The 57,671-nt window shown below is 50.2% G+C and carries 46 protein-coding genes and 1 tRNA gene (1 of these 47 running past the window's edge); 9 read left to right on the forward strand and 38 right to left on the reverse strand.

What is annotated here, in order from left to right:
- A partial coding sequence (locus Q4E40_RS18660; RefSeq protein WP_303414346.1) for an HYR domain-containing protein occupies positions 1-308 on the reverse strand: 308 nt, incomplete at its 3' end.
- Positions 309-492: 184 nt separating this feature from the next.
- Between Q4E40_RS18660 and Q4E40_RS18665 the strand changes: the two genes are divergently transcribed.
- Both Q4E40_RS18665 and Q4E40_RS18670 read left to right on the forward strand, forming a co-directional pair.
- Positions 493-1,029 (forward strand): hypothetical protein, encoded by a 537-nt coding sequence (locus Q4E40_RS18665; RefSeq protein ID WP_303414347.1) that lies wholly within the window; start codon positions 493-495, stop codon positions 1,027-1,029.
- A gap of 1,092 nt (positions 1,030-2,121) precedes the next feature.
- Complete coding sequence (locus Q4E40_RS18670) at positions 2,122-2,988, forward strand: DUF2911 domain-containing protein (protein ID WP_303414349.1); 867 nt, start codon at positions 2,122-2,124, stop codon at positions 2,986-2,988.
- Positions 2,989-3,049: 61 nt separating this feature from the next.
- On the opposite strand, the gene Q4E40_RS18675 is transcribed toward Q4E40_RS18670, so the two are convergent.
- Genes Q4E40_RS18675 through mnmA form a run of 5 tightly spaced genes read right to left on the reverse strand, consistent with a single transcriptional unit; the run spans position 3,050 to position 9,722 of the window.
- On the reverse strand, positions 3,050-5,479 hold the full coding sequence (locus tag Q4E40_RS18675; protein ID WP_303414352.1) for a TonB-dependent receptor: 2,430 nt from the start codon (positions 5,477-5,479) through the stop codon (positions 3,050-3,052).
- Between the two features lie 21 nt (positions 5,480-5,500).
- Positions 5,501-6,154, reverse strand: coding sequence for a ribulose-phosphate 3-epimerase (gene rpe / locus Q4E40_RS18680; RefSeq protein WP_303414354.1), 654 nt, complete (start codon positions 6,152-6,154; stop codon positions 5,501-5,503).
- A gap of 57 nt (positions 6,155-6,211) precedes the next feature.
- Positions 6,212-7,852 (reverse strand): S8 family serine peptidase, encoded by a 1,641-nt coding sequence (locus Q4E40_RS18685; RefSeq protein WP_303414357.1) that lies wholly within the window; start codon positions 7,850-7,852, stop codon positions 6,212-6,214.
- Positions 7,853-7,860: 8 nt separating this feature from the next.
- Positions 7,861-8,595 carry a hypothetical protein gene (locus Q4E40_RS18690; protein ID WP_303414358.1) on the reverse strand — a complete coding sequence of 245 codons (735 nt, stop codon included), beginning with the start codon at positions 8,593-8,595 and terminating at the stop codon, positions 7,861-7,863.
- On the reverse strand, positions 8,595-9,722 hold the full coding sequence (mnmA, locus tag Q4E40_RS18695; protein WP_188499610.1) for a tRNA 2-thiouridine(34) synthase MnmA: 1,128 nt from the start codon (positions 9,720-9,722) through the stop codon (positions 8,595-8,597). Before mnmA ends, Q4E40_RS18690 begins: the two co-directional genes overlap by 1 nt.
- A gap of 227 nt (positions 9,723-9,949) precedes the next feature.
- Here mnmA and trpF point away from each other — a divergent pair, with 227 nt between their 5' ends.
- Positions 9,950-10,573 (forward strand): phosphoribosylanthranilate isomerase, encoded by a 624-nt coding sequence (gene trpF, locus Q4E40_RS18700; protein ID WP_303414361.1) that lies wholly within the window; start codon positions 9,950-9,952, stop codon positions 10,571-10,573.
- A gap of 464 nt (positions 10,574-11,037) precedes the next feature.
- Here the strand turns inward: trpF and trmB are convergent, their stop codons facing one another.
- The 9 genes from trmB to holA form a co-directional block, all read right to left on the reverse strand.
- Positions 11,038-11,691 carry a tRNA (guanosine(46)-N7)-methyltransferase TrmB gene (gene trmB, locus Q4E40_RS18705; RefSeq protein ID WP_303414362.1) on the reverse strand — a complete coding sequence of 218 codons (654 nt, stop codon included), beginning with the start codon at positions 11,689-11,691 and terminating at the stop codon, positions 11,038-11,040.
- Positions 11,692-11,694: 3 nt separating this feature from the next.
- On the reverse strand, positions 11,695-12,942 hold the full coding sequence (locus Q4E40_RS18710; RefSeq protein ID WP_303414364.1) for a bifunctional folylpolyglutamate synthase/dihydrofolate synthase: 1,248 nt from the start codon (positions 12,940-12,942) through the stop codon (positions 11,695-11,697).
- 59 nt (positions 12,943-13,001) lie between these two features.
- Entirely contained in the window at positions 13,002-13,919 is a 918-nt protein-coding gene (locus tag Q4E40_RS18715) for a hypothetical protein (protein WP_303414365.1), read from the reverse strand.
- 11 nt (positions 13,920-13,930) lie between these two features.
- Positions 13,931-14,326, reverse strand: a complete 396-nt coding sequence (locus Q4E40_RS18720) for an ExbD/TolR family protein (protein WP_303414367.1) — start codon at positions 14,324-14,326, stop codon at positions 13,931-13,933.
- Between the two features lie 2 nt (positions 14,327-14,328).
- Positions 14,329-15,033 carry a MotA/TolQ/ExbB proton channel family protein gene (locus Q4E40_RS18725; RefSeq protein WP_425475185.1) on the reverse strand — a complete coding sequence of 235 codons (705 nt, stop codon included), beginning with the start codon at positions 15,031-15,033 and terminating at the stop codon, positions 14,329-14,331.
- 1 nt (position 15,034) lies between these two features.
- Positions 15,035-16,156, reverse strand: coding sequence for an HU domain-containing protein (locus tag Q4E40_RS18730; RefSeq protein WP_303414369.1), 1,122 nt, complete (start codon positions 16,154-16,156; stop codon positions 15,035-15,037).
- Between the two features lie 6 nt (positions 16,157-16,162).
- Positions 16,163-17,854, reverse strand: coding sequence for a TonB-dependent receptor (locus tag Q4E40_RS18735; RefSeq protein WP_303414370.1), 1,692 nt, complete (start codon positions 17,852-17,854; stop codon positions 16,163-16,165).
- Positions 17,855-17,878: 24 nt separating this feature from the next.
- Positions 17,879-20,929 (reverse strand): tetratricopeptide repeat protein, encoded by a 3,051-nt coding sequence (locus tag Q4E40_RS18740; protein WP_303414372.1) that lies wholly within the window; start codon positions 20,927-20,929, stop codon positions 17,879-17,881.
- A gap of 230 nt (positions 20,930-21,159) precedes the next feature.
- Positions 21,160-22,209 carry a DNA polymerase III subunit delta gene (gene holA / locus Q4E40_RS18745; RefSeq protein WP_303414373.1) on the reverse strand — a complete coding sequence of 350 codons (1,050 nt, stop codon included), beginning with the start codon at positions 22,207-22,209 and terminating at the stop codon, positions 21,160-21,162.
- 699 nt (positions 22,210-22,908) lie between these two features.
- Here holA and tyrS point away from each other — a divergent pair.
- On the forward strand, positions 22,909-24,213 hold the full coding sequence (gene tyrS, locus Q4E40_RS18750) for a tyrosine--tRNA ligase (protein WP_303414376.1): 1,305 nt from the start codon (positions 22,909-22,911) through the stop codon (positions 24,211-24,213).
- Between the two features lie 78 nt (positions 24,214-24,291).
- Here the strand turns inward: tyrS and Q4E40_RS18755 are convergent, their stop codons facing one another.
- Together Q4E40_RS18755 and Q4E40_RS18760 are read right to left on the reverse strand one after the other, a co-directional pair.
- The gene (locus Q4E40_RS18755) at positions 24,292-24,483 is read right to left on the reverse strand and encodes a histone H1 (protein ID WP_116543523.1); all 192 of its coding nucleotides are present in this window, start codon (positions 24,481-24,483) and stop codon (positions 24,292-24,294) included.
- A 106-nt stretch (positions 24,484-24,589) separates the two neighbouring features.
- Positions 24,590-25,828 (reverse strand): aminotransferase class I/II-fold pyridoxal phosphate-dependent enzyme, encoded by a 1,239-nt coding sequence (locus Q4E40_RS18760; protein ID WP_303414380.1) that lies wholly within the window; start codon positions 25,826-25,828, stop codon positions 24,590-24,592.
- A 209-nt stretch (positions 25,829-26,037) separates the two neighbouring features.
- Here Q4E40_RS18760 and accC point away from each other — a divergent pair, with 209 nt between their 5' ends.
- Entirely contained in the window at positions 26,038-27,537 is a 1,500-nt protein-coding gene (gene accC, locus Q4E40_RS18765) for an acetyl-CoA carboxylase biotin carboxylase subunit (RefSeq protein ID WP_303414383.1), read from the forward strand.
- A gap of 84 nt (positions 27,538-27,621) precedes the next feature.
- On the opposite strand, the gene bshB1 is transcribed toward accC, so the two are convergent.
- The 8 genes from bshB1 to Q4E40_RS18805 all read right to left on the reverse strand — a co-directional run bounded on the left by bshB1 (position 27,622) and on the right by Q4E40_RS18805 (position 36,310).
- Positions 27,622-28,341 (reverse strand): bacillithiol biosynthesis deacetylase BshB1, encoded by a 720-nt coding sequence (bshB1, locus tag Q4E40_RS18770; protein ID WP_303414384.1) that lies wholly within the window; start codon positions 28,339-28,341, stop codon positions 27,622-27,624.
- A gap of 14 nt (positions 28,342-28,355) precedes the next feature.
- Entirely contained in the window at positions 28,356-29,402 is a 1,047-nt protein-coding gene (locus Q4E40_RS18775; RefSeq protein WP_303414385.1) for a peptidoglycan DD-metalloendopeptidase family protein, read from the reverse strand.
- Between the two features lie 134 nt (positions 29,403-29,536).
- A complete protein-coding gene (trxB, locus tag Q4E40_RS18780; protein WP_303414388.1) occupies positions 29,537-30,475 on the reverse strand; it encodes a thioredoxin-disulfide reductase in 939 nt (312 codons plus the stop codon).
- A gap of 171 nt (positions 30,476-30,646) precedes the next feature.
- Complete coding sequence (locus Q4E40_RS18785; protein WP_007656436.1) at positions 30,647-31,510, reverse strand: sigma-70 family RNA polymerase sigma factor; 864 nt, start codon at positions 31,508-31,510, stop codon at positions 30,647-30,649.
- A 192-nt stretch (positions 31,511-31,702) separates the two neighbouring features.
- Positions 31,703-33,841: a polyribonucleotide nucleotidyltransferase gene (gene pnp, locus Q4E40_RS18790; RefSeq protein ID WP_303414393.1), complete on the reverse strand. Its 2,139-nt coding sequence runs from the start codon at positions 33,839-33,841 to the stop codon at positions 31,703-31,705.
- Positions 33,842-33,987: 146 nt separating this feature from the next.
- Entirely contained in the window at positions 33,988-34,263 is a 276-nt protein-coding gene (rpsO, locus tag Q4E40_RS18795; protein ID WP_303414394.1) for a 30S ribosomal protein S15, read from the reverse strand.
- A 117-nt stretch (positions 34,264-34,380) separates the two neighbouring features.
- Positions 34,381-35,808 (reverse strand): LptF/LptG family permease, encoded by a 1,428-nt coding sequence (locus tag Q4E40_RS18800; protein WP_303414397.1) that lies wholly within the window; start codon positions 35,806-35,808, stop codon positions 34,381-34,383.
- A 100-nt stretch (positions 35,809-35,908) separates the two neighbouring features.
- Complete coding sequence (locus Q4E40_RS18805; protein ID WP_303414398.1) at positions 35,909-36,310, reverse strand: START-like domain-containing protein; 402 nt, start codon at positions 36,308-36,310, stop codon at positions 35,909-35,911.
- A gap of 135 nt (positions 36,311-36,445) precedes the next feature.
- Between Q4E40_RS18805 and Q4E40_RS18810 the strand changes: the two genes are divergently transcribed.
- Positions 36,446-36,519: transfer RNA gene (locus Q4E40_RS18810), tRNA-Met, on the forward strand.
- 44 nt (positions 36,520-36,563) lie between these two features.
- Here the strand turns inward: Q4E40_RS18810 and Q4E40_RS18815 are convergent.
- The 9 genes from Q4E40_RS18815 to Q4E40_RS18855 form a co-directional block, all read right to left on the reverse strand.
- Positions 36,564-37,835, reverse strand: coding sequence for an alginate export family protein (locus Q4E40_RS18815; protein WP_303414400.1), 1,272 nt, complete (start codon positions 37,833-37,835; stop codon positions 36,564-36,566).
- Between the two features lie 227 nt (positions 37,836-38,062).
- Positions 38,063-38,407, reverse strand: coding sequence for a 50S ribosomal protein L20 (gene rplT / locus Q4E40_RS18820; protein WP_007656428.1), 345 nt, complete (start codon positions 38,405-38,407; stop codon positions 38,063-38,065).
- Positions 38,408-38,505: 98 nt separating this feature from the next.
- A complete protein-coding gene (gene rpmI, locus Q4E40_RS18825) occupies positions 38,506-38,700 on the reverse strand; it encodes a 50S ribosomal protein L35 (RefSeq protein WP_007656420.1) in 195 nt (64 codons plus the stop codon).
- 23 nt (positions 38,701-38,723) lie between these two features.
- Entirely contained in the window at positions 38,724-39,248 is a 525-nt protein-coding gene (gene infC / locus Q4E40_RS18830; protein ID WP_303414405.1) for a translation initiation factor IF-3, read from the reverse strand.
- Positions 39,249-39,365: 117 nt separating this feature from the next.
- Entirely contained in the window at positions 39,366-41,306 is a 1,941-nt protein-coding gene (gene thrS, locus Q4E40_RS18835) for a threonine--tRNA ligase (protein ID WP_303414407.1), read from the reverse strand.
- 20 nt (positions 41,307-41,326) lie between these two features.
- Positions 41,327-42,403: a tetratricopeptide repeat protein gene (locus Q4E40_RS18840; RefSeq protein ID WP_303414410.1), complete on the reverse strand. Its 1,077-nt coding sequence runs from the start codon at positions 42,401-42,403 to the stop codon at positions 41,327-41,329.
- Between the two features lie 148 nt (positions 42,404-42,551).
- Positions 42,552-43,343, reverse strand: coding sequence for a tetratricopeptide repeat protein (locus Q4E40_RS18845; protein WP_303414412.1), 792 nt, complete (start codon positions 43,341-43,343; stop codon positions 42,552-42,554).
- A gap of 61 nt (positions 43,344-43,404) precedes the next feature.
- Entirely contained in the window at positions 43,405-46,152 is a 2,748-nt protein-coding gene (locus Q4E40_RS18850; RefSeq protein WP_303414414.1) for a DNA gyrase/topoisomerase IV subunit A, read from the reverse strand.
- Positions 46,145-48,007, reverse strand: a complete 1,863-nt coding sequence (locus tag Q4E40_RS18855) for a DNA topoisomerase IV subunit B (protein WP_303414417.1) — start codon at positions 48,005-48,007, stop codon at positions 46,145-46,147. The genes Q4E40_RS18850 and Q4E40_RS18855 overlap by 8 nt, the downstream gene beginning before the upstream one ends.
- A gap of 348 nt (positions 48,008-48,355) precedes the next feature.
- On the opposite strand from Q4E40_RS18855, the gene Q4E40_RS18860 reads away from it, so the two are divergent.
- The 3 genes from Q4E40_RS18860 to fbaA all read left to right on the forward strand — a co-directional run bounded on the left by Q4E40_RS18860 (position 48,356) and on the right by fbaA (position 52,226).
- Positions 48,356-49,504: an AI-2E family transporter gene (locus Q4E40_RS18860; RefSeq protein ID WP_303414420.1), complete on the forward strand. Its 1,149-nt coding sequence runs from the start codon at positions 48,356-48,358 to the stop codon at positions 49,502-49,504.
- 135 nt (positions 49,505-49,639) lie between these two features.
- Positions 49,640-51,049, forward strand: coding sequence for an exonuclease domain-containing protein (locus Q4E40_RS18865; RefSeq protein ID WP_303414422.1), 1,410 nt, complete (start codon positions 49,640-49,642; stop codon positions 51,047-51,049).
- A gap of 106 nt (positions 51,050-51,155) precedes the next feature.
- Positions 51,156-52,226, forward strand: coding sequence for a class II fructose-bisphosphate aldolase (gene fbaA, locus Q4E40_RS18870; RefSeq protein WP_303414423.1), 1,071 nt, complete (start codon positions 51,156-51,158; stop codon positions 52,224-52,226).
- Between the two features lie 972 nt (positions 52,227-53,198).
- Here the strand turns inward: fbaA and Q4E40_RS18875 are convergent.
- The 4 genes from Q4E40_RS18875 to Q4E40_RS18890 form a co-directional block, all read right to left on the reverse strand.
- Complete coding sequence (locus Q4E40_RS18875; RefSeq protein ID WP_303414424.1) at positions 53,199-54,137, reverse strand: 1-phosphofructokinase family hexose kinase; 939 nt, start codon at positions 54,135-54,137, stop codon at positions 53,199-53,201.
- A gap of 195 nt (positions 54,138-54,332) precedes the next feature.
- Positions 54,333-56,735, reverse strand: coding sequence for a glycoside hydrolase family 65 protein (locus Q4E40_RS18880; RefSeq protein WP_303414426.1), 2,403 nt, complete (start codon positions 56,733-56,735; stop codon positions 54,333-54,335).
- A complete protein-coding gene (otsB, locus tag Q4E40_RS18885) occupies positions 56,728-57,549 on the reverse strand; it encodes a trehalose-phosphatase (protein ID WP_303414428.1) in 822 nt (273 codons plus the stop codon). Before otsB ends, Q4E40_RS18880 begins: the two co-directional genes overlap by 8 nt.
- Positions 57,550-57,580: 31 nt before the next feature.
- Positions 57,581-57,671: the final stretch of an HAD family hydrolase gene (locus tag Q4E40_RS18890; RefSeq protein ID WP_303414429.1), read on the reverse strand. Its footprint extends 656 nt past the window's final position; 91 of the gene's 747 nt are visible here — the last part of the coding sequence; its start codon lies beyond the right edge, outside the window; it ends in the stop codon at positions 57,581-57,583.

Below are 57,671 nucleotides of genomic sequence, written 5' to 3' on the forward strand. Positions count from 1 at the left end.
CAAGAGGCATTCGCCGCTACTGTCACTGCCGCTGGCGCCGTGATCGTTGGATTAGTCTCGTCAACGACCGTCACGGTCTGAGTCGCGGTCGCGGTCAGACCAGCACCGTCAGTCACAGTCCAGATCACGTCTGTATCGCCCAGTGGGAAAGTGGCTGGGGCATTGTTGGTCACCGAAGCTACCGAGCAGTTGTCGCCTGCCTCTGGTGTGCCGAGTTCCACGCCCGTGGCCTGGCAAGAGGCATTCGCCGCTACTGTCACTGCCGCTGGCGCCGTGATCGTTGGATTAGTCTCGTCAACGACCGTCACGGTTATTGCATTTGATATAGAAGAAGAACATCCATTAGCAGTCACAATAACTGTATAAGAACCACTCTCACTTACTGTAAAGGATTGGGTTGTTGCTCCATCAATTGCCACTCCACCTCTATACCATTGATTTCCACTTGAAGCAGAGGAGGCTAATACCACAGAACTACCCGGGCAGACGGTAGTGCTTGAAGCAGCACTGATTGTTGGTCTATCTGGAGTTATTCTAGGGTTCGCTGTACCAGAACCAGCAGCGCTAGTACAGCCATTCACGGTTTTTGTCACTGAGTATGTGCCTACTCTTGACACTGTGATAGTTGAAGTGCTTTCCCCGGTACTCCACAGAAGGTTGCCTGCCGCGTCAGTAGAAAGCGTCGAGGTACCGTTGCAGTTGTCTACTACCGTCACCACTGGAGCAGTTGGAGTTGTTCTAGGGGCCGCAGTTCCTGAACCTGCTGCACTTCGACAGCCACCAGTCACCGTAGTCGTTACAGTATATGTTCCAGCAGATGCAACCGTAATAGAAGCGGTAGTTTCGCCGGTACTCCACAAAAGTGAACCTGAAGCTGTTGTCGATAATGTTGAAGTACCATTGCAATTATTAACAACAGTTACTACTGGTGTAGCAGGTGTTGTACAAACTGGGGCATACGCTGCAGTTAAGGTTGTAACACTATTACCGTTATTGTTACTAGCAAAAGTTCGATTTGGAGCAGAATAAGTAACTCCATCAATAATTATATCATTAAATGTAACTGTGATAGTCTCTCCTTGATTCACAGCAATATTAGGAGTGCCAGAAGGTCCTGGGTAAACAAAAGGTTTTGTTCCAGTTCTGGTAGATGCCCCTCCAGTAATTGTATAGGATGCAACGATATTGTATGTTCCAGTCCCACTTAATCCTGAAGCAGTAAAATTAACATTGGCATCATAGAAGACTGTAGTGGCTTTAGCTCCGCTTTGTTTACCTTCCACAACTACTGTAAACATTACTCCCAGATGTCTATCCTCAATTGGATACCTAATTGTCCATGTACCATCCGGATTAACCTTTGTATCATGATAACCATGATGATGATCATGCGAGGGAGTTTCTTCCAAGTGAATGTCTACTAGGCTGTCTTGGGTCCAACCGTAGCCTGTTATAATAGCGACTTCGCCAGGAACGTAATCATCCTTGTCGGACATCACCGTTGGCGCATAATTATCGAAGGCGTTCACGCCAAAGAAGGAAAGCGAAGCTAATAACGTGACTACATACAGCAGTCGCCACTTCGCAATGTGTGTTAGTAAAAGTTTACCATTCATAAAGCAGTAGTAAAGGGTTATAAATAAAGGGTTTACATTTTTAACTCGCTCCTGACGTCATTCTGGAGCGCAACAGTAGAATAAAAAGGTCTTGCGTATTCCTGGCTCAAATCAAAAAAGAGCAAGTCATGTCCGGCTACCTGCAGGCAGGTAGGAAATGAGATGCTCTTGGTAGGAGATATCAATCAAATGAATAATATTTAAATTTATAGTATCATTATACAAATTTAAGCACAAATGGTTATACTATTCAAACATTTATTTAAGTTATTTTTATTAAATACAAAATCAAAACTACTGTTCACCCCATGTTAGCAACCTTTTCATCCAATAATATGCCCAAACTCCCTGTTTATGCCATGTTATTATGATGGCGACCTTTAAAACCAGTGCAATTTTTAGCTAAGTTTGTATCAAAAATTTGATATATATTTTTTTGTAGCTTTGGCATAGTTTTTTCGGTAACAGCCTATACTATCAAAGACACGTCACACGTATATAGATCATGAAGAAGTATCTGCTCAGTTTTTTGGCCCTTGTTTTATGCTTCGCACTAAGTGAGCAAGCCGCCGCCCAGATCAAATTGCCGCAGGCCAGCCCTGCCGCTATGGTAAAACAAACCATCGGACTGACTGAGATAACGGTGCGCTACCATGCACCGGGTGTTAAAGGGCGACAGATCTTCGGATCGCTTGTGCCTTATGGTAAAATCTGGCGAGCTGGTGCCAACGAGGCTACGCTGATCACCTTCGAAGACGATCTATTCCTGAACCACGAACGTGTTCCGGCAGGTACTTACTCTTTCTTTATTCTGCCAGAAAACGAGACGGAATGGAATATTGTGCTGAACAAAGACACGACGCTTTGGGGTCTGGAAGGTTACAGTGAACTAAATGACGTGGCATACCTGCGGGTAACACCAACTAAAATTCCTTTCCAGGAAACATTGCAATTTGCCTTCAGCGACATCAGCACCAACACGGGTACGTTGAATCTGACCTGGGAGAATTCAAAAGTGTCAATCAGTATTGAAACAGAAATCGAGAAGAAGGCGCTGGCAAACATCAACAAGGCTTTGAAAGCAGCAGCTCCAGATGACTGGTATACCTGGGCACAGGCTGCCGATTACCTGACCTCACGCAAAGACCAGCATGAGAAGGCCTTGGAATACATCAACAAGTCCATCTCCATAAAAGAGAATTTCTTTAACAATTGGGTGAAAGCCAGGCTGTATGCCTTGAACAGAGAATACCAGGTAGCGGCTAACTTAAGTGCGAAGGCCATGCAATTGGGACCGAAAGAGCCGGAAAGCTATCAGACGTATGCACGGGAAATCGAGTCGGCGTACAATGAATGGAAAAAGCGCAGGTAACACAGGTATAGCAAAAAAGAGCGGGGCTCCGGTAACAAACGGAGCCCCGCTTTATTTTTGCTTAAAAGCGGGCAATGAAACGAAGATTGAGACGACGGCCTGTCAGGAAATTAGGTATAGCGTAAGTCAGGTTATTCACGTCCGTGACGTAGCTGTAGGAAATGCGGTTCTGCGCGTCGATGATGTTGAGTACTTCCAGGCCAATCCAAAGGCTCTCCAACGATACTTTCTTTCGCTCCGTCAGGTCATCGCCCAAGGCAATGAGCTTCGAAAAACCAATGTCCACGCGCTTATAGGACTTTCCTGAAAAGGCATTGCGGAAATCCGGACGGTTAGGCGGGCCGAAGGGCAGCCCACTACCATACACTGCGTTCAGGTACATCCGCACAGTTGGGGTATCGGGCAGGTGGTCTTGAAAAAACACGCCAATGTTTACCAGTTGGTCTGTCGGACGGCGCAAATAACCCCGATCCTGACTTCCTATTATCTCACCCGAACTGTTATAGACCAGACTGGAGTCGCCCTGCACGTTCTCGCGCGTCTGCATCAGACCCAAGCTCAACCAGGACTCCGCTCCAGGTATAAACTCCCCGTTCACCCGCACATCTATACCTGCTGCGTAGGCCTTGGCGTTGTTCTGTCCATAATAGCGCAGTCGTACATTATCCAGATCATAAGGTACCACATTGGTCATGTGTTTGTAATAGGCCTCGGTCGTCAGCTTAAAGTCGCGGTCCCAGGCTTTGAACAGGTAGTCGCTGCCCACGACAGCATGCAGGGAGCGCTGGGCTTTCAGATCGGGGTTTAGCTCACCCTGGAAGTTGCGCAATTCCCGGTAAAAGGGCGGTTGGTAGTAAAGACCGACAGCTGCTTTAAAAGAAAGGTCGGGATTATGGCGGGTGATAAAGGAATACTGCACCCGTGGCGTGATCGTCAGCTCGTTGTTATAGCTCCAGTAGCTGGCCCGGAGACCATACGTGATCGTTTTGAGCGAATCCAACTCGTAGGTATGCTGCACATAGCCGTTGTAACGCTGTGTGTGTAGGCTTACTTCAGAATCAAGCTGGTAAGCCATGGTCACATAATCGGAGGAATCCACAAAACCATATTCAGCCAGTTGGTCGTTGATGCGCTCCAGACTGGCCTTGGCTCCGGCCAGCACGGTGCTGCGGGAACTCAGCCGCCAGGTAGTACGGCTCTCAGCTGCCAGTACCATCGCCATCAGAGCATTGCGGGCATGATCAAACTGACTGCCAATGCCCCGATCACGCAGGCATTCGCCCTTATCGTTGCGACCGAGCGTGTTTACGTCGCACAACCGGTACAAGGCCTCTATATCCCGAAACTCCCGCTCCAGTGAGTGGACACCCGACACAATGAATTCTGTCAGTAAATTGTCTGATACCTGATGGCTTAGGTTAGCTCCTGCCTGGTAGGTATCGTATTCCATGTTTTCTTGTCCATCGTATTCAACTAGCAGCCGGAGAGGCGCCTGTCGGGTACCGAAGGTCGTTGTTCGGGTCTGTGGCTTTACCCGGTAATTGTTACGGGCATAGCTCCCCAACAGTCCCAGTGTCGTGCGCTCCGGCTCTTTGCCCAGATCAAAGCTCAGGTATACCTGTCCGTCAGTAAAAGTAGGTCGGTACTCCCCGTCTACCTGCAGCCCCTGCAACATGTACCTGCTATTCTTGTGGCGCAGGCCCATCAGGTATGAGATGCGCTTGTTCTTGGACGCCTCCTCCAGGTGGATGGCACCACCGGTAAGACTGCCGGTCACAGAGCCGGCAAAGTCCGTCGGGCGTTTGTATTGGATGTTGAGCACCGAAGACAATTTATCGCCATACTTGGGCTGCCAGCCCCCGGAGGAGAACTCGACATTGGCGACCAGATCAGGGTTGACAAAGCTCAGACCCTCTTGTTGCGCAGCAGAGATCAGAAAGGGGCGGTAAATTTCGATGCCGTTGACGTAAACCAGGTTTTCGTCGTAGTTGCCACCTCGCACAGAGTAGGTCGAGGACAGTTCGTTGTTGCTGGTAACGCCAGGCAGCGTAGCCAGAATCATGTTAAAGTCGCCGAAAGCGGACGGCAGGTTTTTGGTGAGTGTCGGATCCAGGCGGGTGACGCTGACTTGCTCGCGGGTGTCGTCCTCGCGTTTGCCGCGCACATCCACCTGTCGCAATTGCTGCGGATCGGCTTCTAATATAAAGTCGAGCACCAGCTCCTGCCCTGTCTCGAGGCGCACAGCCCGCTCCTGCTGCTTGTAACCGAGGTAGCGCACGACTAGCACCAAGTCTTCAGCAACTGGTACCTTCAGGCTATACCTGCCTTGGGAATCGGTTTGAACGCCAAGGGTACGGCCCTGCACCCCTACCGTCGCCATTTCGAGTGGCTGGCGATTTTGGTCCAGAACCGTACCCTTTATCATTCCCTGCTGTGCAAAGACACCTGCTGGCAGCAGCATCAAGAGCCATACCGCAAGATATCGGTGCATAGAGGATGTTTAGGTTTGAAATTAAGCCTGGTTTTTCAGATTGGCGATGGTCTGCAACGGATCTGCTGAGTTAAACACGAAGCTACCTGCCACCAAGGCATCGGCACCCTTTTCAAGCATCAAAGGAGCGTTATGCTGGTTCACACCGCCGTCAATCTCAATCAGCGCTTTGGAATTGCGAGCGATGATCAGGTTTTTCAGAGCTTCGATCTTTCGGTAGGTATTTTCAATGAATTTCTGACCGCCAAAGCCCGGGTTTACCGACATCAAACATACCAGATCCACGTCCGCGATCACATCGTCGAGGAGTTGTACGGAAGTATGGGGGTTGAGGGCTATACCTGCCTTGGCTCCCGTTGCTTTTATCTGCTGAATGGTGCGGTGCAGGTGATTGCAGGCTTCCAAGTGCACCGATATGATCTCCGCGCCTGCCTCTCTGAACTGCTCAATGTAAAGCTCCGGCTCCACGATCATCAGGTGCACATCCAGCGGCTTTTTAGCATGGCGCTGGATGGCCTGCAGCACAGGAAAACCGAAAGAGATGTTCGGCACAAAACGGCCGTCCATGATGTCGATGTGCAGCCAGTCAGCCTGGCTTTGGTTCAGCATTTCTACTTCAGATTGCAAATTGGCAAAATCGGAAGCGAGTACAGAAGGAGCGATAATTGGTTTCATGAAACAAATATAGAAATTAAGATAGAATCCATCGTGTGAAAAAAAAACCCACGGGTATTAGAGTCTGACAAAGCGCAGGGTAGCGTTTCTGCTATTGGAACTCACCTGGCAGAGGTAGATGCCTTTTTTGAGAAGGGAAGGTCTGATATTGAGCGTTTGTACCGCTTGATTTGCTGGCAGTAGCTGGGAGTGGACCAACTTACCGGCCGTATCATAGAGTCGGGCTATTGCATGCTCCTGCTGCCAGTTCTCGTCCATATGCAATACAATTGGCTCTTCCGACACGGGATTAGTAATGCTGACACCAATCGCCTGTTCGTCGGCCAGACCGGTAACGAGCCGGGTATAAGTAGGTATGCCGTACCCAATGGTGTTGTTGGGGTTGTTGTAGTTGCTCCCCAGTTGACGCATCAGTTCCAGCAATTCCATGTTAGTGAGCTTTGGGCGGGCCTGCCAGATGCAGGCGACCATCCCCGCCATGATTGGTCCTGAGAAAGAGGTGCCACTGGAACGACCTAAGTTGCCTGAAGAAGACAGCACGTATACCTGCTGCCCCATCGCCACTACATCCGGTTTTAGTCTTTGATCGGCCGTGGGACCCACTGAACTGAAGATCGCCTGTACGCCAAGCGAGTCCACGGCGCCCACGGTGAGCACAGAGTCGGCATCGGCGGGTGCGGAAATATAGCGCCAGGCTTTATTGCCCTCGTTGCCGGCGCTCGTCACGACCAGCATACCGGTAGCGGCAGCCAGATCGGCTGCGCGGGTAATGATGGTGGTGTTGCCGTTGAGCTCGCTGTAGGTATAGCTGTAAGAAGGCGCATCGAACGAGGTATAGCCGAGTGAAGAATTGATCACATCTACCCCGGCACTATCGGCAAACTCAGCAGCCAGTAGCCAGTTCACCTCCTCAATATTATGCTCAGTGGTCGCATCTTCTGTTCGGAACAGGTAATAGTCGGCTTTGGGGGCTGTTCCCACGATGCGGCCTGGCTCATAAGCAGCCATCGTGGATAGCACCGATGTGCCATGCTGACTGTGCCCGTAAACGTCTTTCTTCTTGCCTACAAAGTCATAAGTACCCTTTAACTGACCATTCTGGAAAAGGTGTGAGAAAGCATTGATGCTGTTCACGCCCGGAAAACCGGCGTCGAACACGGCAATGGTAATACCTTCACCCTGGTAGCCAGCCGCATGCAACTCAGGTATACCCAGCATGTTGGACTGGTGGAATGAGGGACCAAAATAAGAAGCGTCGAAAGAAGCGCTGGCAAGCTTTAAACTGTCGTTGGATTGCGTGCCTTTCTTGCCGGAAGTTGCTGTAGGCAAGCGGTTGAGTTGTTGGGCTCCTTTTACGTAAGCAAGCGTCTGCAACTCGGCCAATTTTTCAGGAGAGCATTGCACGATAGCTGCATTGAACCAACGGGAGGTATAGAGCACCTTCGCGCCCGATGCCTTCAGCCCGCTCACATAACTTGGGTTAACAGGCAGGTCACGAACGGAAAGCGCTATACCCTGCTTGCTCCGGCGTTCGATCGCCTTGGCTGAAAGGTATAGCGCTGGTTGTGCTACCGTAAAAGGAGAATTATTCTTATCAGTGAAGTAGATCAGATGCTTCTGCTCTGTGCCGCCAGGCCCCTGCGCCTTTGCAGAAAGGGCTAGTAGCAGGAGGCAGACGAACATGGTCAGAGATCGCATAATTAGTCTTATAGTTTACCGTGCTCGATTAAGATTTCTTCCCGTTCGTGGCCGCTATCGATTTTAAATCCATCAACACAGCCTGCACCACCCTGGCAATCTTTGTAATTCAATCGGTCGGAAACGCGATGCACCAGGCCTATACCTTCTGCATAAACTTCAAAACGGTCATCGTGTACAGTACCAAGGGATCTGAAATTTTGTAATACGGTGGCTGTAACCGGATAATTTTGATCATTCAGTACGTAGTTTTCACCTACGGACTGGAAAGTATAAACCTCCTTGTTGTTTCGAATCTTGTTAACTGAGCCCTCCGCCACTTGCCACGTATTATACAAATCGCCGACAAACTCCATCCCGTTTTTTACAGGAAAAACAAGCTTCACGTATTTCGTGTTGTTTTTGGTTAACATGACCATGGTCGTGCTCTTGGCCACTGTCATCACCGAATCATCCAGCCATGAAGCAGTTGCTGTCGGTCGTTTAGATCGAATAATCTTGTAAACAAGCTGACCAGTCTGGTCGATAAAGCTTGTATCTACCCGCTCACGCAACTGGTAATTGAGCTTGGAAGGTTCATCACCGAAATATATCGTTTCTTCCACGTTATATACCCGGTACTGCCCTATCTCCAACGGATAATAATCGTAGCCCATCGCGACCGGGTCGGGGTCCTTGTATTTACTTTCGCAGCCAGCCACAAAAGCGGACAGCACAACCAGAAGCAAAAGGGCTCTTCTCATTATTGCAACACGTTCAGGTTATAGTCTGAGTTAAAGTTCGTCTCGATCCAGCCACCACCGATCACATCGTTGCCTTCGTAGAACACGGCAGCCTGCCCAGGCGCGATCGCGTGCACACCTCTTAGGAAGTGTACTTTCATTTTATCGCCTTCCTGCTCGATAATAGCCTCTGTACCCGGGTCGTTATACCTTACTTTCGTAATGGTAGGTATAGGCTGACCGATCAGGTTTTCGTACTTCACCATGTTGAGCTTGCCCACGGTCATGGCGTTTTTGGCCAGGTCTTCGTAGTTGCCCAGCACCACGCGGTTAGCGTCTTTTTCGATACGGGTTACATACGCCGGGAAACCAAGCGCTATACCCAGGCCTTTACGCTGCCCGATAGTATAAAACGGATACCCTTCGTGCTTGCCTACAACAGTACCGTCTTCAAGCACAAACTCTCCACCGGCCACCAGCTCTTCCAGACCCTCTACGCGACGCTTCAGGAAGCTACGGTAGTCGTTGTCAGGTATAAAGCAGATCTCGTAAGACTCTGGCTTATTCACTAGCTCGGTAAAGCCGCGGTCCATCGCCATCTGGCGAATCTCGGTCTTGCGCAGCCCTCCCAATGGGAAAATAGTACGGGCCAGACTCTTTTGTGAGATACCCCACAGGGCATAGGACTGATCCTTGCTCTCATCCAGTCCCTTGGAGATTACATAGCGACCGTTTTCCTCGCGGATGTTGGCATAGTGTCCGGTAGCGATAAAATCGCAACCCAGCTGGTCAGCACGACGCAGCAAGGCATCCCATTTAATGTGTGTGTTGCACAGTACGCATGGGTTTGGCGTGCGACCGGCTATGTATTCGTCCGTAAAGTGGTTGATCACAAAATCACCAAACTCTTCGCGTATGTCTATGATATAGTGCGGGAAGCCAAGCTGCACGGCTATGTTGCGGGCGTCATTGATCGAGTCAAGGCTGCAGCAGCCGGTTTCCTTCTTGCTGGCACCGCTCGATGCGTAGTCCCATGTCTTCATGGTCATCCCCACTACTTCATAGCCCTGCTCGTGCAACATCACTGCCGCCACGGAGCTGTCAATGCCGCCGCTCATGGCTACCAATACCCTTCCTAACTTACTCATTTATCTTCAGTATTGTAATTCGAATTGCTATAATTTTACTACAAAGATAGTAACATCAGGGCACTAATAAAGATTCAGCCGGGCAAATATTGTAGCGACAACAATTTGGAAAGAGGTAGTACGTTAAAAAAAACATTAAAAAATATGGCATTGTACCCGATTTGGGACTTACTTTGGAATAAAATAAGACGAACAGAACCGACACGGTTCTAAAAAGATAGACTGCTATGGGCTTACGTACCTCCGTAATAGTAAACGGAATAAACAATTTGAGCGATGCTCGTTATTGCGCCGGCATGGGCGTTGATATTATCAGCTTTAACCTGAAACTGGATGACAAGGAACGGATGACTTCCGATACGTTGAAGGAAATTGTGGGCTGGGTATCTGGCGTAAAACTGGCCGGCGAGTTTGAGCGTGCCAAGCCCGATATCATCAACCAGTACGCCGATGACTTCGGCCTCGACTACATTCAGCTCGATACGCCCTACCTGATCGACGAAATCGAAGAGATCAACCGTCCGGTTATCCAGAAGGTTTTCATCAATAAAGACACGGTAGAAAGTGAACTGCTGGAAATGATGGAGCTGTACAGCCCGTCTGTTGACAGCTTCCTGATCTATTCATCAGATTTTGATAACATCGACGACACCAATATCAAGTTCCTCAAGAACATCTCGAAACGATTCCAGGTATACCTGGGCTTCGGAGTTCACCGTCAAAATATCAATACCGTCCTGAAAGAAATCAAACCTGCCGGCATCGGCCTGCGCGGTGGTCACGAGATCAAGCCTGGTCTAAAAGACTTTGACGAGCTTCAGGAAATCTTTGAAGAGATAGAAGAAAATTAGGGGGTTTCGGAGTTGAGGAGTTTAAGAGTTGAGATCTAGCGACTTTAAGCTGTAACCCCGTTCACAGGCATAGACCATCCTGAACGTTCTCAAACTAAATGCCCTGAATGCTCTTTCGGACATCCATGTCCGGAAGCATTTCTGCCGGGGACATCCTTGTCCCCCTATACCTTCCAGCTTACACGCGGGGATTAGGAAATCCCCGGCCGTTTGCTTCGGGATTTATCAATCCCGAAGAGCCTTGTAGTAGAGTCTTTTAGAAAATATGATCACTTGTAGGGACAGGTCGCGACTTGTCCGAATCGTGCACCGGGCCTGAACTTGAGTTTCTTTATTAGACTTGCTATACCTTGTATACCTTGAAATTCTACGAGGTAACCATGCCGAAATAATAAAGACGGTCTGCTATACCTAGGTATGGCAGACCGTCTTGTTTTAAACTATTCGCGATAATACCAGCTGTCTTATACCTTGAACTGCAGGTATTTGATGGTGATCTCCTCGGCAAGATAGCGTTTTTCGTAAGTAGTGTAAATGCCCATGGTATGCTCCTGCAGATCGGACTGGTACAGGTTAGAGGTATAGAGCAGGTCTTTCGGATCACGCTCTCCCAACACTTCCAGAGTATAATCAAAGAGCATCTGGTTGTCGGTTTTCAAGTGAAGGATGCCGCCAGGCTTTAGAATTTTGGCATACAGGTCAAGGAAACGCGGTGAAGTAAGCCTACGCTTAATATCGCGGTCTTTTGGTCGCGGGTCTGGGAAGGTCACCCAAATCTCGTCCACCTCTCCTTCTGCAAAGTTATCTTCCAGGTTCTCGATGAAGGTGCGTAGGAAAGCCACATTGTGCAGATCTTCCTCTTCCGCCAGCGAACTGCCCTTCCAAATCCGTGCTCCCTTAATGTCCAGTCCCAGGAAGTTTTTGTCCGGATACAGGCGGGCCATTCCCACCGTATACTCCCCACGTCCGCAGCCTATCTCCAGAATCAGAGGATTGTCATTCTCGAAAAACTCGTCCCGCCACTTGCCTTTCAACTGACCGTAGAGTTCTCCTTCCGGTTCTATCACATTCTCACGCTCCGCTATGGCGGCAAACTTTGCTAATTTACTTCTTCCCATTTCTTATAATTCGTCAATCTCTGCGACCACAAAGGTACTACCTCCAATAAAAATTACCTCATCCGGTTTCGCATTTCCCCTGGCCGCCGCAATGGCTTCGCTCACGGATGCATAAGCATTGCCTTGCAAACCAACCCTGTCGGCTTTTTCCTGTAGTTCTGCCACTGGCAAAGCGCGCGGAATCTGGGCCTGGCAGAAATAATAGGTATAATCCTTAGGCAATAGCTGCAGAATAGTCGTCACATCCTTGTCATTTACGGCTCCGAACACCATGTGGACCTGCCTGGGTTTAAGAGTGCGCAACTGAGCAAGTATTTGTTTAATGCCATCTACATTATGACCTGTATCACAAATAGTTAAAGGGTTATTACCCAATACCTGCCAACGACCCTTTAGGCCTGTGATGGATTTAGCGTTAGCTATACCTTGACGTATGGCTTCATCCAAAATAGTAAAGCCCCGGTCACGAAGCAGCAGCAATGATTTGAGCACACCGGGCAGGTTAAACTGCTGGTATATCCCTGCCAGGTCGGACTGGAGCGCAGGCAGCCACAGCTTGTCGTCCAGGTATGCGTCATATACCTGCCCTTCCAGATGCTGCTCTAACACTTGTATGCGAATAGTATCGGTGGCAAAATACAGCGGCGCTTCTTCAGTAGCAGCCTTACGCTCGAACACCTCCACGATCTCAGCTTGCTTGGTGCTGATCACCGCAGGTATACGGGGCTTGATGATGCCGGCCTTCTCGCCAGCTATTTCGGCCAGTGTATCGCCTAACAATGCCTGGTGGTCAAGCCCGATATTCGTAATAAGCGAAAGCTCAGGCGAAATGATGTTTGTCGAGTCTAGTCTGCCGCCCAGGCCTACTTCGATCACGGCGACATCCACCTGCTCGTCAGCAAAAAACTGAAAGGCAAGCGCCACAGTCATCTCAAAAAAGGAAGGTTTTACCTGCTCAAACAGGCCCTTGTGCTGCTCCACAAAGCGGATCAGGTAATCCTGTGGCAATTCAACACCGTTCACGCGCACCCTTTCGGTAAAGGACTTGAGATGCGGCGAGGTATAGAGGCCCGTCTTGTAGCCGGCGCTCTGAAGCACGGCTGCCAGCATGTGCGAACTACTGCCCTTGCCGTTGGTACCTGCCACGTGCACCGTCTTAAACTTATGCTGCGGCTGACCAAGCGCATCGCAAAGGGCTATGATGTTGTCGAGGCTCTTCTTAAAAGCAACATTGCCGATGCGTTGAAACATCGGCAATTGTTGGTATAAGTAATCAAGACATTCTTGATAAGTCATGAAATCAATAGAAGTTAGCGTGATCTGATCACAAAGGTAACCGTGCCGGTGGCACCGGATGTGGCTCTACTCCCACCGATGCGGCTAAAGGTTGTCTTCTGTAGCTGCTCGCGGTACCACTTCTCTACGTGTGGCGACACCGTGCTCTCTAGTCGGTCGATGCCGATCAGGTTGCCGTCAGCGTCGATGCGGATGCGGAACTTCACAAAACCTGTTTCATTTTCGTAAGGGTCGCGCTTCGGAGAAATATCGTAGCGCCAGCCGGCCATATCCAGACCATCGCCTCCACCACCGCCACCGGGTGTGCCTTCGTAGTTCTTGGCACCCATGATGCCTCGCGGATCACCTTTATCACCTACTTTGTTGGCGTCGTCGCCATTGTTGTTACCAGTTGCTTCGTTCGAAGTACCGCTTTTACCAGTACCCGTGCTTTCCGTCGGCTTGCCAGGGTATAGCGCGCGAGGCTTTTCAGGCTCAGGCTTTTTTACTTCCTCCTTAGGCTTCTCTACCGGCTTTTTCACTTCCTCTTTCGGTTGTGGCTTCGGCTGAGGCTTTGCTTCCTCTTTCACAACCACGGGCGCATCGGCAGTCGTAGTGACAACCTTAGGCGTTTCAACCGGAGTTGGAGGTGTTGGCGTAGCAGCTGCGACAGGCTTTGGATCAGGCAGTGGTTCTGGCTGCGTTGGAGCAGGCTTGCTATCCTGTACGTTCTTCGACTCATTTGGAGTAGCCTTCGACTGCACACTGCCGCTGCCCACGGCATCCATCCCAAAATCAATCTCAATGCCCATTTCCTTGTCCGGCTTACCCGGTGCCCCATTCCAAGCCAGCAGGTAGAATAAAAGCAACACGATAATCACGTGCAGGGCAATGCTTATACCTGCCGCAATTTTCTTGTTTTTTTCTTCTTCCTTGGTTAATGCTATCTCCATCTCAGTACTTATTATTCTGTCGGCGTTGTGGCCAGCGTTACTTTCGCGTTCAGACCTGCCGCCACACTGGCAACATTTACCAGGTACTCCACCGGAACACTCTTGTCAACATGCAGGACAACCACACCTTCTTCTGCGTTCTGCAAAAGTGCTGCCAATTGTGGTTCAAGATCCGAAAGAGCGATCTCTTTTCCGTTTAAGAAATACTTTAAGTCCGGCGTAATAGTCACGCTGATCTTCTGGATGACAATGGTAGATGACTTGCTTGTAGGCAAACTAACAGGTAGGCCGGTAGGTGCCACGAAGTTTGAGGTAAGCATGAAAAATATGAGCAACAGGAATATGATGTCGGTCATCGACGACATATTAAACTCGGGGTTGATCCTATTTTTAGAGCGTAAATTCATGCTTAAAGTTGTGGTTCTTGTAGAAGATCAATAAACTCAATTGAAGAGTACTCCATCCCGTGCACAATATTGTCGATTTTGGACACCAGGTAGTTGTACCCTACATAGGCAGGCAGACCGATAATAAGACCTGCGGCTGTTGTCACCATCGCCTGGTAAATACCGCCTGAAAGCAGCTGCGGGCTGATGGTACCTTCCGCCTGGGCAATGGCGATGAAAGCCTGAATCATACCTGTTACAGTTCCAAGAAAGCCCAGCATCGGAGCAGCACCTGCAATGGTTGCCAGGGAAGCCAGGTTTCGCTCGAGCTTGCTAATTTCGATCTTACCAACGTTCTCGATAGAGGTTTCAATGTTTTTGAGCGGGTTGCCGATGCGGCTGATGCCTTTGCCAAGCATGCGGGCTACCGGTGTGTTTGTCTGAGCGCACAGCATGCGGGCACCGTTAATGTCGCCAGCCAATACCATGCTCTTAATGCGGTCGCTGAAACCATCCGGGTTTTTAGAGGCCTTCATCAGGGTCAGGTAACGCTCGAAGAAAATGTACACGGCAGCCAGCGATAAAAGCAGCAGCGGGATCATGGCCCAGCCACCCGCCATCGCCAGGTCCATCAACGAAACTGAGTTTTCCGCTGTTTCTGCTCCATCCATCAACATAGAAGTCGTGTCAGCAGGAGTCGTTGTAATTTGTAAGAAGAGAGATGTCATGTTAATTATTATAAACCCAAATATTTTCTCCGAATGATTTTCTGTACGTGTTCATGGCAGCCTGCGCCTCTTCCGCCGAGGCAAAGTCCGCTACAGATACTTTAAAGAGCCTGCTGCCTTTACCAGGCTCCAAAACTTTGGCCTCGTGGCCGAACTCCGCAATCTCCTGGCGGCTGAACTCCGCGTTCAGCATGCGGGCATAACCGCCCGTAATAATATAAAAGCGTCCGTCTTTATCACTCACCGTGGTAGTGACAGGAGCTGGTGCTGCCACTGCTTCAACTGACTCGTCCTTCTCTTTAACGGATTCATCTGCAGCATATTGAGCATCGCCCCCGAAAGTACTACTGGAAGATTCGCCCCAAGCATCTGTGCCATCTACCATACCTGCTTCAGTTACATCCAGTACATCAGCAGTAGCAGCCTGTCCTGGCATACCTTCCTGCTGTACAGGTATAGAAGCAGCAACTACGTTTTCATTCGCCTGCTTGTCGTCACTTATAAGCGACGTCGGGTACAGGCTGCTCAGGTTATAGTCTGTTTGAAGGGAAAGCATGTACAAGGCTGTTCCGACCAAACCTGTCAGGGCCAGACCGGCAGCCACGTGGTAGGCGCGCTTCAGTCGGGCTTTGAAAGGTTTTCTGGCTGGTGCAGGCTCTGCTGCCTGGCGCTCCTTGATGAGCGTGCGCAGCACGGCCGGCTCCTCATGGCGGATCGGCCTGGCGACAATCTCGGGCAGGCCGAAGCTTGCCTCCAGCAGGTTGTCTCCTTCTGTGTATTCGAATACCAACCGCTGCTCGTGGTTGTACTTGAATACACCGATGTCAGTCAGCTCAAAACGTTGCTCGCTCTCCAGGCGGGTTCGTACCTCATGCACAAAAGAGAGGACCAGTTGCCTGGCCTCTTCTTTCGAGCTGTTGTTGGCATAAGCGATGGTGCTGATGAGCAGGCCATCGTTCAGGACAAGCTTTTCGTTGAAAGCAATTTTTTTGGACGGCGGCACCAGCGTATGCTTCACCGGATTGATCCGGGCAGGCACATAGCGCGTAATCAACCCGCCAAAATCAGGTATGATCACGCAGTCGTGATTATAGAGCAGGTGCTTGATGTGCTTTTCTACCATAGGCACTTAGAATGAATAAGAGACTCCTCCTATCAGGTTGATACTTTTGTTGGGGTAATTTACAAACCTTTCGTACTTCTGCGCAAACAAATTATTCACCATCAGGAAAGTTGTGAATCTGTTGGAGAACCTGTAGTCGGCCTTCAGGTTCAGGTCCACGATCGAGTCCGTCTCCCGCAGCCCGAATGTGCCGTCAGGTCGGTGAATGCGCCCGAAAGAACTCCCAATATAGTAAAGTTCTGAATTAAAGAGAATCTTGTCATAGAAGTTGTAAGTGGCAAAAACGCTAGCCATCAACTCCGGACGGTGAAATGCCTGCTCTAAGGTAGCTGTGCTATACTTGTTATAATCAGCCTTTAATCCTATCCGCAGTTCGTCTGAATAATTAAAAGTTGCCTCTCCATAAATATTCAAAACATTTGTAACGCCGTCGTCATACACCAGGTCAAACTTGGTAGAATCGCTTGCCGAGTTGTTGTAGAAGTACATGTTGCGGAAGTTCTGGTAGGCCACACGACCTGTCAGATGCACAAAGTTGGCAATGTTGGCCTGCATACCACCGTATACCTCCAGCCCTTTGTTCTGGTCAGCCACTCGAACATTCGGCGCCAGGTATGGGTTCTCCTGTGTTAACTGATATAAAGTAACCCTTTGCAGATCGCCCCCTATACCTGCGTAAATCAACAGGTTACCTTTAATAGGCTCCACTCCTACACGCACCGTTGGGTATACATTGAATTTGCGGGCGTCGTTCACAGTATCACCTGTGTATGCAATGTTGGCACCAATCGAAAGCCGGATGGCATTAAGCTGGCGTTCGTACTGCGGATGCACTTTGAACAGGGTACGGCTAACCGAAGCAGAGTCTTTGTGCGACACTAGCGACAGGTCAGCATCCACCTTGAAAGCGGACACATCATCCAGGCCATACTCGGTGTTCAGTTTGGCTGCTATGTTCGTCTCCCGCATGTCGTAGCGGTCATTCAGGTAGTTTACGTTCAAACCTGCTTTGAACAAGAGCGGCATACCTGCGCCATGGTTGTGCAGATACCCTTCGGCATTCACACGGTTGAACACCTGGCTGATGGTGTCGCGGTCCACGGTAGTCTCCTGCTCCGGGCTATACCCGTAAAAGTGGTACTTATCGCGTCCGTAGCCCAGTTTGCCACCTAAGGTAAGGCCCTGCATATACGATTCGCCGTTCAGGTTAATGGCGGAGTTAGTCACAGCGGAATTTTTCCCGTCTACCGGTCCTCTGGCAGACGTGATGTGGCTAACATCGGCTCCGTAAGAAGCTACGTTGCTGCGCTTGTTATGGAAATAACCTTTCAGGTATAGCGTACCGTAGTTGCCTATACCTGCCTTTATATAATTGCCATACAGTTTGGTCAGCTCGTCCTGTTTGATGGTGAGCACACGCATCTGCAGGTCCACATCCTGGCCTTCGAGGCGGTAGTCATTGAAGCGATAACGTACATTGCGCTCACCCGGCTCAGGAGCCACCACCGCAAATTTCTGGTAGTTACGCGAAGCCCGCGGCAGTTCGATCTTGCGATCCTTCTCCACCACTACTTCAGAATCCTGTAGCTTAGCCCCTTCGCCCCAACCTGTTGTCTGCGCCTGGGCACTGTTCAGAAAGCTATACCCGGCACACAGCACAATCGCTGCTATGGAAGCTTTTTTCAATCTATTCTTCATGTTGCTATTTCTCTTCATGATGCATTATCGCTTTCTTCCCTTCACTGAGTCAGCCGGGGCTGTGCTTGGAGCACCACCCAATTTGGCCAGCTTCTGTTTTGCCTCTGCTACTATCTCCGGCACCGGTGAGTGCTCAATAACGGAGTTAAGTGTGGATGTAGCCTGGAAGGTTTCGTTCTGCGCCACATAGTTGTCTGCGATGATCAGGAAAGACTTGCCCAACCAGAAATCATAGCTGGAGAACTTCGTATTGAAGTCAAAGGCAACATCGATCGACTCTGCATATTTTTTCTGCTTGTAAAGGATCTCAGCTACCAGGTAATGCGCTTCCGCTCCGTTTTCATCAGTTGCCGATGCAGCCGCTTCACGCAGCTCTTTCAGAGCCTGGTCCAGATTACCTTCGGCATAGGTCGCTTTGCCTTTGTACAGCTGTGCCGTGTTAAAGACATAGAGTGCGGAGTTACCCTGGCTGATCAACTCGTTGGCGATGCGCTTTGATGCCGCATAGTCGTTTGCCAGGAAGTGGCTCTTCATGAGGCCAGTCAAAGCGGTTTGCTGCTCCCGGCGGTTTGTGGCCGTGTCACGCAGGCGGCTGTAATACTTGATCGCCTCTGCGTAGTTCTTGTTCTCAAACTCAGCGTCCGCCACTTTCTGAATCGCACGGTTCACATACTCACTCTTGTTCTCCTCTACAACAGCTTTCATGAGCGGCAAGCCCTTGTCCGGCTGGTTCACCCGGATGTAAGAGTCCGCCAGGAAGTAGTTGGCCTCGCTCACATAAGGGCTGTTCGGATAGGTCTTCAGGTAGTTCTCCAGTTTGGTGACCGCCTGATCGTACTTCTCGTTGAAATACAGTGTTTTAGAAGCTTCAAATTCAATGCTTTCCAAGGCATTGCTTTCCGGGTTTGCCGTTCTGAATTTCTCCGCATACGTATCAAATTCAGCGCTTTGGTTCTGGGTAGCCAGCACTTCCTGCAGACTGTAAAGAGAACCACTGGCAGAGCGGGAGTTCGGGAATTCGTCGAGCACGCGCTTGTAGTCAGCGGCGGCTTCCGCATTACGGCCCAGGTTAGCATAGGCTATACCTCTCTTCTCGAGGGCATTCGGTAGCAGGCGGCTTTGCGGCCTTCCCTGAATCAGCGCCGTGAAACCAGAAACAGCTGACTGGTAGTTGCCAGCCTCAAAATCGATGATGGCACGCTGGTACATGGCGGGTTCCACATAGCGCGACTTCTGGTACTGGCTGTAAACGGTCTGCAGGTTTTGCTTGGCCGCTTCTTTGTTGCCCATCAGACTCTGTACAATGCCTTTCTGGAAGTACACGTAGTCTTTGTCGTTGGAATTAGAGGCCAGTACTTTGTCATAGAGCGCCAGGGCAGGTGCATACTGTTTTTTCACATAATGCAGGTCCGCCAGTCGCATCATGGCATCGTAGTGGTTCGGGTCGCTGGTGCTGGTGCCGTCCACGTAGGCCTTGAAGTGCGGCATCGCTTTGTCGTACTCCTTGCTGTTATAGTAAGCATAGGCTATACCGTAGCGCGACTTCATGTAATACTCTGACTTGCGGGCATCGCTGTTGCGGAACACAGCGGCGTAGCTGTTGATGGCATCCACGTAACGCTGACCCATCGAGAAAGCCTCCCCTTTCACAAAGTGGCTGGCCGCAGTGATCTCCTTGTCATAAGGGTACTGCAGTGATTTTTCCAGCATGGTAACCGCCGTCGGGAATTTGCCTTCATTGTAAAGGTTCACGCCGTACAGGTGCGTCATGCGCTGGTAAGTCTCCAGCATGCGATAGCTCTTGTCCGGCATATTCTCGATGTGTCGGATTGCCTCTGAGTAGTTATTGGAGTTGAAGTAGGCTTCTGTCAGCAGGGCGTCCACGTCAGCGGTATGCTCAGACTTAGGGAATTCCTGGTTGAAATTCTGCAGGGAGTTGAATACGTCGCGGAAATTACCCAGCTCATAGCTTACCTGCGCAAATTTAACGGTAGCTGCTTCCGTGATCTTTCTATCCTTGTCATTCTTGCGGGCCTGGTCAAAGGCTGTGAGGGCATACTGCTTATTGTCCTCACGCAGGTAGCTCAAACCCAGGTAGTAAGCCGCATTCTGGCCAAGCTCGTCCTTTTTGCTGGCTACCTCCTTAAAGTTGGCAATCGCGTTTTTATAGTTGCCGTTCTTGTAATCGGTATAGGCAATCTTGTATTGGATCACCGGATCCAGCTTGCGCTTGCCTTGGGCATATTGGCTAAAATACTCCTCGGCTTTTTTGTATTCGGCTCGCTGGTAATACGCGTCGCCTACCAGAAGCGCAATTTCTTCTGCCTGTTGCACTTTCGGGGTTTTGGCCAAAGCCGCCTCCCCGTATTTGATCACCTCGAAAATGTCCTGCTCCTTGTACAGAATCTCGGTGATCATGTAAGGCACGATCTGCGCATAGGCTTCATTTTTCTCTGCGATCAGCAGGTCAGCCTTGGCAGCGTCGTAGTCGCCCTCGCGGTAGGCAATGTAACCGGCGTAATAGTTAGAGGCATAGGCAAAGCGGTGCTCGTCCTCTCTAAAGCCGGTCGTCTTGTTCTTATCGAACCAGATCTTGGCGTTTTTGAAATCCTTGTTAGCGAAGTAAGAATAGCCTAGCTTAAACTCCAGCTCCTTATTCTGCTTGATACTCAGAAGATGTGTCGGGGCGCTCTCCAGCTTCTCCACCGCCTTTTTGTAATCCTTGTTCTCGAAGTAGAAAAGGCCCAGTTCGTAGTTCGCCAGGGTAGTCTTCGGGTGGGTCGGGAACTTGCGGGTGAAGTTCAGGATCAGCTGTTCGGCGTCGGGGTGCAGCAGGTATAGGCCACTCAGGGCATAGTAATACTGCGCGTCTGCGGTCTTGGCATCGTCACCGATCAGGTTGATGTACTTGCGGAAAGCCTCTTGAGCCGCTCCGTACTTGGCGCGGTCAAACAGCTCCACGCCTTCATGGTAGTGCTTGTCTTTTGCGGTGAACACCTGGGTGTGCTGGGCCACCGCTATGTGGCTTCCTCCAGCCAAAACCGATGCCAGCGCTACTTTATAGGCTATCTTCATATGTATCTTACTGCTCGCTTATGAGCTATTCTTATGGCTTATTCTTAGAAAACAGGTCTAAGCGCCCGCAAGCGCCATGCCCGAAAGGCAAACTCAAAGTTAATTAAAAATCGATAACCGCACGAACCATAGGTGATAAACATCGGGCTGATAAGCTCCAGGAAACACCTCACACCTCTATACAATGCAGCAGTAGCAGCAAATATTGTGCTGATCGCGTGAAATTGTGCTTATTGATAGGCTAATGTTCTCGGTACGGGGTGCAATATCTTGAAAACCAGTTCCTTTAAAATTTCTGATTCGCTCATATCGCCGCCGCATATACCCTTCACCTGCAGGTCGGCCACCCGGATATGGTATATGATATCTACCACACGCGAAAGCGGAAATACCCGTAGCGCCAGCATGTATTCCTTTACTAAGAAACCCCGGTTGCCCAAGCTCTTCCGCACCCCGGACTCAGACTTATCTGCAGACTGGTGTAGGGTCAAAAGCTTGGTGAAAAACGTAAAGAGCAGACTCAGGTTAGGTATAAGGGGATTATTTTTTGGGTTTGCCTCAAAATACAGAACAATCCGGTTGGCCTTGAGTGCGTCCTGCGCAATAAGCGCCGATTGCAGCTCAAAAATATTGTACTCCTTGCTGATACCGACATTCTCCTGTACCACCCGCTCGTCTATCATCTGCCCGGGCAGCAGGTTGATCAGCAGTTTGTCTATCTCGTTGGCCTGCCGTGACAGGTCGGCGCCGATGAATTCGCTGAGCAGCAATACGGCTTTGGGGCTGATCTGTAGGCCTTTGCTTTTCACGTAACCAGTGATCCAGGCAGGTATCTGGTTGTCATACAGCTTTTTGGTAGTCAGCAGCACGGCATGTTTCTGTACCACTTTGCCCAGCGATTTACGACCATCCAGGGTTTTGTGCTTATGGCAGAAGACCAGTATGGTAGAAGGCAACGGGTTTTGCAGGTAGGCCTCCAGCTGTTTGATTCCTTCTTCCCGTTCTAGGTCCACAATACTCTGCGCCTCCTTCACGATCACGACTTGGCGCTCGGACATCATCGGGAAACGCTTGGCCTGCAGCAGCACCGTGGCCACATCCACGTCCTTACCGTAAACCACTACCTGGTTAAAGCCTTTCTCGTGCTCCTGAAGCGCGTTGGCCTCTATAAAGTCAGCAATCTGGTCAATGTAAAAAGGCTCCTCACCCTGCAGAAAATACACAGGTGCGAACTGCCTTTTCTTTAATTGCTCCAAGATGCCCTCCGGGGTGTGCGACATAATGTTGGTAAGGTATAAGTTAGTGACGGTTCAGGTATACAGAGATCAAATATACGGGTATATGGGCTGCAAATGAAAGGCTGAAAGCGTAAAAAAGGAATAAACCTCCTATATGTTGTGCCTGCCCTGCCTATTGTATTATTGGGAAAATAATCCCTGCAAGATTCAATGTTAATCCTAAAACTTAAGGTATAGGCAGTGCCTGTAACAGCTTATCTTTTAAATGCTTATAAAATGATGTACTGTTACAACCAGTAACCAGAGGTGGCAGGTATACGTGGCATAAGAGAAGCATCCATCAGCTGCAGGCGGTAAATTTAACACATCACGTCCACATCATCTCAAGCCAACTGAAATTAATCAACTAAAACATGAAGCAGATTCATATAAAACACTAAGAATCTATTTATTATAACTGGTACAAAACAACTTAAAAGGTATAGCATAATGCTAACAGATCGAGCGCTGATGAAGTACCTTCCGCAGGTATAGCCACATAGTTATGTAGTTACTACATTACTATACCTGGAAAACAGTAGTGACACCTGATACACTTTTGTAAGTAAAGTTCCTGCTGCTTACGGCAAGCCTATACCCAAACAATATCAACGGAACGGCTCACTCGTGAGGGAATTACTGACCATGAATCTGCCAACTCTTTCCTATATTTGCCCTGAACTGACGATTTTTTAGGCTTACATGAATCTGATAGAAGAATTAAGATGGAGAGGCATGCTCCACGATTTCATGCCTGGTACAGAAGAACAACTGGCTTCCGGTATGACCACGGGTTATATCGGCTTTGACCCGACGGCCTCATCATTGCATATTGGCAACTTGGCTACGATTATGCTACTGGTACACCTGCAGCGTGCCGGACATAAGCCGATCGCGCTGGTAGGCGGTGCGACCGGGATGATCGGTGACCCATCCGGCAAGTCGGCCGAGCGAAACCTGCTCGACGAAGCGACCCTGCAGGCCAACCAGGCAGGTATACGCAGGCAGCTCGAGAAGTTCCTGGACTTCAACTGTGGCGAGAATGCGGCTGAGATCGTGAACAATTACGACTGGTTCAAAGAGTTCAGCTTCCTGGGTTTTCTGCGTGAGGTGGGCAAGCACCTTACCGTGAATTATATGATGGCCAAAGACTCGGTGAAGAAGCGTATCAGCGCCGACGAAGAAGGTAACCGTGCCGAGGGCCTGTCTTTTACCGAGTTTTCTTACCAGCTCATACAAGGTTACGACTTCTACCATCTCTACAAGAATAAGAACGTGCGCCTGCAAATGGGTGCTTCCGACCAGTGGGGCAACATCACAACAGGCACCGAGCTAATCCGTCGCATCGATGAAGGCAAGGCCTTCGCCCTGGTTGGTAAACTGGTGACAAAAGCGGATGGTACTAAATTCGGCAAGTCAGAGGGTGGCAACGTATGGCTCGACCCAGCTTATACCTCCCCTTACAAGTTTTACCAGTTCTGGCTGAACCTGTCAGATGAAGAGGCTGAAAAGCTGATCAAGGTATACACGCTGCTTCCGCAGGACGAGATTGAGCGCATAACCGAAGAGCACAAACAAGCCCCTCATTTGCGTGTATTGCAAAAAGCCCTGGCTAAAGATGTTACAATTCGCGTGCATTCAGAAGAAGATTACAAATCAGCTGTCGATGCGTCCGAAATTTTATTTGGAAAAGGCGATTTAGAGACGCTAAAAGGCCTAAAAGAAGATGTTTTGCTCTCTGTATTCGAAGGCGTACCCCAGATTGAAGTGAGCAGAAACAACTACGAAGGAGCAGCTACAGTAAGCGATCTGCTTTCTGAAGTGACAGGAGGCCAGATTTTCGAATCGAAGGGCGAGGCCAAGCGCATGATTAAGAACGGAGGCGTGAGTATTAACCGCCAAAAGATTCAGGGTACGGAAGACCCCGTGAATTACGAGCTGCTGCAGGAAAAATACCTGGTGGTGCAGAAAGGAAAGAAAAACTATTACCTGGTATCTGTTAATTAACTAATAATCAGCAGCTTAGAAACAAAAAAGGTGATCTTTACAGATCACCTTTTTTGTTTCTTTTGTGCTTTAAGAAGCTTATTTCTTCTCTGGAGTGCTGTTCTTCATGTCCTGAACTTCCTTACGGATGTCCTGCGCCATGTTTTTCAGATCTTGCATACCTTTGCGTACACGCGTACCTGCAGCTGCATTGTTTTTGTCATAGAATTTTTCGAAGTCAGCTTCCAACGACATTACAAGGTCCTTGAGTTTGCTAAAGTTGTTGTTCATTTGAGGTGTTAATTATAGTGAAACATTTGTTTTTACTGCTCCAATATACACATTAAATGATAACATGCAAAGATTAGCAAACTTTAATATAGGCCTCCAGAGCAAATTAAACAGATACTGTTGACTTGGAGTATAGGCCTTTATCTAGTTTTTGTGCAATCTTTTCAAACGCGTCGATCGTCTCTTTTACATCGTCCAGGGTATGTACAGCGGTTGGGATCAGGCGGAGCATGATCACATCTTTCGGCACAACAGGATAAACCACGATCGAGCAGAAGATACTGTAGTTCTCGCGCAGATCGAGTGTCAGCTGCGTAGCGTCAGGAATCTGACCGTTGAGGAACACAGGTGTAACCGGTGACTCCGTTGTACCGATATTGAAGCCTTTTTCACGAAGACCTGACTGCAGGGCATGTACTACTTCCCATAGCTTGTCCTTCAGTTCCGGCTGAGTACGCAGCAGCTCCAAGCGCTTGATGGCACCAATTGTCAATGGCATTGGCAGCGACTTGGCGAAGATTTGAGAGCGCATGTTGTAACGCAGGTACTCTACCACTTGCTCGTTAGAGGCAACAAAAGCACCGATGCTGGCCATGGATTTGGCAAACGTAGAGAAGTAAACGTCTATACCGTCCTGGCAGCCTAAATGCTCACCCGTACCGGCACCTGTCTTACCCATAGTACCAAACCCGTGTGCATCATCCACAAAAAGGCGGAAGTTGAATTTCTCCTTCAGTTTCACCACTTCGTCAAGCTTGCCCAGGTTACCGGACATACCGAACACACCTTCGGTGATCACCAGAATGGCGCCACCCGTGTTTTCAGCCCAACGCGTAGCACGTTCCAGCTGCTTCTCCAGGCTAGCCATGTCGTTGTGCGAATAAACAAAGCGTTTGCCCTGGTGCAGACGAACACCGTCAATGATACAGGCATGCGATTCGGCATCGTATACAATCACATCGTGGCGGTCAACCAGCGCATCGATAATAGACACGACACCCTGATAACCGAAGTTCAACAAAAGGGCGTCCGGTTTCTGCACGAAATCCGCCAGCTCCGACTCCAGTTGCTCATGATAATTGGTGTTGCCAGACATGATGCGGGCACCCATCGGCGTCGCCATGCCCCAGGCCGCAGCGGCTTCGGCATCAGCTTTGCGCACTTCCGGGTGGTTTGCCAGGCCCAGGTAGTTGTTAAGGCTCCAGGTAAGCACCTCTTTGCCCCTGAACTTCATACGCGGGGCAATTTCCCCTTCAAGCTTTGGAAACGTGAAATAGCCATGCGCATAGTGTGAGTGGCTGCCTAACGGACCTCTGTTGGTCAACAACTTTTCAAATAAATCCACCTTGTGTTTAATTAAGTTACGGGATAATTTAAGGATTTTATGTAGTAGGTTATACTATATATTCAGTTCATATTATACTGCCTGCAAATTTATGATTTTATAGATTCATAAACAATTTCTAATACTCTTCCCTCCCCTTTTTCGGCAGCTCATTTTTAAGTTTGCCTGTTATGCTGTTTCTTTGAAGAAAAATAAAGCTTAGCTGCAGCATGAGAAAAATCAATAAGATACTGGTAGCCAACCGTGGTGAAATCGCCCTGCGTGTCATGCGCTCTGCCAAAGAAATGGGTATCAGCACGGTAGCCATCTACAGCGAGGCCGACCGCAACGCCCTGCATGTGCGCTACGCCGACGAAGCCGTTTGCGTAGGCGGTCCCAAGTCAAATGAATCTTACCTGCGAGGCGATGTGATCATCGATGTCTGCAAACGACTGCAGGTAGATGCGATCCACCCGGGCTATGGCTTTCTTTCTGAGAACGCTAATTTTGCCCGTCAGGTGCAGGAAGCTGGTCTTATTTTCATCGGCCCTTCCCCCGAGGCCATCGAATTGATGGGTAGCAAACTGGCCGCCAAAGCTGCCGTAGCCAGGTATAAGATACCTATGGTGCCGGGCACAGAAGAAGCGATAACCGATGTCGAGGAAGCCAAAGTGATCGCCTCAAACGTTGGATTCCCGATCCTGATCAAGGCCAGCGCCGGTGGCGGTGGCAAAGGGATGCGCGTGGTGGAAAGTGTGGAGGTGTTCGAAGAGCAGATGAAGTTGGCTGTCAGCGAAGCGACTTCCGCCTTTGGCGACGGCTCCGTATTTATCGAAAAATACATCGGTTCTCCCCGTCACATCGAAATACAGGTGCTGGGCGATACGCACGGCAACATCGTGCATTTGTTTGAGCGGGAGTGCTCCATCCAGCGCCGTCACCAGAAAGTGATCGAAGAAGCGCCTTCTGCAGTTCTTACTCCCGAACTGCGCGATGAAATGGGCCGCTGCGCCGTGGACGTGGCCAAAGCCTGCGACTATGTTGGGGCTGGCACGGTAGAGTTCCTGGTGGATGAAAACCTGAACTTCTATTTCCTCGAAATGAATACCCGCCTGCAGGTAGAGCACCCGGTAACAGAGCAGATCACGGGCCTTGACCTGGTGAAAGAGCAGATTCTGATCGCAGAGGGCAACCCACTGCATTTCCGTCAGGAAGACCTGCAGATAAACGGCCATGCGCTGGAGCTGCGGGTATACGCCGAAGACCCTGCCAACAACTTCTTGCCAGACATCGGTCGCCTGGAAACCTACGTGAGACCACAGGGACTTGGCGTACGCGTTGACGATGGCTTTGAGCAAGGCATGGACATTCCGATCTACTACGACCCGATGATCGCGAAACTGGTGACGTTTGGGAAAGACCGCCAGGAAGCCATCGAAAAAATGCTCCGAGCGATTGACGAGTACAAGATCACAGGTATAGAGACCACACTTCCTTTTGGCAAATTTGTGCTGCAGCATGAGGCCTTCGTCTCCGGTAACTTCGACACCAAATTCATTGAGCGCTACTTTACCCCAAGTGTACTGGAGCCTAAGCCAACGGAAGATGCGGAAGAAATTTCGGCTGTACTGGCGGCAATGCTGTTAGGCAATAACAAACCCAAAGTGAGCGCGACGAGCACCGGCACTCAGAACAGCACTGTTTTTAACTGGCGCAAAAACAGGGTATAATCAGGTATAGCCTAGCCTAATCATAAATAAACAGAAGGGGCCGGTCAATTGACCGGCCCCTTCTGTTTATGCTCTATTAAATAATTAAACCAGATCAAAAAGATTGCGAACCCCTACTTGCTTGGCTGAGGTAAAGCCCTCGCCAAAGGTTACGCCAATGGCGTGACCATACTCACGGGCTCTGGATTCGATGAAGTCCAGGAACTCAGGCGATGAGATATAAGTGTTAGGCGAATTATCATCCGGGTTGTAAAACTGGGTTCGGAACGCCCGGATGGTTTCTAGCTTTTTCTCCCAATAAGGTGTCACATCCATCACAAAATCAGGCTTGATGTACCGGTCCTGTATGAAATTGTAGGTAGCCTTCGGGCGCCAGGCCTGCTGCTCCACCCCTGCATCATCCAGGGTCTTAATCATTTTGAGTCCAGCCAGGAAACAGGCCTCCGCCACCGCCGCCGCCCCCCGTCCGTGATCTGGATGACGGTCGTGCAGGGCATTCATCAATACAATGTAAGGCTGGTACTGCCGCACTTTGCGCACAATTTGCAGCTGATGTGCCTTGTCGTTGGCGAAAAAACCGTCCGCAAAGCCCAGGTTGTCACGCACGGAAAGCCCCATGATCCGGGCGGCGTCCTCTGCTTCTGCCAGGCGCTCTTCCGGTGTGCCGCGCGTGCCAAGCTCTCCACGCGTCAGGTCTACCACCCCCGCTTTTTTACCAGCTGCAATATGGGCGATCAGCGTTCCGGCACAGCCAAGCTCTACATCATCCGGGTGTGCGGCAAAGGCAAGTATATCTAACTTCATTATCAGTTGCTTACTTATTTGATTCGGAGCGAACGCCCAACTTTTAGGGTCGTACGTGCGCTAATCCCATTCAGTTTAGTGATCTGGCTAACAGAAACACCATAGCGCTTGGCTATACCTGACAGCGTATCGCCGCTCCGCACCTTGTGGTAGCTTGCTTTGCGTGAACCGCCACTGCTGCCCTTCGACTTGTTGTAATAATTGAATAGGGCCGACGTGATGACGAAGCTTTGTCCTTTGAGCAGGTAGTCCGGAAAGTCGTACATCAGTTCCGGATCCAGTGGGTTGCCCTGGTAGCGTACCTCGTAGTGCAGGTGTGGGCCTGAGCTACGGCCGGTGCTACCACCAAGACCGATCACTTCGCCCGCCTTCACAAACTGTCCAGTCTCCGCAATGGTTCTACTCATGTGGCCGTAAAGTGTCTCCAAGCCGTTGTAATGGCGCAGCACGATGTAATTACCATATCCACCGCCATCCCACTTGTTAATGCGTACGACCCCGTCAAAAGCGGCATAAATAGAGTCGCCGGTGTTGAGGTCGATGTCAGTGCCATAGTGCCAGCGATACCCTCTGTGGCCGAAACGGCTCGTCACAGGCGTTTTCTCCAAGGGCATTTTGTAATCGCGCTTGACCCTTGGGTCATACAGCGTTATATCCACTGTGTCTTTTAACTGACGGCCATCCATACGGTAGGGATTGATGTTTCGGGTATCCCAAATGGCATAGTAGCCTGCAATTTTGATCCAGGTAGAGTCGATGAGCACCTCCTCTGACACTTCTACAATGTGCTGCTCCCCTAAGTCAAGTTCAGACGTGTCTTCACTGACAATGGAAAGCTGTTTCTTAGGGTTGAAGAAAATAGACTTGCCGGCATCCGAATCATCCTCTGGAAACTCCTCGTATTTGATCAAAATGGTGGTGTCAGGTCGTACATAATCTATCTTTGGCGACTTTACCTTAAACAGATCTTTGACCTTTCCCTGTGCAAAGGCACTGCCGGTCCCCAGAACGAGACTAAGCAAAAAGAGTGCAATCGTAAGGGGTGCTTTATACTTTAGCATTGTATTGAATATTAGGCGGAGCAGATTCTTAAGCTCAATGTCGCAAAGTAAACTACAGCCACGCCATTTTATTGTGGTCATCTCCTGCCTCGTCAAAACAAATTGCGCCTGACAGGTATAACAAGCTGGTAAATTTAATGCAAATCCTGCGCAGACAGATAGCGTTCAGCGTCAAGGGCGGCCATGCAACCCGAACCGGCTGCTGTTACGGCCTGGCGGTAGGTAAAGTCCTGCACATCGCCGCAGGCAAACACGCCATCAATGTTGGTTTTGCTTGTGCCCGGGATCGTACGGATATAACCGTTTTCATCCAGGTTCAGGTAGTCAGCGAAAATACCGGAGTTTGGCTGATGCCCGATCGCCACGAAAAAGCCCTTTACAGGAATCTCGCGCAACTCGTCCGTTAGTACATTGCGCACACGCACTCCATCCACAGCGTTTTCACCCAGGATGTCGTCCGTTACTGCGTTCCACAGTATCTCAATGTTTTTGGTTTTCTTCACCCGTTCCTGCATAATGGTAGAGGCACGCATCTCATCACGACGCACGATCATGTATACCTTGCTGCAGATGTTGGCAAGATAAGTTGCTTCTTCAGCTGCCGTGTCCCCGGCGCCCACAATCGCCACATCCTGCCCACGATAGAAGAAACCATCGCAAACGGCACAGGCGCTAACCCCGCTGCCATTCAGGCGGGCTTCTGACTCCATACCCAACCATTTGGCCGAAGCACCGGTGGAAATGATCACGGTATGCGCTTCAATTACCTTCTGTTCGTCAATTGTTACTTTGTGCGGCTGCGAAGAAAAGTCCACGGCTGTCGCGATGCCATACCTGACGTCGGTTCCGAAGCGCTCGGCCTGGCGCTTGAAGTCCTCCATCATCTGCGGGCCGTTGATACCGTCCGGGTAGCCAGGGTAGTTCTCTACGTCATTGGTGATGGTAAGCTGGCCACCGGGCTGCAATCCCTGGTACAGCACGGGGTTAAGTCCGGCACGGGAAGCATAGATAGCTGCTGTATAACCAGCGGGGCCTGAGCCGATAATCAGGCATTTTACTTTTTCTATTTCCATGTTATGTGAGGCTTATTCGAAATTGGTTGCAAGTATACAAAAAATATGATGCTCTGCCTGCATACTTCCTGTGTTAATTAGTGCAAACCCGGCAGACGGCAGGTGTCCTTTGCCGGAAATGCAAAGAGCCCTGACCTTTCGGACAGGGCTCTTTGTAGTGATTTTGTGGGCTTAACCGAGGTAAGGCTTCAGTGCTTTGCTTCTGGAAGTATGACGCAGTCTGCGGATAGCTTTCTCCTTGATTTGGCGAACACGCTCACGGGTCAGGTTGAACTTCTCTCCGATCTCCTCCAGCGTCAGCGAATGCTCACCGTTCAGACCAAAGTAAAGCGTGATCACATCAGCTTCCCGTTTAGTAAGGGTAGAAAGGGCACGCTGCACTTCTTTGCGAAGCGAGTCGTTCATCAGACCTGTGTCAGGTGATTCTTCGTCTTCGTTCTCCAGCACATCCAGCAGGCGGTTTTCCTCACCCTGCACAAACGGAGCGTCTACTGATACGTGACGTCCGGAGATCTTGAGCGTGTCAACCACTTCTGCAGTTGTCAGTTCGAGCACCTCTGCGATCTCCTCAGGAGATGGTTCGCGCTCAAACTTCTGCTCCAGTTCAGAAAATGACTTTGAAATCTTGTTAAGAGAACCAACACGGTTCAGCGGCAGACGCACAATACGAGACTGCTCGGCAAGTGCCTGCAGAATAGACTGACGGATCCACCAAACTGCATATGAGATGAACTTAAAACCTCTTGTTTCATCGAAACGCTTGGCCGCTTTGATCAGACCCAGGTTTCCCTCGTTGATAAGGTCGCCTAATGATAGGCCCTGGTTCTGGTACTGCTTGGCCACCGACACAACGAAACGCAAGTTGGCTTTGGTCAACTTCTCAAGTGCAAACTGATCTCCCTCTTTGATTCTCTGAGCAAGTGATACCTCCTCATCCGGCGTAAGCAAATCGACTTTACCAATCTCCTGAAGGTACTTGTCCAGCGACTGGCTTTCGCGGTTGGTGATCTGTTTGCTTATCTTGAGTTGTCTCATCAGAGTATGTTGTTATTACAAAAAATGTGAAAATCTTAATTCCGGGCTCGGAGTGGTAACATCAGAAAATCGCGCAAAGTTCTTACATTTTAAGATTAAAATCAAGAAGCTTTTACGCCACGGCAAAACATAATACTCCTGACGCCACTCCGCCTTATACGGAACGGGCATCAGGAGTATAAGATTTTAGGATTATTGTTGCGCTTCTGCGCCTGGCTTAGGAAGAATAGCCTTGCGTGACAGCTTAAACTTACCAGTTTTCTTGTCTACGTCGATCAGTTTCACCTTCACTTCTTCGCCTATCTCCAGCACGCCGTCCATGGTCTCGAGGCGCTCGTGCTTGATTTCGGAAATGTGCAGCAAACCGTCTTTGCCTGCCATGAACTCTACGAAGGCTCCGTAAGGCTGGATGGATTTCACTTTTCCAATGTAAACCTCTCCTATCTCAGGCTGTGCCACGATCCCTTTGATCTTGCTCACGGCACTGTTCATAGATTCCTGGTTACTGGCGAAAATGTTCACATGGCCTTTTTCGTTCTTCTCTTCGATGATGATCGTAGCACCTGTGTCTTTCTGGATCTGCTGAATTACCTTTCCGCCTGGTCCGATCACAGCACCGATGAACTCCTTGTCGATAACGATGTTGAATGAACGTGGCGTGTGCGGCTTGTAGTCAACGTTAGGTGAAGATATGGTCTTGTTCATCTCATTGAGGATGTGAAGACGACCTTCTCTTGCCTGAGCAAGTGCCTGGCTCAACACATCGTGCGACAAGCCCTGTACTTTGATGTCCATCTGGCAGGCCGTGATACCTTTGCTGGTACCAGCCACTTTAAAGTCCATGTCACCCAAGTGGTCTTCGTCGCCCAGGATGTCAGAAAGAACAGCAAAATTGCCTGTGCTCTCGTCCGTGATCAAGCCCATGGCTATACCTGAAACGCCATCCTTAACAGGAACACCAGCATCCATCAGGGCCAGTGAACCGGCACATACGGTCGCCATGGAAGAAGAACCATTAGACTCCAAAATGTCCGACACGATACGGATAGTGTATGGGTTCTCAGAATCTGCAGGGAGCACTTTCTTAAGCGCTCTGAGTGCCAGGTTACCATGACCGATCTCACGACGGCCAGGACCTCTGTTTGGCTTTACCTCACCTGTTGAGAAAGCTGGGAAGTTGTAATGCAGCAAAAACTTGTTGTATCCGGATACCATCGCACTGTCGATCATCTGCTCGTCTAGCTTAGTACCCAGCGTTACTGTAGTCAGAGATTGTGTCTCACCGCGTGTGAAAACGGCAGAGCCGTGCGTAGCTGGCAGGTAGTTGATCTCTGACCAGATAGGGCGGATCTCATTCAGCTGACGGCCATCTAGACGCACACGGTCATTGAGGATCATCTTGCGAACGGCGTCTTTCTCTACGTCGTGGTAGTAGGTCTTGATCAGGCCCATGTCATAGCCATGGTCCTCACCCAGCGACTCTACGAATTCATTCAACACAGCAGCGAAGCCTTCCTTGCGCTCAGACTTGTTGGCTCTGCCGCGCTTGGCAACTTCATAAGCCTTGTCGTAAGTGGCAGCGTATACCTTCTGACGCAACTCGTTGTCGTGTGTTTCGTGTGAGTACTCGCGTTTCTGCAGTTTGCCAACCATTTCGGCTAGCTCCATCTGCGCCTGGCACTGTACCTTAATGGCTTCGTGTGCGAAAGCGATTGCTTCGAGCATCTCTTCTTCAGAAACCTCGTTCATTTCGCCTTCAACCATCGCCACGCTGTCGATTGAGCCACCCACAATCATGTCGATGTCTGCGCTCTTCTGGTCAGAAGCTTTTGGGTTGATAACAAACTGACCGTCGATACGCGCTACGCGAACTTCAGAAATAGGTCCGTTGAAAGGAATATCAGAAACTGCCAGCGCTGCAGAAGCTGCCAGGGCGGCAAGCGCATCCGGCAAAATCTCAGCATCAGCAGAGATCATATTTATCGTCATCTGCGTTTCGGCATGGTAGTCGCCCGGGAACATGGGGCGCAGGATACGGTCTACCAAACGGGAAATCAGAATTTCGTAGTCAGAAAGGCGTGCTTCTCTTTTGAGGAAGCCACCCGGAATCTTGCCAGAAGAAGCAAACTTCTCCTGATAGTCTACAGAAAGGGGCAGAAAGTCAACTCCCTCACGGGCTTCTTTGTTAGAAACAACAGCTGCCAGTAACATGGTGTTACCCATTTTCACTACGACAGATCCGTCGGCCTGCTTGGCTAATTTACCAGTTTCAATAATGATCTCCCGGCCATCCGGAAGAAAGATTGTTTTTGTGATCGCGTTTTGTGACATCTTCAATTATTATTTTTTAGCATCAAATAGAACAGCGCTACCGTTTGCAGCCGCTGCTGGGGTACTGGCAAAGAGGAAGGGGAATATAAAGAGGAATAGAAAAAAATAGGGAATCCCTGTCAGAAATTCCCTATTTTTCTATAAGCTTATTTACGGATACCAAGCTCGGCGATGATCGCTCTGTATCTTTCAATGTCATTTTTCTGCAGGTAGTTCAGAAGTCTTCTTCTTTTACCTACCAGCTTAAGAAGACCAAGACGAGTGCCGAAGTCTTTCTTATGAACCTTCAGGTGCTCTGTCAGATCAGCAATGCGCGTAGTGAACAGCGCGATCTGGCCTTCTGCAGAACCTGTGTCTGTTTTAGACTTGGTCAGGCTATGCTTTTCAAAAATTTCTTGTTTCGCTTCAGTAGTTAATTTCATTGCGTATAAAAAATATCAATCTGTTATAATCAGTGGATAGTTTCCCGTATAAGCCGCAAAGTTAAATAAAATATCTATATTAAAAAACTTTTTGCAGCGAGTTATTTTGGCGCAGCGCTATATTTTGCTGCGCTTTAAACGGGTCATCAGTTTGCGCCAGAAGTCTATTTCGAGCAGGCTAGAGTCGTTCTGTGCCTGGTAGAGGAAGAACATGCCTATCGGCAGCAGGATGGCGTTCGCGCCCCACATTCCTGCCTCCACCGAGATCAGCCCCTCCCGAGCCCACTTCTCTCCCAGTATGCCCAGCACATACATCACGATAAAGAACATTATGGAAATGATCACGGGTACGCCCAGGCCCCCTTTTTTAATGATAGCTCCCAGCGGCGCTCCGATCAGAAACATGATCACGATGGCGAAGGACTGAGTATACTTGCGCCATATCTCAATTTCGTAGTTGTTCGCGTCCCGGTTTAGCGTTGTCACACGCTCTCTGTAGCTATCCGTAAAGCTCTTCACGTTGCGGGCTTTATTGGCTGCTGTCAGCATGACGTCCGCCGTAATGGGTGGCAGTGTCTTTTTCTCATGCACAGAGTCTGGCAGCACTTTGGTGAGCGGCAAGCCGTTCTTCACCTGCCCCGTATCCGCTTTGAAATACATGTAAAACGGATCCACATTCGGGGCGTACAGCCGACGCTCCCGCGCACCGGAGTTACGCAGCGAGTCTGTCACCGACGTCAGCTGCCCGATGTTCTTCATCATCTTATTGTCTGAAAAAAGCTCTTCACGGGTGCGACCCAGCTCAAAAGACGCCAGACTGAAAATGATTTTGGTGGCATCAAACTTTTCGCGCACAAACTGCTCTGATGAATTTCGGAATCCCCCGTTATTCTGATCGACGTAGGTATTGCCGCGGAACAATTCGAGAATAAGGTAATTGTCATTGTATTCGGTATACATCTGACCCGAGTCAGCCAGTATCACGGTGGTGTTGTTGCCGCCCTTGGAGTGGTCATAGATCATGATGTCGCGCAGGGAGCGGCCATCGTTCAGTTTCTCGTTGATCTTGATGCTATAGCCAGGCAAGCCGTTGTAAAAAGCTCCTTCCTTGAAGTTCATAGCCGGCTTTTTCTGCCTGATGTCCCATAGCAGACTATAGGCCTTCAGGTTCGCCTTCGGAACCACGTAATTGTTGAAAAAGAAAGCCCCGATGGAAAGCGCGATCACAAAAAAGGCGACAGGACGCAAAATACGCGGCAGAGCCACACCTGACGTTTTGATGGCAGTAAGCTCGTGGTGCTCCCCCAGCGTACCGAAGGTCATCAGAGCCGAAAGCAAAACTGCGAGCGGCAGTGCTACCGGCGCCATGTTGATGCTGAAATAAAACAGCAGCTCTGCAAAAACATCGTATCCCAGGTCCTTTCCTACCAGTTCATCAAGGTATTTGAGCATATACTGCGTGAGCAGAATAAACTCCACGATGGCAAACGTGAGGAAGAAAGGGCCGGCAAATGATTTAAGTATTAGCTTATCTAGTTTCTTCATGTGGGCCAATTGGCATGCGGGCGTCAGAAAACCCGGTTAATTTCTCTAACACCGGACTTTCAAAAATCGTGCAAAGATAAGCCTTTGGAGCTAAGATGTGCTACCCTCCTACTATTTCACGCAATTTCTGTAGCAAGTGCTCCCATAGCTCTTCCAACTCTTCTTCGTCATCTTCCTCTGAGTAGTCGACCACTTTCAGATACTGTTCCTGCGTGAGTTCACTTGATTCGATCGAGAAATCGATATAGGATGGGTCTGAAGGGTGAGTTTTGTCCTCATTCAGGAAAATGAAGCGCACAGAGCGATTTGTACGGTGGCTTGTCATCTCAACCCAATGGTTGCTGCCGTCCCAAAAGAAATTAAATAGCTTGTCTTCGTTTATGGAAACATCGTCACAGAACCACTGCGAAAGGCCACTCGGGGTGCTCAGGTATGGGTACAGCAAACGGGCAGATGCATTTATAGGGTACTCACGCACAAATTTCGTCTTGGTAGCTTTCATTATCTGTAGTTGTAAGTGACTGAGTAAGTATAGTATTAATTTCCGATTGGTTAAATATACAGAAATTAAAATATTTTTTTGTGCATCAATTGTTGCTTTTTTTAAAACTTACCCCTTATATTTGCACCACAATTCGGCGGGGTAGCTCAGATGGTTAGAGCGCAGGATTCATAACCCTGAGGTCGGCAGTTCGATTCTGCTCCCCGCTACAAAGCCCTGGATTTACATCCAGGGCTTTTTTTTGCCCTCATCCTTACTCCTTCTCAAATGACTTCAGCAGGATTCGCGGCTGAAAGTTAACCATCACCCACCCCCAGTCAGCGTAAGCCGATGCATCGCCTGGCTTGATCGCTGCCATCGAGCTGCCTGCAAACATACTGCTATACCCTATGGAAAACTGAATCTGGTCGGAGTGCTTGTATTGGAGCACCGCATCCAGCTCAGAACCAAGGTACCTGTTGCTGGTGCCGGCGTGCGTTTCTGAAGCCCGAAGGTTTTTTGCCAGCGCGAAGTAGTGGTAGTCCAGCGAGAGGTTATAGCTGGCACTTGGGCTAAAGGTGGTCTTGAGGTAGTTATCGTGCAGCCCACCCTGCCGTGTGTCAGCCGGCACATTGATAAAGTAATCCATGAAGCCATAGTACTTATGGTTCGTGGCGTACAGGGTATTAAAGGATCGAACCTTATGCTCGTGTCCGGCCATACCTGACAAATAGGTGGTCCCTAACGTGAACTGGAAAGGCTGTAAGGTATAGGTCGCCTCTCCAACTGCCAGGTAGGCCGCTATCTTTTTCCCGCTGCCGTGTTCGCCCGATTGCCTGTAAAGCGAACCGTTAAATTGAACACGCTCATGCTTATAATTCAGGTCAAGCCCATACGTATGCCGGAAGTATACGCCTCCTACCGTATCAGGTCGTTGAAAGCCATCGCTGATATGCATGGCTGAAAGTGACAACTGTTCGCCTAACTGTTTCTTTGCCCATAGGAATCCCAGCACTTTGTAGTTGTTCATGCTGTAATGGGTGTCAAACAAGGCTTCTTTCTCCTGGTTAAAAGCACCGCCGGCATCTAAGCTTATACCTCGCCATCTTGCTTTAAGCACCATGCCATCGTGACTGCGTGCCTGCTGCACCCAGTCCACATTGCCCAGCAGGCGGTCATTGTTGTAAACGAACTCCTGCCGCCCAAGCCTGACAGCAAACTTGTCTGATAGAGCAACCTCACCCCAGGCCTCGTGCATGGCTGTAGAGGGCACATCTTTTAAATGCACTTCATTCCCCCATACCCTGACGTCCTGCAAACTAAACCGCATCTGCACTTTATCCTGCTTATAGTCGAGCGTAAGCCTGGAGCGCTGGCTTACAAAGAAAGCTCCGTCCTGACCGTTTGGCAGGCTCTGGTATCCGTTGCGCCACTCAGCCCTGGGCCTTACCTGCGGCGTCAGGTATAGCTGCGCCCAAGCCGCCTCTAAGGGTAGCCACACCAGAATTGATAGCAGCAGTAGTTTCCGTGTAAAACTTACTTTCATGTTCACATCATTTAAAAGGTGAGTAATGCCGACAGTCGCGCTGCTGCCAGGAATGATGTGCCTGCAGGTGCGCGCAACTGTAACGATGCGAAATAGAGCAAATACCTCCTCTTAAGCGATGACTGCCATCATGTGCAAAGATGACTTTGCTTAGTTTACCAGCAGGTATAGACGCAAAAAGGGCCTGACTTGCGTCAGGCCCTTTTTGGTCATATAGCGAAAGTAAATTACTTTACTTTGTCAACGATACTCTTGAAAGCTTCCGGATGGTTCATCGCCAGGTCAGCAAGTACTTTGCGGTTCAGGTCGATGTTCGCTTTTTTCAGAGCGCCCATTAGCTGAGAGTAAGACATGCCGTGCTCACGTGCACCTGCGTTAATACGCTGGATCCAAAGGGCGCGGAAATCTCTCTTTTTCGCTTTTCTGTCACGGTAAGCATAAAGCAAACCTTTTTCAATTGCGTTTTTCGCAACTGTCCAGACATTCTTGCGACGGCCAAAGTAACCTTTGGCCATTTTCATCATTTTTTTTCTTCTGTGTCGCGCTGCGACAACGTTTACCGATCTAGGCATTTCTAAAAAGTTTTGGCAGCTGGTGATTAAGTTTTAATCTTCAAAAAACCAGGCACCGGGTTCGTACTGAAAAAATTAACCGTTCTAACTCCGGGGAATTAGATTTGAAGCATCAGTTTCACGCGGTCCATATCAGCTGAGCTAACAAGGCCAGTGTGAGTTAAGTTACGCTTCTGCTTAGTCGTCTTCTTGGTCAGGATGTGGCTTTTGTAAGCGTGCTTACGCTTAATTTTGCCAGTACCTGTCAAAGAAAAACGCTTCTTTGCACCAGATTTTGTTTTAACTTTTGGCATGTGTATATAATTAATTAAACAAATTACTTTTTAACAGGGGGAGCCACTTTCGGGGAGAGGATCAGGAACATCCGCTTTCCTTCCAGTTTAGGCAGCTGCTCCACTTTGGCGATGTCCTCCAGCGCTTGGGCGAACTTCAGCAACAGGATCTCGCCTCTCTCCTTGAACACGATCGTACGGCCGACAAAGTGCACATAGGACTTTATCTTGTATCCACTCTCGAGGAAAGACTTGGCATGCTTCAGTTTGAACTCAAAGTCGTGGTCATCTGTGTTAGGGCCGAAACGGATCTCCTTGATGACTACCTTCTGAGCTTTGGCCTTCATCTCACGGGTTTTCTTCTTCTGCTCGTACTTGAATTTCGAGTAGTCGATGATACGGCAAACCGGTGGATTAGCAGTTGGCGAAATCTCAACCAGGTCAAGATTCTGCTCGTTCGCTATTTTCTGAGCATCTCTGGTTGAGAATACTCCCTGCTCTACATTGTCACCAACTAACCTGACTTCTCTGGCAGTTATCTTATCATTGACTTTGTATGGCTCCTCCACTTTTCCGCGTGGGATGTAGCGCTTGTTTGGCGTAGCTATAGTTTTACCTCCTTAAATTTAGTTCTAAATCAGGGTGCGAATATCGCACATTTTATATCAAGAAAAAAATATCTCTTCTTAATTGTTCAGCATCTGAGCAATTTTAGACTGAAAGGTGGCAATGAACTCATCCACCGTCATCGTGCCCAGATCGCCTTCTCCGTGTTTGCGTACTGACACGGCCCCGTTTTCCTGCTCCTTCTCCCCTACAATGAGCATGTAAGGCACCTTGCTCACTTCTGCATCGCGGATCTTACGTCCGATCTTCTCGTCGCGGTTGTCAACAAAACCCCGGATGTCATCCTGCTGCAGTCGGTCATATACCTGCTGCGCAAAATCCTGGTATTTTTCGGAGATTGGCAGGATGGCAAACTGCTCTGGGCTAAGCCAAAGTGGGAAGTTACCACCGCAATGCTCAATCAGCACCGCTACGAAGCGCTCCAACGAGCCAAATGGCGCACGGTGAATCATCACAGGGCGGTGTTTGGCATTGTCAGCACCGATGTACTCGAGCTGGAATCTTTCTGGTAAGTTATAATCTACCTGAATAGTTCCCAACTGCCATTTACGGCCCAACGCATCTCGCACCATAAAGTCGAGCTTAGGTCCGTAAAACGCGGCTTCGCCCAGTTCGGTTACAGTGGTCAGTCCTTTCTCTGCGGCAGCCTCCACAATGGCGCTTTCGGCTTTTTCCCAGTTCTCGTCTGAACCAATGTATTTGGCCTTGTTTTCCGGATCACGCAGGGAGATCTGAGCGGTATAGTCTTCAAAACCAAGTGCCTTGAACACGTACAGCACCAGGTCAATTACCTTAATAAATTCTTCTTTCACCTGGTCAGGACGGCAGAAAATGTGCGCGTCGTCCTGCGTAAAGCCACGTACGCGTGTCAGACCGTGCAGCTCGCCGCTTTGCTCGTAGCGGTACACAGTGCCGAACTCGGCAAAACGCACGGGTAACTCTTTGTAAGAGCGCGGACGGGTTTTGTAGATCTCGCAGTGGTGCGGGCAGTTCATTGGCTTTAGCAGGAACTCCTCGTTCTCGTTCGGCGTCTTGATTGGCTGGAAAGAGTCAGCGCCGTACTTCTCGTAGTGACCTGAAGTAACGTAGAGCTCCTTGCTACCGATGTGCGGCGTTACCACCGGCTGGTAGCCAGCCTTTATCTGCGCCTTGCGCATAAACTGCTCGAGTCGCTCGCGCAGCAACGTACCTTTCGGCAACCACAGCGGCAAGCCCATACCTACCTTTTCAGAGAAGGCAAACAGTTCCATTTCTTTGCCCAGTTTGCGGTGGTCGCGTTTTTTGGCTTCCTCCAGGCGCTCCAGGTACTCGGTCAACTCCTTCAGTTTCGGGAAGGTGATGGCATAGATGCGTGTCAGCTGCTTGCTCTTCTCGTCGCCGCGCCAATAGGCACCGGCCACATTCATGAGCTTAGCAGCCTTGATGAAGCCCGTGTTCGGGATGTGCGGCCCGCGGCAAAGGTCCACGAAGTTGCCCTGGGTATAGAAGGTGATCGTGCCGTCTTCCAAATCCTGGAGCAGGTCAAGCTTGTACTGGTCGCCTTTTTCGGTGAAGTACTGAATGGCGTCGGCTTTTGAAACTTCCTGACGCACATACTCATTTTTGGCACGCGCCAGTTCCAGCATCTTCTGCTCTACTTTGGCAAAGTCATCCTGCGAAAAGGTTTTGCCCTCTCCCAGGTCCACGTCATAGTAGAAGCCATTCTCAACAGGCGGTCCGATGCCAAACTTTATACCTGGGTATAACTCTTCCAAGGCTTCTGCCAGTAAGTGAGCGGATGAATGCCAGAATGTATTTTTGCCCAGATCGTCGTTCCATGTGAGCAATTGCACACTGGCATTTTCTTCTATAGGGCGAGACAGATCCCAAACGGAACCGTTCACCTTTACGGCCAGAACATTGCGGGCAAGTCCCTCGCTAATGCTGGTGGCGATCTCAAGGCCTGTTACGCCTTTCGAATACTGACGTACAGAGCCATCTGGCAAAGTGATGTTGATCATGTTTTTTTCTTAGTATCGTTTTAAAAACCCCGTTGCCTGATAGCCATGCTGTCCAGCTGGGGTCTGGGTCTTTCTAATCTATATCGGAGCCGGGCAACACTCTGCCTAGCATATGTATGTTTCGGCTCCATGGCCAGCATGCGCTCGTAGGTGCGCAGCGCCGCCAGGTTTTCTCCTAATCGCTCCAGGCTACTTGCCCGCACAGACAGGTACTTGAGCTCTTTGCTATACCTTGGCGCTTTCTCCAAGTGCTGCAAGACCAGTTCATTCTCTCCCAAGCCTTGTCGCAGCTGCGCCAACTGAAAGTGAGCAGCCTGCATTGTGTCTGAGATAGCAAGTGCCTTCTCAAAGCTAACCAGGGCACTGTCTTTACGGGCTGACTGCATTTGTAGCATCCCTTTGTAGTGCCACAACTGTGGATCTTCTGGCTTCAGTCGCAATCCGTGCTCCGTATGTTTTCTGGCTTGTGCCAGGTCCTGCTGTGCCAGGTATAGCCCCGCAAGCGACCGATGCGTTTCCGCAAAGTCAGGCTTGAACTCCAGCGCCTGCTGGTAAAGCCTGATAGCGACTGTTGTATCGCCGGTCACTTCAGACACCCTCCCCTTGTAATAAACCGCATGGGGATCATCGGGTGAAAGTTCCAGCGCTTGTTTGGCAAACCGAGCCGCCTTCGTATACTCCCCCCGGTCCAGGTATAGCTCGGTCAAAAGCACGTACAGCGACGAACTTTCAAATGAATTTCGTTCTGCCTGCAACGCCAGGGGCAAGGCTTCTTCACGCCGTCCCATCAGGTATAGCACCTGTGCTTTCACAAAGAAATTAGCAGGCTCCTTAGAGAGCCTGATCGCCTCGTTCACATCGCTCAACGCTTTGTCCAGCTCGTCCTGCCGTAGCAGCACCATGGCTCTCCTGGCGTACAGACTGCCGTCGCGCTTCGAACGTTCAATGGCCTCGCTAAGACTGACCAGCTGTTTCGCGGGATCCTCCACAGCAACCGTCGCCAGATCGACCATCTGTTCCCGTGTACCTTCTTCTTTGCCGCAACCGGAAAGCATCAATACCGCCACTATCCAACTTAAGGCCCAACGAGACATCATGTACTGTCTTTTCTTACTGTCTTGATTGGCGCTAAATTATAGATAATTTGCCTAAATATCGACAAATAGACTACCATATAGTTTTGAAACAATGCAAAGGGCCTGCTCCGAGATAGAAGCAGGCCCTTTGCATTGCAATTATATCTGGTTACTTCTGATATGCTTGCAGCATCATTTTACAGCGCCTGCTTAACTCCAGTTCCTCCTTCGTTTGTAGTTCCAGGTTCTGGGCCATCGCGCGCTGGAGCGTATACACACACGCCTCCTTGTTTTTCATTTCCTGATAGATATTGGCCAAGTCAAAATAATAAAGCAGGTTGTTCGGGTTGTGCAAAATGGCCCTTTCCATAGCGTATATCGCATCCTTGTTTGTAGCAGGCTTATCCGCCATCCCCCCCAGCATGACTTTATAGGTCGTCACTTCAGCAAAATTGAGATTGGCCATCTTAAAGTACCAACGCCCCAGCAAATGCCAGGCATCAGCGTAGCTCTCATCAGCTGCTAAAGCCCCCTCCAGGTAGGTTTTGGTTTCGCTGATCATCGCCAATCGTTGCTTCGGTCCCGACACCATAGCCAAAGAGGCCAGTGAGAGCGCCATGGCATAGTTAGAGCGGGCGTCAGTGGAGTCGAGCAGAAAGGCACGGTGCGCGTACGATTTGGCCGTGCTGAAATGGTTGATTTTGCGGGTGTCGTCCGAGAACCGGTTTCCCATCAGGCTGTGCAGGAGACTGGCCTGGCAGAGCGCCTCAAAATTCGATTCGTCAGCGGCAATAATCTGCTCATACACTGCCAGCGCCTCGGTTTCCTTGTACTGCTCTTTTAGCTCATAGGCCTTCTTTAAAAGCACATCATGCCCGGAATCTCCCAGCACGTCCAGCGGACGAATCAGGAAACCGAGCATGATGAATAAAATAGGTATAGCTTTGAAAAATACTTGCATAATCTGTAATAAGCAACCTAATATATTGCATTAAAACGACTTATGCAAAAAAGGACTTAATTTAGAACAAATCCAGCTGCTTCCTTTTCTTCAACGCCTTATTTGCACTTCCGTCGTCTGATAGTTCTTCTACGGCTTCCAGCGTATCAAGTTGAGCCCCACTGACTTTGGCGGCCTCTTCTGCCAGTTCCTTCAGTTCGGAAGGCAACGTGACAGGCTCCCGCTTGGTGGTAACTTTCTTAGTTTTAGGCTTTTCCTCCTGCTCCACTTCCTCCAGTTTCGGCACTTTCACATCGTAAATTTTGAAGTAGCTGAGCTTGTTACCCATAGCCTTCCAGCCTTTCACGTCAATGAATTCGCTGAGCAATAGCTTCTCAGTTTCTTTTTCACCTCGCAGCGAGCGCTTGAAGCTGATGGTCGCCATCGGAACCGGATGTGTAGAAACGGCTTCCATTCTGGAGTTCTTGGTCTCCGGTATAAAGCTGAATTTCTTACCTACCGTAGAAGTCTCGATACGGAAACGCTTCACATAATAGGTTTTATTATCTCCTTCGTAATAAATAGTGGATACGACCAACTCCGGATCAAACTTCTGCAGCACTTTGATCTTCTCCACGGTATAGTGGTTGGCCAGATCAAACGTGGTCTGCTCGTAGGTGCCATCTTCGTATACCACCAGAATCGTATCGTCGGTATTGAAGGAACCCAGGTAGCGGCCACGGCCTTCGGTGTTGAGTCGTCCGATCACCTCGTCGTAGAAGATCTCCCGTCCACCCAAGGTAGACTCGCCCAGACTCTTCTGCACCACCTTCTTGATCGGGTACTTGGTAACGATATTACCGTTTGATCCTTTGCCCTTTATCATCAGCTCGGCGAAGTCATAGTCGAACTGTTTGATGCGGGCCGTTGACTGCGGCGCAAGGGTGACATTGACCACTTCTGACTCTGAGTTCGGATTAGCCGTCAGGTAATGCACCTTGGAGTTTTTGTTGCCCTTGGTCAGATCATACTCCTTGTCGCGGGTGATGGACTTCACAGAGAATCGTTTCGCGAAGGACACGCCGGTCTTACCATCTACGTAGATCATGTTGTAGACCATGTGCTCGTCGTTCTTGTTGTAAACGCCGGCCATGATGATGTCTTTGCCCACAAAGCTTTTCTCCGCTACTTTCGTCACCGTGAACTTGCCATCCTTGCGGAACACAATGATGTCGTCCATGTCGGAGCAATCGCATACAAACTCGTCCTTGCGCAGACCGGTACCGATAAAGCCGTCTTTGGCGTTCATGTAAAGCTTCTGGTTCGCGATCGCAACTTTTTGTGCAGTAATCACATCAAAGGTCTTCACCTGTGCCTTGCGGTCACGTCCCTGTCCGTACTTTTTCAGTAAGCCTTCAAAGTAAGCAATTGCGTAGCGGATCAGGTTGGCCAGGTTATCATCCACCTCGGCCATCTCTTCTTCCAGCTTATGGATGTACTCATCAGCCTTGAAAGAGTCGTACTTGGAGATGCGTTTGATCTTGATCTCGGTTAGCCGAATGATGTCGTCCTGGGTCACCTCACGGCGCAGGAGTTTTTTAAATGGATCCAAGCCTTTGTCGATCGCCTCGAGCACTGCTTCCCAAGTTTCGCACTCCTCAATGTCGTGGTAAATGCGGTTCTCGATGAATATCTTTTCCAGCGACGAGTAGTGCCACTTGTCTTCCAGCTCGGCTTTGCGGATCTCCAGTTCACGCTTGAGCAGGTCTACCGTTTTGAAGGTAGAAATGCGCAGCAGCTCGTCCACACTCAGGAAGTGCGGTTTGTCGTCGATGATCACGCAGGTGTTTGGCGAGATCGACACCTCGCAATCCGTGAACGCGTAGAGCGCGTCCATGGTCAGGTCAGGCGACACGCCCGGTGGCAGCTGTACCTGTATCTCCACGTTAGCAGCCGTGTTGTCGACTACCTTCTTGATCTTGATCTTGTTGTTCTCGCTCGCCTTCACGATCGACTCCATCAGACCCGTGGTCGTGATGCCGTACGGTACGTCACGGATGATGAGCATGGTCTTGTCCACCTTCTCAATCGTGGCGCGCACCCGGATCTTGCCGCCGCGCATACCATGGTTGTAATTGGTCACGTCCACCATACCGCCGTTCGGGAAGTCAGGTAGCAGGGTCGTCGTGCGTCCTTTCAGCACATCAATCGAGCCCTTGATCAACTCCTTGAAGTTGTGCGGCATGATCTTGGTCGATAGACCAACGGCTATACCTTCCACACCCTGCGCGAGCAGCAGCGGGAATTTCACAGGCAAAGTCACCGGCTCGTTCTTGCGACCGTCGTAACTGAGTTGCCAGATCGTGGTCTGCGGATTAAATACCACATCCAACGCGAACTTGGACAGGCGGGCCTCGATGTAACGCGGTGCAGCGGCACTGTCACCTGTGCGCACATCACCCCAGTTACCCTGCGTCTCGATCAGAAGATCCTTCTGACCCAAGTTCACCATCGCATCACCGATAGAGGCATCGCCGTGCGGGTGGTATTGCATGGTCTGACCGATCACGTTGGCCACCTTGTTAAAGCGACCATCGTCCATCTCTCTCATCGCATGCAGGATGCGGCGCTGCACGGGCTTCAAACCGTCCTCGATGGCAGGCACGGCACGCTCCAAAATTACGTAAGAAGCATAGTCGAGGAACCAGTTCTCGTACAGACCGGATACCGGGGTTACGTTATGGATGATCTCTTCCTCACCGTCTGTAAACGCGATCTCCAACTCGTCTTCTCTTTCTATACCTTCGTTGTTCAGTTCGTCGTTATGCATATACTTCCTCAACTATATCTTTCTCAAACTTCAGATTCTCAATAATGAATTGCTGGCGCTCCGGCGTGTTTTTGCCCATGTAGTAGCTCAGCATTTTCTGTATCGTCGTGTCTTTTTGCAGGAACACCGGCTTCAATTTGATGTTATCGCCAATGAACTTACCAAACTCGTCCGGCGAGATCTCACCCAAACCTTTGAATCGGGTGATCTCAGGGCGTTTGCCCAGTTTCTCAATAGCCGCCTGCTTTTCGGTTTCGTTGTAGCAATAGATGGTTTCTTTCTTGTTGCGCACCCGGAAAAGCGGCGTTTCCAGAATGTAGACGTGGCCGTTCTTCACCAGATCCGGGAAGAACTGCAGGAAGAAGGTCAGCAGCAGCAGACGGATGTGCATCCCGTCCACGTCGGCATCCGTTGCGATCACCACACGGTTATACCTGAGGCCTTCCAGGCCTTCTTCAATGTTCAGGGCGTGCTGCAACAGATTAAACTCCTCGTTTTCGTACACGACCTTTTTCTTCAGACCAAAGCAGTTCAAAGGCTTACCTCTCAAACTGAAGACCGCCTCCGTGTCTACGTTGCGGGATTTGGTGATGGAACCACTGGCCGAGTCACCCTCCGTGATGAAGAGCGTTGAAAGCAATGCGTTCTCGTGCTTGTCCTCGTTGAAGTGCAGGCGGCAGTCGCGGAGTTTGCGGTTGTGCAGGTTGGCTTTCTTGGCGCGCTGGTTGGCCAGCTTCTTCACACCTGCCATGTCCTTGCGCTCCCGCTCGCTTTGCTCAATGCGCTTCTTCAGCGCTTCAGCCGTCGCCTGGTTGATGCGGAGATAATTATCAAGGTGCTCCTTAATAAAGTCATTGATATATGAGTTCACGGCCGGTCCGTCCGGGCCCATATCAATCGAGCCCAGTTTGGTCTTGGTCTGTGATTCAAATACCGGCTCCTGTACACGAAGCGAAATGGCACCGACAACGGAGCCGCGAATGTCAGCTGCGTCATAATCCTTCTTATAAAAGTCACGGATTGTCTTTACCAGTGCTGTGCGGAAAGCCGCCAGGTGCGTACCCCCCATGGTCGTATACTGACCGTTCACGAAAGAATAATACTCCTCGCCGTAATCGTTACCGTGTGTTATGGCCAGCTCAATATCATTCCCTTTCAGGTGGATGATCGGGTAGCGCATGCTCTCCTCGTCGGCTTTGTTTCTTAAAAGGTCGAGTAGGCCGTTCTCAGAGTAGAATTTTTTGCCGTTGAAGTTGATCGTCAGACCGGCGTTCAGGTATACGTAGTTCCAGATCTGGTTCTCCAGATAATCCGGGTTGTACTGATAGTTCTTGAAGATGGTATCGTCCGGTGTAAAAACCGTGAGCGTACCGTTGCGCTGTGAGGTGGCCTCCAGCGGAAGATCGTTGGTCAGCACACCACGCTCAAACTCGGCGGCCTTCATCTGTCCGTCACGCACCGATTGAATGCGGAACTGGCTTGAAAGGGCGTTTACCGCCTTCGTACCCACGCCGTTCAGACCAACCGATTTCTGGAATGCCTTGCTGTCGTACTTACCACCTGTGTTGATCTTGCTTACGCAGTCGATCACCTTGCCCAGCGGAATACCGCGGCCATAGTCGCGCACCTGCACCTTGTGGTCCGATATCTTGATGTCGATCGTCTTGCCATAGCCCATCACGTGTTCGTCGATGGAGTTGTCAATCACCTCTTTCACCAAAATGTAAATACCATCATCGGCCGAAGATCCGTCTCCCAGCTTGCCGATGTACATACCGGGGCGTAGCCTGATGTGTTCGCGGGGCTCCAGCGAGCGAATGCTGTCTTCGTTGTAATTATGCTCTAACTCTGCCATTCTGTAAGCGTAAGTGTATTTGATTTAGTGGAATCACTCGGAAATATAGAAAAATAAAAGAAATCAGACGCTACAAATAGTTCCGGCGCCTGACCGATTCATCCCGCAAGGAGGATTATTGCTAATATTTTTAGTCAGCAAATATAGTTAAATTCGTTGAAATCATCAACTACTTCTATACAACCATTGCGCATTACTTACAGTTCACGAAAACCGAAGAAAAACACAGGTAGATTTTGGCTAATTTAATTAGCATAAAAATATTTAGATTTAACTATACTTGCGCTTACATTTGCTTAACTAAATGCGGTCAAACACAGGCCGTATACCTACACACGGACACACCCTATGGAAATTAAATTACCCCGGTATTTTAAATATGTCATCATTTTACTGGGCCTTTTTCTAGCTATCTGGACATTACAGAGCTTCAAGTCGGTTCTGATGCCGCTGGCCTTTGCTTTGCTGTTTGCCCTGCTCCTGCTGCCTCTCACCCGCGACCTCGAAAAATTCCGCGTCCCGCGTGCGTTGGCTATTCTCTGTAGCATTGTCATGGTGGTGATCGTGCTGGGCCTGGTCATCTGGTTTTTGTCAATGCAGGTCATTAGCCTCACCTCCGAGCTGGATGCCATCGGGAAGAACTTCGATGCCTTGATCATGAAGGTGCAGGACTACCTCTACCATAATTTTGGTATACAACCCGCCAACAAAAGCGAGCTCTTCCGCAATACAGTGGGCGGCTTACGGGAAGTTTCAACCACTTTTGTCGGTAGCACCATCTCACTGACCACCGGCGCACTGACGGTTATCACCATCGTGCCCATTTTTGTGTTCTGCTTTCTGTACTACCGCGACCACTTGGAGCAGTTCATGTACAAGTTTGTGTCGAAGGAGCGCCGCAGCAGCCTCAACCATACCATTGACAACATACAGTTAGTGGCACAAAGCTACATCTCGGGCCTGATGATCGTGATTGTGATTGTGTCCTTGCTCAACTCAGCTGGCTTGCTTATCCTGGGCGTGAAGTATGCGATCTTTTTCGGCGTCTTTGCCTCCATCCTGACCATCATACCTTATATAGGTATTCTGATCGGGGCCATGCTCCCGGCGCTGTTCACGCTGGCCACCACGGGCAGTCTGTTCGAGGCGGTGCTGGTAGTGCTGGTGTTCATGTTCGTACAATTTCTGGAGGGCAATTTCATTACGCCCTATGTTGTTGGTTCCAAGGTAAGTATCAACCCTTTTGCGGCCATCATTGCCTTGCTGATTGGTGGGGAAATTTGGGGAGCGGCCGGTATGATCATCTCTATACCCATGATCGCGATCCTGAAAGTTATTTTTGATGCTTACGAACCACTGCGACCCTTCGGCTTTTTGCTGGCCGATATAGACGATGTGAAAGAGCAGAAATCGGGACGCTTCCGGAAGATGTTCGACAAGCTGCGCGAAAAAGCGAGAAGGGAGCGCTACGAGGATGACCGGGAAGCCGAGCAGTAGGACGCATTTGCTAATGCTGTTTGCACAAGGTATAGCGTGCGCGGAATTTGAAACGTATTGCTAAGAATATTGGTTTACAGGATAGTCCTTTGGAGAACACCAGAGGCCGCTTCTAAAAGCCTAAAAAGAATCAGCTTGTACGCCATCATAGACATTGAGACCACGGGTAGTCAGCCCACACAGGACAGGATCACTGAAATTGCCATTTTCATTCACGATGGAAACGAAGTCGTGGATAAGTATAGCACCTTGATCAACCCGGAGCGCCCTATTCCCTATTTCATTTCTCAGCTCACCGGCATTACCGACGATATGGTGCAGGACGCGCCCAAGTTCTACGAGGTGGCCAAAGAGATCGTGCAGTTCACGGAGGGCAAGGTGTTTGTGGCCCACAACGTGCGCTTCGACTACTCCTTCATCAAGAAAGAGTTTGCTGACCTGGGTTTTACCTTTCAGCGCAAGACGCTTTGCACCGTGCGCCTGAGCCGTTCGCTTATACCTGGCCTGCCTTCTTACTCGCTGGGTAAACTCTGCAAAAGCATTGACATTGACCTGCAGATGCGCCACCGTGCCATCGGCGACGCCGAAGCCACGGCCAAGCTGTTTGACAAGCTGATCAAGTTAAACCGTCCGGTGATTGACGGAGCCCAGCACATGGCTGATCCTTCGGAACAGCTTAAGAACGAGATCAAAGCCTCTCTCCTTCCCCCTGCCATCAGCAAGGAGCAGGTGGATGCTTTGCCGACGGTTCCGGGGGTCTACTACTTTTACAACGAAGCGGGAGAGGTGATCTATGTTGGCAAGAGCATCAATATAAAGAAGCGCATTATCCAGCACTTCAACATCGACTACAAGAGCCGCAAATCGATTGAGTTCAAGAACCAGATCGCTGACATTACTTACGAACTGATGGGCAACGAACTGGTGGCACTGTTGTTTGAGTCGGCGGAGATCAAGCGCATGAAGCCGCACTACAACCGTCAGCAGCGGCGCAGTGTGTTCAATACCGGCATTTTCACCTACGAAGATGATAAAGGGTATAAGCGACTGACATTTGGAAGCATCAACAAGGCCGATGATGTGAACATGACGCCCATTATCGCACTCTCTAACCAGTTCAAGGCCAAAGGCTTCCTTTATCATAAGGTATCAAAGTATAACCTGTGCCAAAAGCTGTGCGACCTGTATAAAACGCCGGGTGCCTGCTTCGACTACCAAGTACACATCTGCAAAGGTGCCTGCATTGGAGCAGAAACGCCCGAAGAGTACAATGCACGTGTGGATGCCGCCATCGAGTCGTTTACCTACGACCACAACAGTTTTGTGATTGTAGGCAAGGGCCGGGAACTGGGCGAAAAATCTGTTGTGGTGGTAGAGCACGGCACCTACCTCGGCTTTGGCTTTGTGGACGAGTACTTTTCGGCCAGCTCGCTGGACGACTTTAAGTCGGAGATTCAGCGCTACAACGACAACAAGGACATACAGCAGATCATACGCGGCCACATGCGCGGGAAGCACAAAGACAAAGTGCTCGTGTTTGATTAAGCCTTCCTGAAAGGTATAGCCCCTTTTTTCTGAAGCGCCTGCCATCAATTTTCGGTTAAGAAATTATTTATCCGTAATTTCAAATCGAAATAAAACTTAAACATTCATGGAAAAACGTTTCAGATCAGGGGTATTGTTCGGCGATGAAGTAACAGAGCTGTTCAAGTATGCCAATGAAAATAATTTTGCGCTGCCAGCCGTCAACGTGATTGGCACAAACTCTATCAACGCCGTGCTGGAAACAGCCAAGGTGCTTAATTCCCCCGTAATCATTCAGTTCTCGCACGGTGGCGCCACGTTCTTCGCTGGTAAAGGCCTGGAAAACGACAACCAGAAAGCTGCCATCGCAGGTGGTGTTTCAGGTGCCCAGCACGTACACTTGATGGCTGAAGCCTACGGCGTACCCGTGGTACTGCACACTGACCATGCTGCCAAGAAATTGCTTCCCTGGATCGACGGTCTGTTAGACGCCGGCGAAAAATACTACGAGCAACACGGCAAGCCACTCTACAGCTCACACATGCTCGACCTTTCGGAGGAAGAGATCAAAGAAAACATCGAGACATGCGCAAGTTACCTGGAGCGTATGAATAAGATCGGTATGACCGTGGAGATCGAACTCGGCGTGACCGGTGGCGAAGAAGATGGCGTGGACAACACCGGCGTAGACAGCTCCCGTCTGTATACCCAGCCGGAGGAAGTAGCCTATGCGTACGAAGAGCTGAAGAAAGTGAGCGACCGTTTCACAATCGCTGCGGCATTCGGCAACGTGCATGGTGTATACAAGCCGGGCAACGTGGAGCTGCGCCCGGAGATCCTGAAAAACTCACAGAACTTTATCAAAGAGAAATTCGGAACAGGCGAAAACCCGGTGAACTTTGTATTCCACGGCGGTTCCGGATCAGAGAAAGCCAAGATCACAGAGGCGATTGGCTACGGTGCCATCAAGATGAACATTGACACGGACATGCAGTGGGCTTACTGGGAGGGTGTGAAGAATTATTACGAGTCGAAGAAGGAATACCTGCAAGGCCAGCTGGGTAGCCCGGACGGTCCAGACTCTCCTAATAAGAAGTACTACGACCCACGCGTTTGGCTGCGCAAAGGCGAAGAAAACTTCATCGCCAGACTGAAGGAAGCGTTTGAAGACTTGAATTGCGTGAATAAGAATGTATAAGGTATAACCTTAGATTATAAAGAAGGGTGAGGCGAAAGCTTCACCCTTCTTATTTTGTCTGATACAAGATTTTCAGGATTAAAGGATTTTCAAGGTGTCTCTAAAGGATTGTTATCCCCTTTCTGCTTCAAAATTGCCCTTCCTGTCGCAGCTAAAGGTATAGCGTTGTAGCTTTTGCAGTTTGAGCTTCCACAAATTAGACCCACCCCTGCCCCTCCCGAGAGGGGAATTACTGCAGTTCACTCAATTCTCAGGTGTAGACTTTGTAGCAACTTTTTATATTATATAATACCGGGCCCAACCACCTCTGACCCTTTATGCCGTCAACTAAAAGCCTTTTTTGTCATTTCGACCCTTGGGAGAAATCTGAATTTGTGTGAAAGTATTGATAAAATCCAGATCTCTCCTTTCGTCGAGATGACGGCTTGAGTTAATCGTTAATTAGGATGATGGCATTGCCCCTAACCTCTCCTTGTCCTTTAAGAGGGCCCCTACCCCCAGGCGGGGAATCTGGAATTGCCATTTCAAGGTATAAGCCTCGTATTATTCTTTACTGCAAATTCAACTGTCAGGTATAGCAAGACTTACTTGCCCCGGAAGCGATGAAACAAACACCATTAGCCAGGTGCACTTTTCGGCGCTCCACTGTTTGAGCGTTCAGCGAGTTTGGAGCGTCTTGACCTTTTTGCTTACTTTTTGTGTCAAGACAAAAAGTGAGTGCCCGCCGCACAGGCGAAGCCATGAAACAAATTAGCTTAAGGTATAGGTAGGCTGAAACTACGCCAGTTGCAAACCGGCCACATGCGCCACCACATTTGCGCTATCGCTAAACTGGCGGTATGTAGGGCTAGGCTTGCAGAACGCTGCAAGGTATGAGCAGTCGTATGTCATGCCTATACCTGGGCCAGAGGCCCCAATATAGCAGTCACGAGCGGGGACGCTCGCGCCATGGATAAGAGCGTGAGCAAACTATTACTTATGCTTCAACAACCACTGGTATATCTCCTCTGTATCCTCTTTGCGGCATAGCTCAGACCCCGGCGTCATCGTCGCGGCGGTGCCGGCGGCAACGCCGTAGCGCACCACTTCCTCCAACGAACAACCCTGCAGTAGGCTCATCACCATACCAGCCACCATGCTGTCCCCGGCGCCGACGGCGCTCTGTTGCTTCACAGTAGGCGGTACAACATAGTGAATGCCTGATTCTTTGGAGGCCAGCATCGCGCCGCGTGGACCCAGCGACACGACCAGCACTTTGCACTTGCCTTCGTCGAGTACCTGCATGGCGAACTCTTCCTGCTCCATCGCTGAAATATGTTCCTTCCCGGCCAGCTTGGCCAGCTCGCCCAGGTTGGGTTTGATCAAGTATAGCCCCTCTCCTGCTGCCTTTAAAAGCGCCTCACCCGATGTATCTACGATCAGCCTAAAGTTGCGCTTATGGGCGATCAAGGCCATCTGGAGGTAAAAATCATCAGGCACACCAGGAGCCAGACTGCCGCTGGCGACTACGTATTCGGGTACCTGTTCCAACTTCTCGAGTTTCTCCAACACCTGTTGCCACTCCGATTTTTCAATATGCGGACCAGGCATGCCGAAGCGAAACTGGTCTCCCGTACTGTCTTCCATCACCATCAGACTTTCCCGGGTCCAGCTTTTGGTCTGACCATTCCAATATTCCACGCCTTCCTCCTTCAGCAATTCGCAAAGCTTTTCTCCGGCTGGCCCGCCTGATAACAGCCAGGCACAGGAGTTGCCCCCTAGTTTATGCATGGCGCGTGATACGTTGATGCCACCTCCCCCCGGTTCGTAAGTGGGCTCCTCGCAGCGCAGCTTCTTCTCGGGCAGCACGCGCTGTACACGGGTACTCTTGTCTAAGGCCGGATTGATCGTGATGGTGAGGACTTTATGCATATGCTACAGGTATAAATATTGGTACAAGCGGACACCAGCGTAAGCCTAAAATGATCGTCCACCATAGGTCATCCTGGTTCTGGCGATCATACAGTCATCTACTCATCTGTACTTTAACAGTTGCTGGGCTCTCAAACCAGGAATCACAGGAATCAGGTATAGGTATAGCCAATCCTTAGGCGAATCCCTTTTACTTCAGCGCCGGAGGTCGAACTCTTTTACATCGCCGGTTTTGAAGGTATATATCGCACCGCGCACCCCGATTTTCACTTCCTTGGACCAGCCTCTGTCAAATTTGATGATCAGTTTATCGCGGGTAATATTCAGCTCAAGCCTGTGTCCGCGATAGCGGAACTGTAGGTTGAGGCAGGGCATTTCATCTGGAAGCACCGGGTTAAGCCACAGCACATTGTCGCGGATCTCCAGGCCCGTGTAAGCGCGCTGCACCAGGTCTACCGTGCCGGCCATGGCGCCGAGGTGTATGCCTTCAGCCGTGGTGCCTCCCTGTATGTCTTCCAGGTCGCTCATCAGGGCCATCTCAAAGTTTGACCATGAGCGTTTTCGGTCCGACCGGGCCAGCACCCAGGCGTGCACGATCTTGCTCAACGTGGAGCCATGCGAAGTGCGCTTTTCGTAATAGGCAATGTTTTCAGGTATACGCTCGGGCTTAAAGTCGTAGTCAAGCTGTTTGAAAATGGAGAGCAATTCCTCAGAAGAAAACAGGTAGAAGAGCATCAACACATCGGCCTGTTTGCTGGCTTTGTACCTGTTCACGCTGTCGCCTTCGCTTTCGAGGATGCGATCGAGGCGCATGGCCTCGCCGTATTTAGCCTTGTACTTACCCCAGTCGAACTCCTGCAGCTGGTCGTAACCGTCGAATTGCGCAATGATCCTGGTATCTTCCAGAAAAGGCACGTACATGCGCTTGCCGATGTCTTCCCAGCGTGTCAGGTCGTCGGCCGTAATGTGCAGCTTGGCAAGCAGTTCTTCGTAGCGGGTGTCGTCGATCACCTCTTTGAGTTGCAGCGCCTTTTGGATAACCCAGACAGCCAGCATATTGGTATAGGCGTTGTTGTTCAAGCCTACTTCCTCAGAATCAGGGTATTCGGTGTGGTACTCGTCAGGCCCCACTACATGCAGGATCTCGTAGCGACCGGTCCCCTGGTTGAGAGTAGCGATCGTTGACCAGAACTGCGCGATGTCCATCATCAGCTCAGCACCATGGTAGCTTAGAAAATCGATGTCATCGGTGGCCTGGTAGTAATGCCATACATTGTAGGCGACGGCCGAGCTGATGTGCCGCTGCAGGAACGTGTTGTCGGGTAGCCAGCGGCCTGACTGCGGATTGAGGTGAATGACCTGGCTTTCCTCGCGACCGTTGCTGCCGCTTTGCCACGGAAACATGGCTCCTTTATACCCGGCCACTTTTGCGGCACTGCGGGCCTCGTTCAGACGACGGTAGCGGTACATGAGCAACCCCCGGGTGATGGCGGGCAGGTGCAGGTTTAGGAAAGGAAAGATAAACAGCTCATCCCAGAAAATGTGCCCCCTATAGGCCTCGCCGTGCCAGCCACGGGCAGGAACGCCTACGTCCAGGTCGACGGTGTGGCCCGAAACGGATTGCAGCAAATGGAAAATGTGCAGCCGCAGAACAGATTGTACTTTGGTATTGCAGGCCGTGTCGAGGTCGCAGCGGTTCCAGATGCGTTGCCACGCCCGCTTGTGCCCTTCCAGTGACTCCTCAAACGTGCCCTGCCGGAAGCTGTTGGTGCAGGCATCCTGCAGAGGCTCCGATATGGCCCAGTCGCGGGAGGTATAGATCAGCACGCTTTTCTCGAGTCGTAGGGGCTGGCCTTCAACAGCCTGCAGCTTAAACTGGTGTTCCACATAGCCTTGTTCAATCTTGGTCTGAGGCAACACACCGCTCGCTTTTCCATCCAGGTATACCTTGGTGCGGGCCACCTGCGCCATGCGGGTCTTGGACTGCACGGTCTGCACCACCAGGTACATGGTCTCCTCGTCGTGCTGGCCCTGTTCCAATGTTTCGAGGTGCTGACTGGCCAGTGCGCGGTAACGGGCCACGCCACTGTTGATCACGCGTCCGTCGAGGGCGGCCCGTACTTCTATTTCACCCGACCAGTTAACCGGCGTCAGCTGCCACTCCAGCACTGCCAGGTGCGGATCCGCCATGCTGACGATGCGGCGGGTGTTGAGCTTCGATTCGTGGCCTTTGCTGTCGCGGAAGTGCACATAGCGGCAAAGTAAGCCGTGCTGCATATCGAGCTCCTGCTTAAAATCCAGCACATCGACGTCATTTATGTGAAACCACTCCTCGCCCGGCTGCCGGAAGGAAACAGGCAGCCAGTTCGGCCAATTCACAAGGTCTTCATTTTCGATCTGCTTGCCGGCCACTTCAGAAGTGAGCCGGTTGTAGCCACCAGCCAGGTATGTACCGGGATAATGTACCTCCGGCTCCGCGCTGGCCTCCTCAAATGCTCCCCGGGTGGCAATATAGCCGTTCCCTAAGGTGCAGAGCGCTTCGCGCAGGGTCTGCTCTTTCGGAACCCATTTGTCATAGATGATGCTCCAATCAGCCATTACGTTGTGTCTTGATGGTATCTGTCAGGTCTTCCAGGAAAATACGCACTTCGTCCACACTCTCCAGGCGGTAGGTAGCGGCTGTTCTGTCGGCGTGCTCGCCCACCAGTACACCTATACCTATCCCTTGCAGCTCTGCAAAAGCGTCTTCGTCGGTTATATCGTCCCCAATGTAGAGCGGCATGTATTTCCCATCGTTTAAACCCAGCTCTTCCATCAGCCACATCACGGCTTTGCCTTTGTGCCAGTCAATGTTCGGCTTGAGCTCGTAGATCTTTTTGCCATGGCCGATCTTCAGCTCCGGCATAGCATCCAGTACTTCGTCCACAGCCTTCCTGACGGCTTCCACCTGATCGTCGGCCACATTGCGATAGTGCACGGCAATTGCGTACCGCTTCCGCTCCACCAGACTGCCCGCTATACCTTGTAGCTTTTCCTGCAGGATGCCATCCGCTTTGTCCAGCGCAGGCAGGGCGGTTTTAGCGCCTCCGGGTTCAGAGGCCATACCTCCCGGACCGGTGATGTCGAATCCGTGTGAACCGGCAAAGTATAAGTTGTCAAGCTTGACCAGTTCCTCCACGTTCCGGCGGTCACGCCCGCTGACAACGGCCACTTTGGTTACGGCAGCCAGCTCGTGCAGGGCAGTCCGCATCTCATCCGACAGAATGGCCATTTCAGGTCGCTGCACGATGGGCGTCAGGCAACCGTCGTAGTCTAGGAAAATGGCGGGGGTTTTGCCCTGCAACTGGGCTTTGAGTTCGTTGAGTTGGCCGAGGGCCGATGGCAGTTCGTGGGCCTCACGTTTCTGTATCATGATGTTGGATTAGAGATCGGTGTCGGGATGTTTATACCTTGGGAAATTCCTGGATCACCAGGTCAGCGCCACCCGCTTTCAGAGCGGCTTCGTCGTGGGTGCGGTCTACACCTACTACCAGG

The sequence above is a fragment of the Pontibacter coccineus genome (assembly GCF_030546575.1).
Lineage (GTDB): Bacteria > Bacteroidota > Bacteroidia > Cytophagales > Hymenobacteraceae > Pontibacter > Pontibacter coccineus.

Coding starts and splice junctions, on each gene's coding strand:
- pnp (WP_303414393.1), bottom strand. CDS start 33,841: ATGTCACAAAACGCGATCACAAAAACAATCTTTCTTCCGGATGGCCGG.
- otsB (WP_303414428.1), bottom strand. CDS start 57,549: ATGATACAGAAACGTGAGGCCCACGAACTGCCATCGGCCCTCGGCCAA.
- trxB (WP_303414388.1), bottom strand. CDS start 30,475: ATGGAAATAGAAAAAGTAAAATGCCTGATTATCGGCTCAGGCCCCGCT.
- Q4E40_RS18735 (WP_303414370.1), bottom strand. CDS start 17,854: ATGAAGAATAGATTGAAAAAAGCTTCCATAGCAGCGATTGTGCTGTGT.
- Q4E40_RS18860 (WP_303414420.1), top strand. CDS start 48,356: ATGGAAATTAAATTACCCCGGTATTTTAAATATGTCATCATTTTACTG.
- Q4E40_RS18740 (WP_303414372.1), bottom strand. CDS start 20,929: ATGAAGATAGCCTATAAAGTAGCGCTGGCATCGGTTTTGGCTGGAGGA.
- Q4E40_RS18840 (WP_303414410.1), bottom strand. CDS start 42,403: ATGATGTCTCGTTGGGCCTTAAGTTGGATAGTGGCGGTATTGATGCTT.
- trmB (WP_303414362.1), bottom strand. CDS start 11,691: ATGGGAAGAAGTAAATTAGCAAAGTTTGCCGCCATAGCGGAGCGTGAG.
- rpe (WP_303414354.1), bottom strand. CDS start 6,154: ATGAAACCAATTATCGCTCCTTCTGTACTCGCTTCCGATTTTGCCAAT.
- Q4E40_RS18730 (WP_303414369.1), bottom strand. CDS start 16,156: ATGGTAGAAAAGCACATCAAGCACCTGCTCTATAATCACGACTGCGTG.
- accC (WP_303414383.1), top strand. CDS start 26,038: ATGAGAAAAATCAATAAGATACTGGTAGCCAACCGTGGTGAAATCGCC.
- Q4E40_RS18850 (WP_303414414.1), bottom strand. CDS start 46,152: ATGCATAACGACGAACTGAACAACGAAGGTATAGAAAGAGAAGACGAG.
- holA (WP_303414373.1), bottom strand. CDS start 22,209: ATGTCGCACACCCCGGAGGGCATCTTGGAGCAATTAAAGAAAAGGCAG.
- Q4E40_RS18815 (WP_303414400.1), bottom strand. CDS start 37,835: ATGAAAGTAAGTTTTACACGGAAACTACTGCTGCTATCAATTCTGGTG.
- Q4E40_RS18805 (WP_303414398.1), bottom strand. CDS start 36,310: ATGAAAGCTACCAAGACGAAATTTGTGCGTGAGTACCCTATAAATGCA.
- Q4E40_RS18720 (WP_303414367.1), bottom strand. CDS start 14,326: ATGAATTTACGCTCTAAAAATAGGATCAACCCCGAGTTTAATATGTCG.
- Q4E40_RS18755 (WP_116543523.1), bottom strand. CDS start 24,483: ATGAACAACAACTTTAGCAAACTCAAGGACCTTGTAATGTCGTTGGAA.
- rpsO (WP_303414394.1), bottom strand. CDS start 34,263: ATGAAATTAACTACTGAAGCGAAACAAGAAATTTTTGAAAAGCATAGC.
- Q4E40_RS18880 (WP_303414426.1), bottom strand. CDS start 56,735: ATGGCTGATTGGAGCATCATCTATGACAAATGGGTTCCGAAAGAGCAG.
- rpmI (WP_007656420.1), bottom strand. CDS start 38,700: ATGCCAAAAGTTAAAACAAAATCTGGTGCAAAGAAGCGTTTTTCTTTG.
- bshB1 (WP_303414384.1), bottom strand. CDS start 28,341: ATGAAGTTAGATATACTTGCCTTTGCCGCACACCCGGATGATGTAGAG.
- Q4E40_RS18715 (WP_303414365.1), bottom strand. CDS start 13,919: ATGGAGATAGCATTAACCAAGGAAGAAGAAAAAAACAAGAAAATTGCG.
- Q4E40_RS18675 (WP_303414352.1), bottom strand. CDS start 5,479: ATGCACCGATATCTTGCGGTATGGCTCTTGATGCTGCTGCCAGCAGGT.
- Q4E40_RS18690 (WP_303414358.1), bottom strand. CDS start 8,595: ATGAGAAGAGCCCTTTTGCTTCTGGTTGTGCTGTCCGCTTTTGTGGCT.
- rplT (WP_007656428.1), bottom strand. CDS start 38,407: ATGCCTAGATCGGTAAACGTTGTCGCAGCGCGACACAGAAGAAAAAAA.
- Q4E40_RS18775 (WP_303414385.1), bottom strand. CDS start 29,402: ATGCTAAAGTATAAAGCACCCCTTACGATTGCACTCTTTTTGCTTAGT.
- Q4E40_RS18785 (WP_007656436.1), bottom strand. CDS start 31,510: ATGAGACAACTCAAGATAAGCAAACAGATCACCAACCGCGAAAGCCAG.
- thrS (WP_303414407.1), bottom strand. CDS start 41,306: ATGATCAACATCACTTTGCCAGATGGCTCTGTACGTCAGTATTCGAAA.
- Q4E40_RS18725 (WP_425475185.1), bottom strand. CDS start 15,033: ATGACATCTCTCTTCTTACAAATTACAACGACTCCTGCTGACACGACT.
- tyrS (WP_303414376.1), top strand. CDS start 22,909: ATGAATCTGATAGAAGAATTAAGATGGAGAGGCATGCTCCACGATTTC.
- mnmA (WP_188499610.1), bottom strand. CDS start 9,722: ATGAGTAAGTTAGGAAGGGTATTGGTAGCCATGAGCGGCGGCATTGAC.
- Q4E40_RS18845 (WP_303414412.1), bottom strand. CDS start 43,343: ATGCAAGTATTTTTCAAAGCTATACCTATTTTATTCATCATGCTCGGT.
- Q4E40_RS18710 (WP_303414364.1), bottom strand. CDS start 12,942: ATGTTTCAACGCATCGGCAATGTTGCTTTTAAGAAGAGCCTCGACAAC.
- fbaA (WP_303414423.1), top strand. CDS start 51,156: ATGGAAAAACGTTTCAGATCAGGGGTATTGTTCGGCGATGAAGTAACA.
- Q4E40_RS18800 (WP_303414397.1), bottom strand. CDS start 35,808: ATGAAGAAACTAGATAAGCTAATACTTAAATCATTTGCCGGCCCTTTC.
- Q4E40_RS18670 (WP_303414349.1), top strand. CDS start 2,122: ATGAAGAAGTATCTGCTCAGTTTTTTGGCCCTTGTTTTATGCTTCGCA.
- trpF (WP_303414361.1), top strand. CDS start 9,950: ATGGGCTTACGTACCTCCGTAATAGTAAACGGAATAAACAATTTGAGC.
- Q4E40_RS18855 (WP_303414417.1), bottom strand. CDS start 48,007: ATGGCAGAGTTAGAGCATAATTACAACGAAGACAGCATTCGCTCGCTG.
- Q4E40_RS18685 (WP_303414357.1), bottom strand. CDS start 7,852: ATGCGATCTCTGACCATGTTCGTCTGCCTCCTGCTACTAGCCCTTTCT.
- Q4E40_RS18875 (WP_303414424.1), bottom strand. CDS start 54,137: ATGCATAAAGTCCTCACCATCACGATCAATCCGGCCTTAGACAAGAGT.